This window comes from Castellaniella sp. MT123 (assembly GCF_039614765.1).
In the GTDB taxonomy this organism is placed as follows: Bacteria; Pseudomonadota; Gammaproteobacteria; order Burkholderiales; family Burkholderiaceae_B; genus Castellaniella.
In genome coordinates, this window is record NZ_CP154879.1 from 912751 (window position 1) to 970237 (window position 57487).

A 57487-nucleotide genomic window follows, 5' to 3' on the forward strand; every position below is an offset into this window, starting at 1 on the left:
CGCAGTCACCCAGCAGGCGTTCGCCGGCAAGGTCGTCCTGATGTTCTTCGGCTATGCCAGCTGCCCCGACATCTGCCCCACAACGATGGCGCAGCTGGCCCAGGTCACCGAAGCACTAGGCCCGAAAGCCGAACAGGTCCGCATCCTGTTCGTCAGTGTGGATCCGCATCGGGACACGCCGGACGTCCTGCAAGCCTATGTGGACCAGTTCGATCGCCATGCCATCGGCCTGACAGGTACCGAATCGGCCATCGCAGCCCTGGCGCGTCGTTACCGTGTCGCATATCAGATCGAGAAACCCGAATCGAACGCCCCTGACGCCCCCTACGAGGTCGCCCACAGTCGCGGCATCTACGCCTTTGACCAGCAGGGCAAGGCCGTCTGGTTGGCCTCGGACGGCGAATCCCAGGAAGACCTGTTGGCTGCGATCCGGCCGATGCTGCACTGAGGATCCGGGCGACACCGGTGGGATGCGGCGGGGAATGCCGCCATCCCGCCACCCGCGATCCAGGCCGTTTACCCAGGCTGGCGCACGGCTTGCCGCAGCGCCGTCCGGACCCCTTCTTCGATCGTCGGGTGATAGAACGGCAGATTCAGCATCTGGGGCACGGTCAGTTCCATCTGCAAGGCCCAAGCCAACAGGTGCGCCACATGTTCAGCATCCGGGCCGACCATTTCCGCGCCGATGAAGCGATGGTCGACACGCCGCATGTAAACATGCAGCAAGCCCTGGTTGCGCAACATGACCCGTGAACGCCCCTGCCGCGTCCAGTCGACCGCGCCGATCGCCATGCTGCCGGCGTCATAGGCCCTGAAGCCTCTTCCCACCTGCATGATCTGCGGATTACTGAACACCACTGCCATCGACGCGCGGCGCGGCAGCGCCTGGACGTTTGGCCAGGCCGCCGCATTGTGGCCGGCCAGCCGGCCATCATCGGACGCCTCGTGCTGAATCTCGTGCAGCCCGGTGACGTCGCCCGCCAGAAAGACCGGATGCCCCCAGACCTGAAGCGTGCCGGGATCGAAATGCGGCATCCCCCGATCGTTCAGCGGCATGCTGGTGCGTTCCAGGTGCAGGGATTCCAGGACGGGCTGGCGTCCCGCGGTCAACAGCACCCGATCGAAGCGCTCTTGGGTTTCCGGGCCGTCGCCCACCGACCAGCCGATCACGGCCTGATCGCCGTCGCGCCGCACGGTCGTGACGCGGGCCCCCTGCACCAGATTCAGTTCCGGCGCCAGGAGTTCCACCGCGGTCGCCCGCACGGCGGGATCGGCCAGATGCGCAAAACTGCCCGAGCGGTTCAGGACGCGCACCCGCACCCCCAACCGGGCCAGCGCCAGGCCCAATTCGACCCCGATCACGCCCGAACCGACCAGCAACACGCTGCGGGGCAGATCTCGCCAATCGAAGACATCGTCATTGACGATGGCCAGATCACCCAGCGGCTGATAGATGTCGGGAATGTTGGGCCGGGTACCCGTCGACAGGATGATTCTGCCGGCATGGATCTCGTGCCCCTGATCGCTTTGCAGGACGCCGTCGCGCAGGAACTCCACCTGCGCGTCCAGCCGGTGTTCCGGCGGCATGGCCTGGACATCGTCGACCACGAAGCCGACGAAGCGGTCCCGTTCGCGGCGCACGCGATCCATGACCGCCACACCGTCCACCTGCGGCGCGCCGGACACCGTGATACCAAAGCCAGGGGCATGGCGGATCGCGGCGGCGGCCTCGGCGGCGGCGATCAGCAGCTTGGATGGCATGCAGCCCACCCGGGCGCACATGGTGCCATGCGGACCGCACTCGATCAGCAAAGGCTTCAGGCCGGCATCCCGCACAACGCGGTACGCCGGCAGGCCGGCGGAACCGGCCCCGACGATAGCAACATCACAATCGATTCTCTGGCCCAACGCGATCTCCTTGACGAGAGTGAACAGGCGCTAGGCCGGCTGGACGTCGTAGCCCTCGTCGGCAATCGCGGCCTGAAGCGTCGGCGCGGCGGCGGTCGACTCGACCGTGACCCGATGGTTTGCCAGATCGGTCGAGACCGTCGCGTCCGGCGCCACCGCGCGGACCGCCTGGGTGATGGTTTGCACGCAATGATTGCAGGTCATGTCGGAAACAATGAATTCGGTTTTCATGGATGAAGCCTCGTGAGTGGGAATACCAGACATGTTAAACCTTGCCACAGGGGAAGACTCAAGCGGGCGGCCCAGATATTTCTGTCGAGAACATGGCTTGACCTTACCACAAGGTCAAGCCTGATCCTACAATCATCATCATGAATCGGAGTCTCACCATGCCCCCCCTGTCCGCCCAATCCGCCCTCGATCTGGAGGTCGAGGGCATGACCTGCGCCTCCTGCGTCCGCCGCGTCGAAACGGCCCTGGCGAAGGTCCCGGGTGTGGCCCAGGCCAACGTCAACCTGGCGACCCGCAGCGCCCATGTCACGCTGATGCCCGAAGGTGCCGATCCGCAGGCCCTGATTGCCGCCATTGCAAAGCGCGGCTACCAGGCACAGCTGCGCCAGCCGGAAGCCGCGCGCAACGTGCCGGCCGACGAGGAATATCGGGCGGCGGGCCGGCGTTTCGCCCTGGCGCTACTGCTGACGCTGCCGGTCTTTCTGCTGGAAATGGGGGGGCATCTGATCCCTGCCCTGCATCACATGATCCAGGCCCGGATCGACATGCAAACCCTGACCTGGCTCGAATTCGCGCTGGCCACCCTGACCCTGGCCGGGCCGGGCCGGCAGTTCTTCACCCGGGGCTTCAAGGCCCTGTGGCATCTGGGGCCCGACATGAATACGCTGGTAGCCCTGGGTGCCGGCAGCGCCTGGCTCTATTCCACGTTGGTCACGTTCGCCCCGAGCTTGTTCCCGCCCGAATCCCGCCATCTGTATTTCGAGGCGGCCGCCGTGGTGGTGACACTGATCCTGCTGGGCCGTTGGCTCGAAGCGCGGGCGCGGGGACAGGCCGGTTCGGCGATCCGCCACCTGCTGGACCTGCAACCACGCACCGCCTGGGTACGCCACGAAGGGGGCTGGTCCGAACAGCCGCTGGATGCGTTGGCGGTCGGCGACGAACTGCGCGTGCGGCCCGGTGAAAAGGTCCCCGTCGATGGCTCCGTCATCGAGGGAGAATCCTGGATCGATGAATCGATGATTACCGGCGAACCCATGCCGGTCACACGCGCCATCGGCGACCGGCTGATCGGCGGCACGCTGAACACGCGCGGCAGTCTGGTGATGCGCGCGACGCAGGTGGGCGCCGATACCGTGCTGGCGCACATCGTCCGCATGGTCGAGCAGGCACAGGGCGCCAAACTGCCCATCCAGCGACTGGTGGACCGGGTCACCGGCTGGTTCGTGCCCGCGGTCATGGCCCTGGCGGTCCTGGCCTTCCTGGGCTGGCTTTTCTGGGGGCCGGAGCCCCGGCTCACCCATGCGCTGATCGCGGGCGTGGCGGTGCTCATCATCGCCTGCCCCTGCGCCATGGGCCTGGCCACACCGATCTCGATCATGGTGGCGACCGGGCGCGCAGCCGGACTGGGTATCATCTTTCGTCAGGGTGACGCGCTGCAGCGCCTGCGCAACGCCCGAGTGGTCGCTTTCGACAAGACCGGCACCCTGACCCAGGGGCACCCGGCGCTTGCGGATGTCCTGGCCTTTGGTGGCCTGGATCGCGTCACCCTGCTGACGGCTGTGGCCTCTGTGCAAAGCGCCTCGGAACATCCCATCGCGCGGGCCATCCTGGAAGCAGCCACCGCCGAGCAGCTGTCGCTGGCGCCCGTCGAGGACTTCACGGCGCTCACGGGGGCCGGGGTCCGGGGACGGGTCGCCGGGCACGACTGGCTTCTGGGCAACGAGGCGCTGATGCGCGATCACGGTATCCCGGTCGATGCGGCCGCCCAAGCCCGGACACGAGATCTGGCCAGCCAGGGCAAGACCGCCTTTCTGGCCGCTCGCGATGGCCGACTGGCTGGCGTGCTGGCCGTGGCGGATCCGATTCGCCCCAGCGCCCGCTCGGCCATCGCACGGCTGCATGCGCTGGGACTGAAGACCGCCCTTATCACCGGCGACCACGAGGCGACGGCCCGGGCGGTCGCGACAGAGCTGGGCATCGACATCATCCATGCGCAGACGCTGCCGGAACACAAGGCTGCCATCCTGCAGACGCTGCAGCGCGAGATCGGTCCGCTGGCTTTCGTCGGCGACGGCATCAACGACGCCCCGGCACTGGCGACCGCCGACGTGGGGATCGCCATTGGCCAGGGCACGGACGTGGCGATCGAGTCAGCCGACGTCGTACTGATGAACGAAGACCTGAATTCGGTGGCCAGGACGGTGACCCTGTCGCGTCTGACGCTGCGCAATATCGCCCAGAACCTGTTTTGGGCCTTTGCCTACAACGCGGCGTTGATCCCGGTGGCAGCGGGTGCCATCTACCCGTTCACCGGCGTGCAGCTGTCGCCCATGCTGGGGGCCGGCGCGATGGCGCTGTCCAGCGTCTTCGTCGTCACCAACGCACTGCGCCTGAAATGGCAAACCTTGGAGCGCGATCATGCTTGAGTCTCATGCACCGGATCTCATCGAGGCCCATGCCGGCCAGGACACCCCTGCGGCGAACGGCCTGCATACCATCGGGGACGCGGCTGTCCACACCGGCCTGAGTCCCAAGATGATCCGCTATTACGAAAGCCTGGGAATACTCACCCCCCAGGGGCGCAGCACGGCAGGCTATCGGCTGTACAACGAGGCCGACCTGCATGCCCTGCGCTTCATCCGCACAGCCCGGGAACTGGGATTCTCGCTCAAGCAGATCGCCGAACTGACCGATCTGTGGCGCGACCGCCACCGCGCCAGCGCCGAGGTCAAGCGGCTGGCCCTGGCCCATATCGACGCCCTGGAGGCCAAGGCGGCCTTGTTGCAGAGCATGGCCGGGACCTTGCGCACCCTGGCCCGGCATTGTCACGGGGACGACCGTCCGGATTGTCCGATTCTGGAAGGCCTGGCCGGTGGCATCGAAGTCCCGGGCCTCGGCCCGCACCGGCGGGCCGGCGGCACCCGCGGCTAAAAGCGGCGGCCGCCGAACGGGCGCTCAGCCCTCGATCAAAGGCGCATGCCACTCGTGCACGAAATCCCGATAATCGGGCCGCTGGGCGGGGCGCACGGTCTCGATCGGCGTCCCCAGGGCCACGTAGCCCATGAAATGGTCATCCAGGGCATCGAATCCCAAGGCTTCACCCAGGCCATCCAGATAGGTGCCCAGGCCAGTGCTCCAGAATCCAGGAAAGCCCAGCGCGTGGGCCGCATTGAGCATGTTCATGACGGCGGCGGACACCGAAAGTCGGCTTTCTTCCTGGGGAATTCGGCCATTCGGATCGGGCCGACAGGCAATCAGGATCAGCAGCGGCACCCGCGACAGCCATTTGCGCGCGTTGTCGACCTTGGGCTGCGGCAAAGGCTTGCCCTCGGCCAGGCCGACACGCACGGCAACGTCGACGACAGCCGGGATGTCGGCGCCGCGTACGATGGCGAAGCGCCAGGGATGGATCGCCCCATGGTCGGGCGCGCGAACAGCAGCCTGCAGGATCAGGTCGAGCTGCGCGTCGGTCGGGCCCGGCGCCTGCACGAACTTGATCGATTGGCGGCTCAGCAGCGAGTCAATGGTGGCGGACATGGAAACTCCGGAAACAGACAATCGGGGGGATCAAGGCCGCGCGGCCTGGATCATCAGCGCCTTCATGCGCCGGATGGCGGGTTCCCAGCCATCGAACACGGCCTGTGCCACGATGGCATGGCCGATATTCAGTTCGGCGATGCCCGGCAGCGCGGCGATGGGCTGCACATTGTCGTAATGCAGGCCGTGGCCGGCATTGACCCGCAAGCCTTCCCCGACGCCCACCGCGATGGCGGCGCGCAGCCGTTCCAGCTGCGCGGCCTGCCGCGCCGCATCGGCCGCATCCGCATATGCGCCGGTATGCAGTTCAATGACCCGCGCGCCGGCGCGCACGGCAGCGGCGATCTGGTCGGCTTCGGGGTCGATGAACAGCGACACCCTGATGCCGGCACTGTGCAGGCGGGACACGGCAGAGTGCACTTCGTCGAAGCGGCCCAGGACGTCCAGCCCGCCCTCCGTGGTCAGCTCACGGCGATTCTCGGGTACCAGGCACACGTCCTGCGGCCCGATGGCGCAGGCGATCTCCAGCATCTCTGGTGTGATGGCGCATTCCAGATTCATGCGGGTGCGCAGCGCCGGACGAATGGCGCGCACGTCCGCGTCCTGGATGTGGCGCCGGTCCTCGCGCAGATGCAGGGTGATCAGGTCGGCGCCCGCGTCTTCCGCGCGCAGGGCCGCTTGCAGGGGATCAGGATAGGTCGTCAGCCGCTGCTGGCGCAGCGTAGCCACATGATCGATATTGACGCCCAGTTCCATCAACCGTTCCCCTTGGTGGGCAGATCGTCCGCGGACCAGCCGCCGCCCAGCGCCTTATAGAGTTCCACGCGATTGGCCAGCGCAGCGGCACCCAGCTGGATGAACTGCTGCTGCACCGCGTACAGATTGACCTGCGCCGTCTGCACCTGCAGGAAGCTGTCGACCCCCGTTTCGTAACGAACCTGGGAGAGTTTCAGCGCCTGCAGGGCCGACGCTTCGGTCGCGCGCACGGCGTCCAGCTGGCGGCTGTAGGTCGCTTCGCCGGCCAGGCCGTCGGCCACTTCGCGAAATGCCGTCTGGATGGCCTTTTCATACGAGGCCACGGCGATCTTCTGGTTGGCCTTGGCCAGATCCAGGCCGCCCTTGACGCCGCCTGCAAACAGCGGCGTCTGGACCTGCGGCGCGAACTGCCAATACCGCGTGCCGCTGCCGAACAGGGATCCGAGTTCCGGACTGGCGAACCCCAGCAGGCCTGTCAGGGTGATGCGTGGGAAGAAGGCGGCACGCGCGGCCCCGATCCGGGCATCGGCCGACTTCAGGTCGTGTTCGGCACCGATGATGTCGGGGCGGCGCTCGAGCAACTGGGACGGCAGACCTGCGGGAATCGACTGCACCAGTTGGTCGCGGCCAAACGGCAACGCAGCTGGCAGGCCATCCGGCACCGGCGTTCCCAGGATCAGCGCAAGCGCATTGTTGGCCTGGGACATGGCGCGCTCGGTGGCCACCAGATTGGCCCGCACGCTATCGACCTGCCCTTTGGCCTGGGCGAGGTCCAGATCGGAGGCCACGCCGGCATTGAACTGGGCCTGCACCAGCTGCAAGGTGCCCTGCCGTGCCTGCAGCGTCTTTTCCGTGAGATCGCGCAGGGACTGCGCCGAACGCAGCGTGAAATAGGCTTCCGCCGTCTGGGCGATCAGCCCCAATTGCACGGTGCGCCGCGCTTCCTCGGTGGACAGATACTGCTGATAAGCGGATTCACTGAGATTGCGCACGCGGCCGAAGAAATCCAGCTCGAACGCGGTCATGCCGACGCCGGCAATGAAGCTGCGGTTGACGGCCGAGGAATCCGGCCCCCCATTGCGCATCTGGGGCGGCAGGTGGGTCGCCGATTCCGTCCCCTGCAGGCCGATCGTGGGCAGGCGGTCGCTCTGCGCGATGCCGAACTGCGCGCGCGCGGCCTCGACCCGCTGCACGGCGATGCGCAGATCGCGGTTGTTGTGCAGTGCCAGTTCGATCAGCGCCTGCAAGCGCTGATCGAGGAACACGTCACGCCAGGCCGGCAACGCCGCCGAAGCAGCCGTTGTGGCCGTGTCCGGAAACTGATCCGGCACCGGGGTGGCCGGCCGATGATAGGTCGGCGCCAGCGAGCAGGCGCCTAGCGCCAGACACAGGACGGTCATCGCCCCTAGCCGCCCTTGTCGCATCGAAGTCTTCATGTACGGTCTCCCATGCTGGACTCGTCTACAGCAGGAATGTGGGCTGCCTGATGGCCCAGGAGCTTGGGTTTGGTCTTGAACAATTTCAGAATCACCACAAAGAATGTCGGCACGAAAATCACGGCCAGCGGCGTTGCTGCCAGCATACCGCCCATCACACCCAGGCCGACTGCGTTCTGACTGGCGGCACCGGCGCCATTGGCCAGCACCAGCGGCACCACCCCCAGGATGAAGGCAAAGGACGTCATCAGGATCGGACGGAAACGTAGCCGGGCCCCCTCGATGGCCGCTTCCTTCAGGCCGGCCCCGCTGGCATACAGATCCTTGGCGAATTCCACGATCAGAATGGCGTTCTTGGCCGCCAGACCAATCACGGTCACCATCCCGACCTGGAAGTACACATCGTTGGACTTGCCCATCAGACTACTGAGCAGCACCGCCCCGAGCATGCCTAGCGGCACGGCCAGCATCACCGACAGCGGGATTGCCCAGCTTTCGTACAAGGCCGCAAGCACCATGAAGATCACCAGCACGGACAGGCCCATCAGGATCAGGGACTGGCTGCCCGCCTGGATCTCCTGGTAGGACAGACCGGTCCATTCGTAGCCCAGGCCGCCAGGCAACTGGGCGACGAGGCGCTCCATCTCGGTCATGGCCTGGCCGGTGGAATAACCCGGTGCCGCGGAACCGCTGATCCGGATGGATTCGTAGCCGTTGTAGCGCACCACCTGAACCGGCCCCGAGCTCCAGCTCACGGACACGAATGAGGATAGCGGCACCATCCCGCCCTGGGCATTGACCGCATTCAACCTGAGGATGTCGTCGGGATTCATGCGCTCGGCCTGGTCAGCCTGCACCCAGATGTTCTGCACCCACCCCTGGTTCGTGAACTTGCCCACGTATGCCGAGCCGATCGCGGTGGAAATCAGGTTTGCAGCCTCGGAAAAGTCCACGCCCAGCGCGGCCGCCTTGGCGCGGTCGATCTGGATGCGCAGTTGCGGCCCGGCCCCCAGGCCCGTGATCCGGGTCTGGGCCAGGATCGGACTTTGCGCGGCCATCCCCAGCAATTGCTGAGCGGCCGCCTGCAGGGCGGTGTGCCCCACCCCACCCCGATCCTCGAGGCGTAGATCGAAGCCCGAGGCATTGCCCAGAGATGAGATGGCCGGCGGCGTGATTGCGATCACCATCGAATCCGGCAGGCCGAAGAGCAACTTGCCCATGGCGGCCCCGGAAATGGCCTGTGCCGCGTCTCCGGGCGCCTTGCGTTGGGAAAAATCCTTCAGCGGAACGAAGACGATGGCCGCGTTCAGACCATTGCCATTGAAGCTGAACCCCTGGACCGCGATGACGTTGGCCACCTGGGGCAGGTTCATGAAGTAGTGTTCGACTTTCTGGATGATGTCCATCGTGCGGCTCGACGTCGCACCCGACGGCAGCTCGATGTTGGCGATCACGTAGCCCTGGTCCTCGTCCGGCAGGAACGAACTGGGCAGGCGTGCGTACATCCAGCCCATCACCACGACCAGCAGGGCGAACACCAGCATCATGCGCAGCGACCGCTTCAGGCTGCGCCCCACCCAACCGGTATAGCGCTGCGTCCCCCGGTGGAAGAACCGGTTGAACCAGCCGAAGAAACCGCGTTTGGCCTCCTGGTGCCCTTTGGGAATGGGCTTCAGGATGGTCGCGCACAACGCCGGCGTGAAGCTGAGGGCCAGGAACGCCGAAAACAGGATCGACACGGCCATGGCGACCGAGAACTGGCGATAGATCACGCCCACCGAACCGGACATGAAGGCCAGCGGCAGGAACACGGTGGTCAGCACCAGCGTCATTCCGACGATCGCACCGCTGATCTGCGGCATGGCCTTTTTCGTCGCCTCGCGCGGAGGCAGCCCTTCCTCGGCCATGATCCGTTCGACGTTTTCGACCACCACGATCGCGTCATCCACCAGAATCCCGATGGCCAGCACCATGGCGAACATGGTCAGCACATTGATGGAGAATCCCAGCGCCAGCATCACGGCGAAAGCCCCCAGGATCGCCACCGGCACCACCAGTGCCGGGATCAGGGTATAGCGCACGTTCTGCAGGAAGATGAACATGACCACGAACACCAGCACCATGGCTTCGAACAGGGTATGCACCACCTGCTGGATCGACACATCGACATAGGGCGACGTGTCGTAGGGGATCTGGTATGTGATGTTGTCGGGGAAGAACTTCGACAGCTCGGCCATCCTGGCTTTGGCCAGTTTCGCCGTTTCCAGCGCGTTGGCGGTCGGCGTCAGCGACAGGGCGAAGGCCGCCGTGGGCTTGCCGTTCAGGCGGGCACCGAACTGATAATTGTCCGACCCCAGTTCGACACGGGCGACATCCCGGATCCGCACGGACGAACCGTCCGGATTGGCACGCAGGACGATGTCGCCGAATTCCTCGGGTGTCTTCAGCTGGCCATTGACGATCAGGGGCGCGGCGACCCGCTGCGATTGGGGATTCGGCGGCGAGCCCAGGATGCCGCCGGAAATCACCAGGTTCTGGGCGGCGATCGCCTGATTGACCTGGGCCATGCTCAGGCCATAGCCAACCAGCTTCTGCGGATCCACCCAGACGCGCATCGCGCGCGGCGCGGCGAACAGCTGGAACTTGCCCACGCCCTTGACCCGCGACATGGGGTTCTGGATGTTGCGGGTGATGTAGTCGGCCAGTGCGGTCTGGTTCAGGGAGCCGTCCTTGGACGACAACGTGACCACCATCAGGAAGCTGGAATTGGATTGACTGACCTTCAGCCCCTGCTGCACGACCGCGGCGGGCAGCTTGGCCGTGACGTTGGACAGACGGTTCTGCACATCGACCTGCGCCAGATCGGGATTGGTGCCCGGTTCGAACGTCACCGTGATCTGCGCCTGGCCGTTGGAATCGCTGACCGATTCATAATACAGCAGGCCTTTGGCGCCATTGAGCTCGTTCTCGATGATGCTGGATACGCTGGTGGAGACTTCCGAGGCCGAGGCCCCCGGATACGTGGCGTTGACGTTGACCGACGGCGGCGCCACCTGAGGATACTGCGACACCGCCATGTTCGGAATGGCCATAGCGCCGGCCAGAGCGATGGCCAGCGCCACCACCCAGGCAAAGATCGGTCGGTCGATGAAAAACAGGGGCATGAGAGTTCGCCTGTAAACCGGAGAAGAATCGAAGGAACCGGCGATCAGCCGGCCTTCGCCTGGGATGAGCCGCCTGCCTCAGGCTTTTGGCCCGAGGATTTTTCGGCTGGCGCGGCCTGCCCCGCCGGGCCTGCGGCCGCAGGCTGGGCGCCGGGGTGCGCGCCCGTCGGCTCGCCCGCCTTCCAGGGCATGGGCTGGACCGGCGCGCCCGGACGGATCTTCTGGAAACCCTCGACCACGACCTGATCGCCCGCCTTCACGCCTTGATAGACGATATAGCCCTGCCCGGAACGCGGACCGACCTTGATGGGAGTGAAAGCCGCCTTGCCATCCTGCACCAGCACCACGGTATTGTTGCCGTCCGCGGTGCGCTGAACCGCCTGTTCCGGCACGACCAGAGCCTGCGGATCCACGCCCTGCGCCAGGCGCACACGGACATAGAGCCCCGGCAGCAGGATCTGCTCTGGATTGGGAAACAGTGCCCGCAGATTGACTTGACCGGTGCCGGGGTCCACCGCGATACCCGAGAACAGCAGCTTGCCCGGATGCCGGTAGACGCTGCCGTCTTCCAGCAGCACGTCGGCCCGGGTATTGCCTTCGGCGTCCGGCTTCACGATGCCGTCGGCGATCTGCCGCCGCAACGCGGCAATCTGCGCCACCGGCTGGGTGATGTCGACATAGACCTCGTTGAATCGATGGACGGTGGCCAGGGGGGTCGCCGAGGTGGCGCTGACCAGCGCCCCGACGGTCACGAGGGATTTGCCGATCTGCCCGTCGATGGGCGATGTGACGCGGGTATAGCCCAGATTGATCTCGGCGGCTTCCAGGGCGGCTTTGGCTGCGGCGACGGTCGCGTCGGTCTGCCGGGCCTGGGCGACGGCGTTGTCGTAGTCCTGCTGGCTGACGGCATGCTGCTTGATCAGCGCGGCAAAACGCTGTGCCTGCAGTTTCGCCGTCAGTGCGGCGGCCTGCGCGTTCTTCAGCTGGGCGGCGGCCTGATCACGGGCGGCCCGATAGGGTGCCGGATCGATTGTGTACAACAGCTGACCGGATTTGACCCGGCCGCCCTGCTCGAACTCGATCGACTGGACAATGCCGTTGACCCGCGCGTGGATCTCGGCGTCCTCGATCGCGGCGACGCGGCCTGGAAGTTCCGTGTTCACCGTGGCGGACTGAGGCTGGATCTGGACGACACTGACAGGCACCTTCATGCCCTGCATACCCTGCTGAGGTTTCTCGCTGCAAGCTGCCAGTAACAACAGCAGCCCCATCGCCATCGGTGTCAAAATCCGACGCGCGGGCAGTCGCGAAAAGGCCATGTGAAAGCTCCAGAAATCTTGGTTTCGTTTGAAAAATGTCGTGCCAAATCAGCACCGGCAATACCGCTGATACCACCAGCGTCCACCAGCCAGGATCCCTCGGAGTATAAGTGGAAAACCCTGATGACCTGTGGGGGAAATGTTCAAGACGCGCTGGCGCACCGTATTCATATTCGTAAAAAAACAATCTCAACCGAGAAGCAACGTATCGTCGGCAAGTTCCTCGCCGCGCACGCGCTCGAACATGGCCAGCAAGTCGGGCACGTCCAGTCCCTGGCGGGCTTCCCCCTGGACATCGAGCACCACCCGCCCCTGGTGCAGCATTACGGTGCGGTCACCCACGTCCAGCGCCTGACGCATGCTGTGCGTGACCATCATCGTGGTCAGGCCCTGTTCGGCCACGATCCGGGCGGTGAGTTCCAGCACGAACTGGGCGGTACGGGGATCGAGGGCGGCCGTGTGTTCATCCAGCAGCAGGATACGCGAAGGCCGCAAGGCGGCCATCAGCAGACTGACCGCCTGACGCTGCCCACCGGACAGCAGGCCGATCCGGTCGGTCAGGCGATTTTCCAGCCCCAGCCCCAGCGCGACCAGGCGTTCGCGAAACAATACGCGCATTTCCTCGCGCACGGCACGGCGCAGGCTGCGGAACTGCCCCCGCCCCAGCGCCAGCGACATATTTTCTTCGATGGTCAGGTTTTCGCAGGTGCCGGCCATCGGATCCTGAAACACCCGGGCGACCTTGCGTGCCCGATCCCAGACGGGTTGTCGGGTGACGTCCTCGCCGTCGATCAGGATGACTCCGCTGTCGACCGTCTGCTCGCCGGAGATGGCGTTTAGGAAGGTGGATTTGCCCGCCCCATTGGATCCGATCACGGTGACGAACTGGCCGGCCGGAATATCCAGCGACATGCCGCGCAAGGCCTGGGTCTCGATCGGGGTGCCCGGATTGAAGGTGAGTTGCAGATTCTGTGCGCTCAGCATGGCTCAGGCCCTCTTTTTCAGCAAACGCTGTTTGACCAGCGGGATGACCAGCGCCACCGTGACGAGCACGGCCGTCACCAGGTTCAGGTCCTGGGCCTTCAGCCCCACGAAATCCGCGTTCAGCGCCAGCGCAATGAAGAAACGGTACAAGACCGCACCAATCACCACGGCCAGCGTGGCGAGCATGAGGCGTCGGGTCGGCAGGATCGACTCGCCGATGATGACGGCGGCCAGACCGATCACAATCGTACCGATCCCCATCGAGATATCGGCCCCGCCCTGGGATTGGGCGAATAGCGCCCCCGCCAGGCCGCACAGGGCGTTGGAGATTGCCATGCCCAGCAGGATCATGCGTCCCGTGTGGATGCCTTGGGACCGCGCCATGCGGGGGTTGGACCCTGTCGAGCGCATCGCCAGGCCCACCTGCGTGGCGAAGAACCAGTCCAGCAGCAATTTGACTGCGACGACCAGCGCCAGCAGGATCAGGGGCCTCGCGATGTAGTCCTCCATCCCGGCGGGCTGCAGCTGGGTGAACACGGTGGGGTCGGTGATCAGAGGCACGTTCGGCGCACTCATGACGCGCAGGTTGATGGAATACAGCGCGATCATCACCAGAATGCTGGCCAGCAGGTCCATGATCTTGAGGCTGACGTTGAGCCAGCCGGTAATCACACCCGCCAGGCCAGCCGCGAGGGTGGCCGCCAGTGTCGCCAGGAACGGATCCACCCCATGATGAATCAGGATGGCCGCCGTGGCGCCACCCAGGGGAAAGCTGCCATCGACGGTCAGATCGGGGAAATTCAGCACCCGAAAGGAGATGAGGACGCCCAGCGCGACCAGACCGAAGATCAGCCCGATCTCGAGCGCTCCCCACATGGAATAAATGGACATGAAAATCCCTGTGATACGTAAAGCCGCCAGCCCGGATAAGGATCAGGCCGCCAAGGCGGCCCGCAAGCGGGGAATCCGGCGTTCAGGCCGTCCGGCCGCCGCCCGGTGGAATGTGGCGGACCCGGCGCAACCGGCTGCTTACTGAATGACCTTGGCCGCCGATTTGACCAGGGTGTCGGACAGCGTCACGCCCTGCTTTTTGGCTGCCGACAGGTTCACGTAGAGTTCCTGTTTGGCGCTGGTTTCCGAGGCGATATCGCCCGGTTTCTCGCCCTTCAGGATGCGCACGACGAGCGCCCCGGTCTGCAGGCCCAGGTCATGATAATTGACGCCCATGGCGGCAACCGCGCCGCGCTTGACGCTGTCGGTATCGGAGGCGACCAGCGGGATTTTTGCCGAGTCCCCGACCTTCACCAGCGATTCGTAGGCCGACACCACGTTGTTGTCGGTATTGGTGTAGATGACGTCGACCTTGCCCACCAGGCTGCGGGCCGCCGCGCCGACATCCACTGTGCGGGCGGCTGTCGCCTCGATCAGGCTCATGCCGGATTTCGGCAGCAATTCACGCAGCTGTTTGACCACAACCACGGAATTGGCCTCGCCCGGGTTGTAGACCATGCCGACCTTTTTTGCGTTGGGCACGACCTTTTTGATGAGATCGATCTGCTTGTCCAGCGACAGCGCGTCGGACACGCCGGTCACGTTGATGCCGGAAGGACCCCAGGAAGGCACGAGCTGGGCGGCGACGGGATCGGTGACCGCCGAATAGACCACCGGGATGTTCTTCGTCGCGGCCACCACAGCCTGGGCGGACGGCGTGGCGATCGCCACGATTACGTCGGGCTTGTCGCCCACGAACTTGCGGGCGATCTGGGCAGCGATCGCGGTGTTGCCCTGCGCGGTCTGGAACTGCCATTTGAGACCCTTGGCCTCTGTGTAGCCAGCCTTCTTGAGGGCCTCGTGCACACCATCCTTCACGGAATCCAGGGCGGGATGTTCGACGATGGAAGTCACCGCCACTGACTGAGCCTGGGCCTGTGACGCTGCCAGCGCGCCCACCAGGGCCGCTGCACCGGCGAGCTGACGAAGGATGGATTGCGGATTCTTCATATGAGGTTCCTATCGGATTATTCCGCAGGGATGGGTCCCTGATGCGGCAATCATTTTACGACAGCCGATCGGCCACGCGTACGGCGTGCATGAAGTCGCGGATCCGGGTCGCGTCCTTGATCCCCGGCGCGGACTCCACACCGCTGCTGACGTCGACGGCAAACGGATGCCAGTCCGCGATCCCTTGCCCCACACAATCCGCGTTCAGCCCCCCTGACAGCACCAGCGCCGGCGCAGCGGCGCCCCGGGGAACGGCGGCCAGCAAGGCGGGGTCGAAGCGGCTGCCGCTGCCGCCATACCCGGGACTGAAACTGTCGAAGAGCCAGCCGCTGGCCCGCTGATAATCCTGACAGCGCGCCGCCAGCCCTTCCGGCGTGTCCAGCCCGGGTGCGCCGACGCGAAAAGCCTTCAGGTAGCGCACGCCGAACTGTTCGCAAAACGCGGGCGATTCCTCGCCATGGAACTGCAGCAGGTCGGGACGCACGACATCCAGCACGCGCGCCACATCCTGCTCAGCCGGATTGACGAACAGGACGACAGCGGACACGAATGCCGGCACCTGGGCGCGCAAGGCCGCCGCTTGTTCCAGGGTGAGGACCCGGCGGCTGGCCGGGTAGAACACCAGGCCGATGGCGTCGGCGCCCGCTGCGACGGCAGCCTGCAAATCCTGCGGCCGCGTCAGGCCGCAGATTTTGACGCGCGTGCGGGCGGCGGTCATTGGAACGCCCCCGAGCCCTCGCCCGAGCCATACGTATCCTGGCCATAGGCGCTATCCTGCCCAAACTGGATCGAGTCCGGATTGACGACCGGGCCACTGCTCTTGTAGTGCGTCACCATGCCCGGGAAGGCCAGCACCGAGATCACCATCAGGATCTGGATGATGATGAAGGGAATCGATCCCCAGTAGATCTGGGACGTGGTGACCTTGGCGATCAGTTTGCCCGTGAGACGATCGCGGTAGTCTTCCTTGGGGGCGACCGACCGCAGATAGAACAGGGCGAAACCAAAGGGCGGGTGGACGAAAGAGGTCTGCATATTGACGGCCAGCAGCACGCCAAACCAGATCAGGTCGATGCCCATTTTGTCGGCCACCGGCCCCAGCAGCGGCACGATGATGAAGGCCAGCTCGAAGAAGTCCAGGAAGAAAGCCAGGAAGAAAGTGATCAGGCTGACCACGACCAGAAAGCCGAGCTCGCCGCCGGGAATGTGCAGCAGCAGTTGCTCGACCCAGAGGTCGCCATTGATGCCCCGGAAGCTGAGGCTGAACACGGTGGATCCGACCAGGATGAAGATCACGAAACAGGTCAGGCGAGCCGTGCTTTCCATGGCCTGACGCAGCTGCGACGCGGAAAAACGCCGCCGCGACACCGCCATGATCAGGGCGCCGACCGCACCCATGGCGCCGCCTTCCGTGGGCGTGGCCACGCCGATGAAGATCGTGCCCAGCACCAGGAAGATCAGGGCCAGCGGCGGGATCATCACGAACACGACCTGCTCGGCCAGAGACGAGAGCCAATGCAGGCGCAGCAGACGGTTGCCCAAGGCCATGGCCAGCGCGCAGGCGCCCCAGATCAGCAGAATGAGGACGACCCGCTCATCCACCGGAATGTCGGTGTGCGAACGGAAGTAATAGGCGGAGCCCCAATACGCAGCCGCTGCGGCAATCACCGTCAGTACCAGCAGGGAACGCAGGCCGCGCCGGCCATGGGCATCGACCTCGCCCCGCGCTTCGGGCGGCAGCGCGGGAACCTGGCTGGGACGAAAGAACGCCACCAGAAAGACATAAGCCATGTAGGCGCCGGCCAGCAGCAGGCCCGGCAGCATGGCGCCCCGATACATGTCGCCGATGGAACGCCCCAGCTGGTCGGCCAGCACGATGAGCACCAGGGACGGCGGAATGATCTGCGACAGGGTGCCGGAAGCGGCGATAACGCCCGAGGCCAGCCGGCGGTCGTAGCCGTACCGCAGCATGATCGGCAGCGATATCAGCCCCATCGAGATGACCGAGGCGGACACGACGCCGGTCGTGGCCGCCAGCAGCGCACCCACAAAAATGACGGCAATCGCCAGGCCGCCGCGCAACGGCCCGAAGAGCCGCCCGATCGTGTCGAGCAGATCCTCGGCCATCCCCGATCGCTCAAGGATCAGACCCATGAAGGTGAAAAACGGCACGGCCAGCAGGCTGTCGTTGCTGACGATACCGAAGATCCGCTGTGGCAATGCCTGGAACAGCAGCGGGCTCATCAGATTCAGATCGACGGCCACCAGGCCGTAGAGCACCCCGGTCGCCGCCAGGGAAAACGCCACTGGAAACCCCAGCAACAGGAACACGATCAGGTTGAAGAACATGATCGGGGCGAGATTGCCGACGAGAAACTCCATGTTCAACGCCCCGGTTTGGATTCAATGGATTGGCCCGCCTGCCGCTGAGCCAGGATGTCTTCGACGAGGGCTTCCTCGTCGCTCTTGCCGCTGGAGACCCGCATGGGATTCGCACACGCCCCCCGCAGAAAACCGATGCACTTGATCAGATGCGACACCCCCGCCAGGACCAGCAGGGCAAAGCCGACCGGAATCAGCAGCTTGGCCGGCCAGCGGATCAGGCCTTCGGTATTCGAGGATAGTTCGTGGGTGATGTACGATTCCCAGAAAAACGGGATCGACAGCCACAGAACCAGACAGGCGGCGGGGAACAAAAAGAACAGAAGACCGAAGATCTCGATGAAGATCTGCGTGCGCTCGGGCAGCTTTTGCGACAGCACGTCCACCCGGACATGCTCGTTGCGCAGGAATGTGTAGCCGGCCGCCAGCAGGAAGATGGCGCCAAACAGATACCACTGCAGTTCCAGCCAGGCGTTGGAACTGAGGCTGAACACTTTGCGCATGACTGCATTGCCCGCGCTGATGATGGCGACGATCAGCACCAGCCAGGTCACCGCCCGCCCCACCAGGGTATTCAGGGCATCGATCCACCCTGAAAGCTTCAGAAGAATTTTCATTGCTCGTCCCAGAGACAGGAAACACCGGGACACGAGCCTGTCCCGACCGGTAACAAAACGCTCAATTTTATCCGATGATGCCGAGGTGGTGGCGCAAGGCCTCGGCGGGCGGGCGCAGCGGCAGATCGGGCACTCCCGGGTATTCGACATGGGCCAGATACAGGCCGTCGGGCATGAAGGTTGGCGCCGACAGCCGGCGGTTGCGCCGTGCGAGCAATTCCGCTGCCCAATCCGGTGGACGGCGCCCACGACCGATCATCAGCAGAGTCCCCATGAGATTGCGCACCATATGATGCAGAAAGGCGTTGGCGCGGAACTCGAAAATCAGAAAATCGCCCTGACGCACAATGTCCAGAACCTGCAGCGTGCGCACCGGGCTGGCAGCCTGGCACTCCGCAGAGCGGAACGCGCTGAAGTCGTGTTCTCCGACGAGCAGCGCCGCCGCATCCCGCATGGCCTGATCATCCAGGCGGTCGTGGACCCAGCCTACCCTTCGATATAGGATGGGCGATCGCACGGGTGCGCTGCGCAGTACGTAGAAATAGGTGCGCGCCCGGGCGTCGAACCGGGCATGGAAATCCGGCAGAACCGGCCGCGCCCACTGCACGGCCAAGCTGGAGGGCAACAGGGCGTTGAGCCCCCGCACCCAGGACTCGTCCCGCCGCACCGCGTCGGTGTCCAGATGCACGACCTGCTGCAGGGCATGAACGCCAGCATCGGTGCGCCCGGCGCAGATCGTCGCGACCGTTGGGCTGGCCAGAAACCGCGCCAACGCGGCTTCCAGCGTATCCTGCAGCGTGCGTCCGCCCGGCTGCGTCTGCCAGCCCAGCCAGCCAGCGCCGTCGTAACAGAGCCCCAATGCCATGCGTGCCACGTCCGGCCCTCAGGACGAAAGGACGCGCGGCGGCATCCGAAGATGACTGATTCCGGCTGACATCCGCATCCGGGTCAGGATTTGGCTGATGGCTGGGCGGCGTCCTGCGCCGGCAGGTCCAGATCGATGTCCTGCAGCTTTTCACGCACCATCGCCTCGGTTACCCGTGGGGAATCCTCGGAGTCGTCGCGGGTGGTGTTGGCGCGGCGCAGCAGCCAGGCAATGATGAACACGATAACCGCCAGCAAGGCCGTCATCACGCCCAGAAGATGATCCTGGATCCAGGACGCCCGATGTTCAGCGCGTTTCGACACCTGTTGTTCCAATGCGTCGGCATGCGCAGGCGCTTCGGGCGTCAGGGCCGATGCCAGATCCGGCGCGGTACGGCCGTTTGCCGCGGCCGCGCCGCCGGCAGCCTGACCGGCCGAAGACGATGCGGTGGCATTCGCACCGGACGCCCCACCCGGGGCATGGGCGGACGCGGCCGCCGAAGCGGCCCCGGCACCTGCACCCTCGACCGAGGCGCCCGGCTTCGCGGCCGCCCCCCGAGCCTCGGCTGCCGTCTGCGCATTGGCCTGGGCGGCTGCTTCGTGGCTGGCCTCGGTGATGGCGCTGGCGATCTGATCGATCGAATCGCCGATCGCGTGGGCCCCCTTGACGGCGGCATGGCTTGCGGCCTCGCCTTGTGCCTGCAATGCCTTGTTCAGATTCTGGACGTTGTCCTGCAATTGTCCCACCCGTGCTTCAGTGTCCTTCAGGGCATGGCCCCGGGCAGTCCGCCTATCGGCGGTATCGGTCTTGCCGCCCTGGCTGAGCTGCAGGCGATCGCCCCTGGCCGTGTTGTCGGCAGCGTGGTCGGGCGCGGATTTCCGGGAAACGGCACCTTTGGAGGTCTCGGCCTGGACGCGTGTGGCACCAGAGGCCAGCCGGCCGCGCAGGCGATCGAACGCCGCCGTCTGCATCACGAACTGACGCCGGGCCTCGGCGTCCGAGATCGAGAGCATGTCGGCCACGCCGGGAACGGCCAGCGAAGCCCCTGCGCGCACGAGGTTGATGTTCTGATGGATGAATGCCTGCGGATTGGCCCGCTGCAGCGCCATCATCAGTTGATAGACCGACACGCCGTCGACCGCGTGACGGCGGGCGATCGAGAACATGGTGTCTCCCGGTCGTACCGCGATGGAACCGGTCGGAATGCGCCGCGCGCTGGTGTGTGCCGCAGCCGCACCCAGAGCCGGGGCAGCCGGCCCGGTCCCGGAGGGAGAGGCCGCCGGGGGTTCGGCGCGCACCGGCCCGGGCACAACCAAAGAGACCTGGTAACGCTGTTCGCCAGTGGCGGTATGGACGTCGAGCAGCACATCGGCCAGCGTCCCGGAGAACGCCTGCGACGACTGGATGCGCAGCACGCGACGGGCACCCGCCTGGACGTCAGGACCCACCGCGATGCTCAGGCTGTCGAGCGCAACCGGGGGCGTGAGCCCCGCGCGCGCCCAGTCAGCCGCGGGAGCCGGCCGTGCCGACAGCGTGCGCAGATCGGCGACGGTCAGGTCGGAAACCGGCACCAGGATCAGCAGCGGCGCGCCCGGCGCCGAAGCGAGGCGGGCGTGCCCGAAGGTCGCCGCCTGCGCGGACCCGGCCGCCAGGGCGGCCGCGACAATCAGACCACCGATCAGACGGGTGCCGGAGCCCATCAGAGCTCACCCAGGGCGATGCGCAGCATCCGGCGCAGGGGTTCCGCCGCCCCCCACAGCAGCTGATCGCCGACGGTGAAGGCACTGAGATATTCCGGCCCCATGGACATCTTGCGCAGACGCCCGACCGGGATGTCCAGCGTGCCGGTCACGGCCACCGGCGTGAGCGCCCGCACGGAGGATTCCTTGTCGTTGGGCACGAAGCGGGCCCACTCGGTGCCGGTGCGCACGGCGTCGTTGATCTCGTCCAGGGGAATGTCGCGGCGCAGCTTGATGGTCAGTGCCTGGCTATGACAGCGCATGGCGCCGATCCGCACGCACAGGCCGTCCACCGGGACCGGATCGGAACCGAAACTGGCGCCACGCCCCAGGATCTTGTTGGTTTCCGCCCCACCCTTCCATTCTTCGCGCGACATGCCGTCGCCCAGGTCCTTGTCGATCCAGGGAATCAGGCTGCCGCCCAGCGGCACGCCGAAGTTTTCGCGCGGCAGTGCGGGATCCTGCTGCGCCTGCAGTACGCCGCGATCGATGTCCAGGATCGCCGAGGCCGGGTCGGCCAACAGGTCGCCCACGGCCTGGTTGAGGATGCCGAACTGGGTGAGCAGTTCGCGCATGTGGCGCGCACCGCCGCCGGAAGCGGCCTGATAGGTCATGGAGGTCATCCATTCGACCATGTCGGCCTTGAACAGGCCCGCCAGCCCCATCAGCATGCAGCTGACCGTGCAGTTGCCGCCGATGTAGTCACGCACACCGCGCCGCATGGCGGCATCAATGACCGGACGATTGACCGGGTCGAGCACGATGATGGCGTCATCCTTCATGCGCAGCGTGCTGGCGGCATCGATCCACAGACCTGTCCAGCCTGCGGCGCGCAGCTTCGGATAGACGGCCGAGGTGTAGTCGCCCCCCTGGGCCGTCACGATGATGGGCAGTTTGCGCAGGGCTTCGATGTCGTGCGCATCCTGCAGCGGACCCGCCCCCGTTGCCCAGGCTGGCGCGGCCCCACCGGCATTGCTGGTGGAAAAGAACACGGGCTCGAAGAACGCGAAATCATTTTCTTCCCGCATGCGCTGCATGAGCACCGAGCCCACCATGCCACGCCAACCAACCAAACCGACTGCCTGCGCCATAAATCCCTGCCTGAGACAAAAAAGTGAGAATTTCGAATGCTTTATTCTAATGCCTTCAGCACGGCATCGCCCATTCCAGACGTCGAGACACGCGTCATACCGGCCTCGTGGATGTCGGCTGTACGCAACCCCTGCGCCAGTACGGTCTGCACGGCGGATTCGATACGATCGGCCGCGGCGCCCGCCTCCAGCGAATAACGCAGCATCATGGCCGCCGACAAAATAGTGGCCAGGGGGTTGGCCACGTTCTGTCCGGCGATGTCCGGTGCCGACCCATGGCTGGGTTCGTACAGGCCCTGACGGCTGGCGTTCAAAGAGGCCGATGGCAGCATGCCGATGGAACCGGTCAGCATGGCGGCCTCGTCCGACAGGATGTCCCCAAACAGGTTGCCGGTCACCACCACGTCGAAGGCCTTGGGTGCGCGCACCAGCTGCATGGCGGCATTGTCCACGTACATGTGGGACAGTTCGACCTGGGGATAGTCGCGCGCCACGTCGATCATGATGTCGCGCCAGAACTGGGAGGTTTCCAGGACGTTGGCCTTGTCCACGCTGCAGAGCTTGCCCTGGCGCTTGGCCGCCGCCTGGAACGCCACGTGGGCGATGCGCCGGACCTCGGTTTCGGCGTAATGCATGGTGTCATAGCCCTGGCGCTCGCCCGCGAAAGGGCCGTCATCCAGCGTGCGCACGCCACGCGGCTGACCGAAATAGATATCCCCGGTCAGCTCGCGCACGATCAGGATGTTCAGGCCCGCGACGACTTCCGGCTTCAGGGACGAGGCATTGGCCAGTTCCGGATACAGGATCGCCGGCCGCAGGTTGGCAAACAGCCCCAGGGCCTTGCGCAGGCCCAATACGGCCTGCTCCGGGCGCAGGGCGCGTTCCAGGTGATCGTATTTCCAGTCGCCCACCGCCCCGAACAAAATGGCGTCGGACTGAAGCGCCAGATCCAGCGTGCTTTGCGGCAGGGGATGACCCTGAGCGGCATAGGCCGCGCCGCCCACCGGGGCTTCGGTGAAGCTCAGGTCCAGGTCCAGCGCGCGCAACACGCGCACGGCCTGTTCCACGATTTCGGGGCCGATGCCGTCGCCCGGCAGCACTGCGATCTTTGCAGTCATCTTGGAAGGTTCCATTTAGAAGAACCTGCCTTCCGTGCGGCGGGGCCAACCCACCCGTCGGAAGCCAGGTCCGGAGGTTCAGAAAAAAATTGGGGTAACCACCGGCACCCCGCTCGAGACGGGCACCGTCGGGTGCCTCGTCAGGAAAAATCCACCAGGGCGCCCCGCCATCAGCGGGTGCCGGGTGCCGCCTTGACCAGCCAGGGATGCCGCGCCAGACGGGCGGTTTCGAAGTCGCGGATCTGGTCGGCATGCAGCAGGGTCTGGCCGATCTCGTCCAGGCCTTTCAGCAGGGATTCCTTGCGGTAGGCATCGATCTCGAAGGACCAGGATGCACCGCCGGGCGCTGTCACCCGTTGCTGCGCCAGGTCGACGGTCAGTTGATAACCGGGTGTGGAATCCACCGCCTGGAACAGCTGCGCAACGACAGCTTCAGGCAACACGATCGGCAGCAGGCCGTTCTTGAAGCTGTTGTTGAAGAAAATGTCGGCGTAGGACGGCGCGATCAGGACCCGGAACCCATACTGCTGCAAGGCCCAGGGCGCGTGTTCGCGGCTGGAGCCGCAGCCGAAATTCTCGCGGCACAGCAGGATGGAAGCCCCCTGATAGCGCGGCTGATTCAGCACGAAGTCCGGATTCAGCGGCCGAGCGCTGTTGTCCATACCCGGCTCGCCGTGGTCCAGGTAGCGCAGTTCGTCAAACAGGTTGGGACCGAAGCCCGTGCGCTTGATCGACTTCAGGAACTGTTTCGGGATGATGAGATCGGTATCGACGTTGTCGCGATCCAGCGGGGCCACCAGCCCCTGATGCGTGGTGAAGGCTTGCATGATGGAATCCTATTGGAAAGTGCGCACGTCGACGAAATGGCCGGCGACCGCCGCCGCCGCCGCCATGGCGGGGCTGACCAGATGGGTACGGCCGCCCTGCCCCTGGCGCCCCTCGAAGTTGCGGTTCGAGGTCGAGGCGCAGCGCTCGCCCGGCTCCAGCCGGTCGGCATTCATGGCCAGGCACATGGAACAGCCCGGCTCGCGCCATTCGAAGCCGGCATCCAGGAAAATGCGATCTAGGCCTTCCTGTTCGGCCTGCGCCTTCACCAGCCCCGAACCCGGCACGACCATCGCCAGGCGGACATTGGCCGCCACGCGCCGGCCTTTGGCCACTGCGGCTGCCGCGCGCAGGTCCTCGATGCGGGCGTTGGTGCACGAGCCGATGAAGACCTTGTCGATGGCGATGTCGGTCATGGCTGTGCCCGGCTTCAGATCCATGTACTGCAAGGCGCGTTCCATGCCCTTGCGGCGCACGACGTCGGATTCCGCAGCCGGATCGGGCACCTGATTGCCCACGGCCGTCACCATTTCGGGCGACGTGCCCCAGCTGACCTGCGGCTGGATCCTGCTCGCGTCGATCTCGACGACCCGGTCGAACACCGCGCCCGGGTCCGAGTGCAAGGTCCTCCAGTCCGCGACCGCCTGATCCCACAGCGCGCCTTCGGGCGCATAGGGCCGGCCTTTGAAGTAGTCGATGGTCGTCTGATCCACGGCCACCATGCCGGATCGCGCGCCGGCCTCGATCGCCATGTTGCACATGGTCATGCGACCTTCCATGGACAATGCCCGCACGGCGTCACCGCCGAATTCGATCGCGTAGCCGGTGCCACCCGCCGTGCCGATATGGCCGATCACGTACAGGATCAGGTCCTTGGCGGTACAGCCGAAGGGCAGTTCGCCGTCGACGCGCACCAGCATGTTGCGGCTTTTCTTCATCAGCAGGGTCTGGGTCGCCAGCACGTGCTCGACTTCGGATGTGCCGATGCCGAACGCCAGGGCTCCCATGGCGCCGTGGGTGCTGGTGTGCGAATCCCCGCAGACCACCGTCATGCCCGGCAATGTGGCGCCCTGTTCCGGCCCGATGATGTGCACGATCCCCTGGCGGCGGTCGTTCATGCGGAATTCGGTGATGCCCCAGGTTTCGCAGTTCTTGTCCAGGGTATCGACCTGCAGACGCGACACCGGATCCTGGATCCCCTGCGAACGGTCGGTTGTGGGGACATTGTGATCGGCTACCGCCAGATTGGCGGCGATGCGCCAGGGCTTGCGACCGGCGAGTTCCAGTCCTTCGAAGGCCTGCGGGCTAGTGACTTCATGGACAAGATGACGGTCGATATACAGCAGACAGGTGCCGTCGGGGCCCTGGTGCACCACATGGGCATCCCAGAGTTTGTCATACAGGGTTTGGGGCATGGTCGTGGCCTCGAAAGTGATTCGAAACCATTATGCCAGTGTGGCGTTCACGGACAAGGCCAGCAGTTATCCTAGTATTAGAGGTAACTGGTACCCGTTTGAAGACCGTCAATGCTTCTGCTGATACAGGGGTAGCACCCTGGCCGACGCCTGTTCCAGATCCTGGATCCGGCTGGCCGATGACGGGTGCGTGGACAGGATCTCCGGCTGCCCGCCACCGCCCGCCTGTGCCATCTTCTGCCACAGGGTGATCGCGGCGCGCGGGTCGTATCCCGCCCGTGCCGCCAGTTCCGCCCCCATGCGGTCGGCCTCGGTTTCATTGGAACGGCTGTTGGGCAGGGTGAACATGACCTCGGACAGGTTCGATCCCAGGTCCGCCACTGCCTGACTGCCTGTGATGGCTGCCAGAATCGAGATGCCGACACTCGCCCCCATCTGACGGGAAACCTGTTCGCGGGCATGTTCGCGCAGGGCGTGGGAGATCTCGTGCCCCATCACGGCGGCCAGTTCCGCATCGGTGGGTTTGATCTTGTCCAGCAGACCTGTGTAAACCGCAATCTTGCCCCCAGGCATGCACCAGGCGTTGACCTCGTCGGACTTCAGGACATGGATTTCCCAGGCCCATTGACGTGCATCGGGACGAAAGACACCGACTTGCCCGATCAACCGCCGGGCGATGGTCTGTACCCGCTGTGTCTGCGCGGCCGAGGGATCCAGCGCATTCTGTGCCCGCGCCTGGGTCAGAATCTGTCGATACTGCTTGGCCGCTTCCTGGTCCAGTTCGGCCTCGGACACCAGGCCGGACATGTATTGGGTGCGATCCACGCCCACCAGCCCCGACTGCGTAGTCTGGACCGGCGCGCAGGCAGTCAGCAGGATCGCAACCCCCGTCCCCACCATCCAGCGTGCAGTAGCGTGCAACCTGGTGAAGGCATGGCGGTTTTGTCCGGATGCGTCCCGATGCGCGGGACTGGCTTTCGAGTACAGAGTCATGGATGGGGACTCCCGCGAAATGAATCAGGGATCAGCCGCACTGGCCCCGATGGCGCAGCGCATGATCCATCAGCACGATGGCCAGCAGCGCCTCGGCGATGGGAGTGGCCCGGATCGCGACACACGGATCATGACGGCCCAGCGTCTGGACCATGACCGGCTCGTTGGCGCGGTTCACGGAACGGCGTTCGACGCGGATACTGGAGGTCGGTTTGATCGCCAGGGACACGCGTAGCGGCTGCCCGGAGGAAATCCCCCCCAGCACGCCGCCGGCATGGTTGGCCAGAAAGCCATCCGGGCTCAGTTCGTCGCCATGTTCCGAGCCGCGCATGGCGATGCAATCGAAACCGGAACCGATCGACACGCCCTTGACAGCGTTCAGGCCCATCATGGCGTGCGCGATGTCGGCATCCAGCCGGTCGTAGATCGGTTCGCCCCACCCGGCGGGCAGGCCTTCGGCCTGGACCTCGATGCGTGCGCCGATCGAATCGCCATCATGGCGTAGCTGATCCATGAAGGCTTCCAGCTGCGGCACGATGTCGGCGCTGGGTGCGTAGAACGGGTTCTCGCCGACGTGATCCCAGGATTCGAAGGGAATCGGAATCGGGCCCAGCTGGCTCATGTAGCCACGAATGTTCACCCCATATTCCCGCATCAGCCATTTGCGCGCCACCGCGCCCGCCGCCACCGTGGGCGCGGTCAGGCGCGCCGACGAACGGCCACCACCGCGCGGATCGCGCACCCCGTACTTTTTCCAGTAGGTGTAGTCCGCATGCCCCGGGCGGAAGGTGTCGGAGATATTGCTGTAGTCTCTGCTGCGCGCATCGGTGTTACGGATCAGCAGTCCGATCGGCGTGCCGGTCGTCTGGCCCTCGAAGACGCCCGACAGAATTTCCACCGTGTCCGGCTCGCGGCGCTGGGTGACATGACGGGAAGTCCCGGGACGGCGCCGGTCGAGTTCGACCTGGATGTCGGCCTCGGACAGGGGCAGGCCCGGCGGGCAGCCATCGATCACGGCGCCGATGGCCGGCCCATGCGATTCACCAAAATTGGTGACACGAAACGAGGTACCCAGAGTATTGCCAGACATGGTCGGTTGCGGTGGGGAAAATCGTGAAAGAGAAGTTTTCATTATGGCATGCCGGACACGCAGTCATCTCCCCGCGCCTCCTTTGCGGGATAACCCCGACTCCCACCGTACCCGGATACACAGCCCATAGTCCCGTTTAACGAACCGCCCCGGTCCCCTGGCCTCGGTCCCCGATCAGGAACACGCGGACAAGAGATCGCCTTTCACGAGACACACCACCATGCATTTGCGTTCCCTCTCACGCCTGGGCGTCGCCGCCCGATTGACTCTGGGTTTTCTGGCTGTCGCCGTCATCGCCCTACTCATCGGGGGCGTGGGCCTGTATGCAAGCAGCCGCCTGAACATGCTGGCGGAATCCATGTATACCCGCGACCTGCTGGGTCTGCAGCACACCGCCCGGGCCAACCAGCAGCTCCTCATGACCGCGCGCGCGATCCGCATTGCCGCCCTCGCGCCCGACCAGGTCATCCGCGAGGCCCAGTTGACAAGCGCCCGGCAGCACCTGGAGGAACTGCAGCGCGAGCTGTCCCGCAGCGCGGTATCGGGAGACGACCGGACGGGACAAGCCATCCTTCAGGAGACCACTCAGTCGGCTCTGCGCTACACCGCAGGCATCCAGCAGGTCGGCCGCCTGATCTCCCAGGAACCCCTGCAGCCGGTGCGTGCCTCGGTGTCCATGCTCTATCGCGAGATCGTCCCGTTGGCCAACCAGATCGATCAGTCCATGAAGGAACTGATCGAATATCGCCAGCGGCAGGCCCGGACGCTCAGCCAGGAGACCCGGGCGCTCTATGACCAGACTGTGCTGCTGATCGTCATCCTGACCCTCATCGGGGCGTTTTGCGCGATGATCCTGGGTTTTTTCCTGGCGCGGGGCCTGATGCGCCAGCTGGGGTCCGAGCCCGCCGAAGTCGCGCGCATCGCGCACACCATCGCGACCGGCGACCTCAGCCAGGCGATCGATGCCTCGAAGGCGCCGCGCCACAGCGTGCTGGATGCCATGGCTCAGATGCAGCTGGCGCTCAAACGCATTGTTGCCTCCGTGCGGGCCAGCAGCGACCATATCGCCACCGGAACGCACCAGATCCAGCTGGGCAACAGCGACCTGGCCCAGCGCACCGAACGGCAGGCCGCCGATATCTCCGAAACAGCTGCCGCCATGGAAGAGATCACCGGCACCGTCCACAGCAACACGGACGCCACTCGTCAAGCCGCAGCGCTGGCAGCCCGGGCCAACGAGGCCGCTCTGCGCAGCCTAGAGCGGATCGGCCAGATCGAGGCCGCCATCCGTCGCCAGGAAGAGAACTCCCGGGAAATCGAAGGTATCACCGGCCTGATCGACGGCATCGCGTTCCAGACCAACATGCTGGCGCTCAATGCGGCGATCGAGGCCGCACGCGCCGGCATTCATGGCCGGGGATTCGCGGTCGTCGCCACGCAGGTCCAGGACCTTGCCAGCCGTAGCTCGTCCGCCGCGCGAGACATCGCCGCGCTCATCGAGGGCAACAGCAGCCACGCCGCGCTCATGGCCCAGGGCGTCCAGGCGGCCGCCCAGGACATCCGGGCATCGGGTGAACGGATCGGCGAACTCGATCGGCTTGTCAGTCAGATCCAGGCCAGCACGGAAGAACAGGCCTGCGGGCTGGCGCAGATCAACACGGCAATCGGGCAACTGAGCGACATCACCCAGAGCAATGCCTCGCTGGTCGAAGAGGCTGCGGCCGCATCCAGCGGCCTGGCCAGGCAGGCTAGCACGCTGGTGACGACGGTCGGAGAATTCCATCTGGAACCCGCCTCACGCGCCCTGGTCCCTGTCTGATTGGCATGAGACCACCGGCGTGCCGGTCCCCAGCAGGCAGATCAAGCCGCAGCGTGCCCGCGCCTCAGGCCCTTCCGGACATCCCGGCAGGGCTTGTTCCAGACGACCCAAGCGGCGCCTCAGTGCCTGAAGTTCCCGCCGGGTTTCCTGAATGCGCCGCCCGACCACCCGCCGCACGTCGGAACAGTCCTCGACGGGTGCGCGAACCAGCGGCTGGATCTCGTCCAGGGACAGTCCCAGGGCCTTCAATTGCAGGATCCTCTGGATGTCCTGAACCATGCTGTCGGGATAGTGGCGCTTGCTGCCGGGAAAACGCGGCGGCACAGCCAGAAGGTCACGCCGCTGGTAATAACGGATGGTCTCGACGCCGACACCGCTGGCACGAGCCAGTTCACCGATTTTCATAAATGGTCCGCACAGACTCGACAAAACCATGGCATCGTAATAGGTATTACCGGCCGCAGGTTTGAGGCAGATCAGGACGAACAGCTGACGGCAACCGCGGGAATATCCGCGGCAGGCCCTCGGGCATAAGACTCGTGCCCGGGGCGCTCGGTGTACGGATCACGCAGCAGGTCGAACAGGCGATCGATTTCCGATGGATCCCCTTGCTGCGCGGCCTGGATGGCCTGCTGCGCCAGATGATTGCGCAGGACATACAGCGGATTGGCGGCGTTCATCGCCGCCCGCCGCCCGGTCGCGGGCGGGCCGGACAGAACAAGCCGCGACTGATAGCGTGTCAGCCAGGCCTGGGCGGCGCCGGGGTCGGCAAACAAGTCCAGCCAAGGGGCCGGATCGGACTCGACGTCGGCCAGCCGGCGAAACGCCAGGGTGAAATCCGCCCGCTGGGCATGCAGCAAGGCCCACCAGTCGTCACCCAGCTGCGCGTCCTCGGGGTGCCAGTCCGACAGGCCGAACTTGCGCGCCAGGCCCGCATGGTAGGCGCGCAGGAATTCGGTCTCGAACGGCGCCAGGCAGGATTCCAGATCCGATGCGGTGCAGCCCAGCACCAGCAGGCTGCCGGCCAGCCTGTACAGATTCCAACGAGCGACCGCCGGCTGTGCATTCCAGGCATAGCGCCCCTGGGTATCGGTATGGTTGCAGACATGGTCGGCCTGAAACGCATCCATGAAACCATAGGGACCGTAATCCAGCGTCAGTCCCAGGATGGACATGTTGTCCGTGTTCATGACGCCATGGCAGAACCCGACCAGCTGCCATTGGGCGATCAGCCGGGCCGTGCGGCGCGTGACTTCCGTCAGCAGCCGGCACGCGGTCGCCGGGAGGTCGGGCTCGGTCACGGTGCCGACTCGGCACTCGGGAAACCAATGGGTCACCACGTAATTCAGCAAGGCCGCCTGTTCGGCGGCCGAATGGCCCCAATGCTCGAAATGACCGAAACGCACGAACGACGGCGACAGCCGGGTCACGACCGCCGCGGTTTCCGGCGTCTCGCGCATGACTGGGTCGCGGGATGCCACCAGCGCCAGCGCGCGGGTCGTGGGAATGCCCAGGCCTGCCATCGCTTCGCTGGCCAGGTATTCACGCACGCTGGATCGCAGCACGGCCCAGCCGTCGCCCATCCGGGAATACGGCGTGCGGCCCGAACCCTTGAGCTGGACTTCCCAGGTACCTTCGGGCCCGCCGACATCCCCCAGCAGGTGCGCCCGCCCGTCGCCCAGCTGCCCGGCCCAGACGCCGAACTGATGGCCGCTGTAGACGGTGGCGAGCGGCTCGATGCCGTTCAGTCTACCCTGACCCGAGCACAGATCAAGAAAATCCGGGCTGGACAGATCTTGCGTACCCAGTCCGATGAGGGCAGCTGCGGCCGGATTGGCGTGCAGCAGGCGCGGCTCGGTCAGCCGGCGCGGCGCGACCCGGGTATAAAACGATGTGGGCAGGCTGGCAAAGGAGCAGCCGACCGGCCGGTTGGAAAACAGCGCCATGATGATCCCCGCGCCTTACGCCCGGTTCCGCCGGGCGGCCCGCTTGGCCGGCCTGACGTACAGGATCGCCGCCAGATACAGGCCCGTCGACAGGACGATCTCGACGCCCGCCAGCATCACGGAAAGCGGCGACGCATCCGACCAGGCACGCACGATGCCCTCCATCAGATACAGCAGACTGAGCATGGCCACCCACTGCAGCGTGTAGAGCCGTGCCTGCAACACCCCGCGCACGGCAAACAACAAGGGCACGGCCTTCAGGGCCATCAGGGTGCCACCCGGACGCAGCGGTGCCCACCACAGTTCCCAGCCCACGCACAGGACGATCAGGCCGAGCAGACAGGCACAGGCCAGACGATGCAGGCCTGGATTGAGTTTCGCTTCCATGCTGCTATTATGGCTCGAAACCCGGTACCCGCCTCATGACGACCCCGCCGCCCACTGTTGCATCCGCCGCCGAACGCCGCGCCCGCGCGCTGGACATCCTGCGCTTCACGCTGGATTTCGCGGGCCACCGCAAGCTGACCCGGGTCGCTTCCAGCCTGACCTTTACGACCGTCCTGGCCATCGTGCCGCTGCTGGCTGTGGTGCTGGCGCTATTCACCGCCTTTCCCCTGTTCGCCCAGTTTCACCAGGCACTCGAAACGTTTCTGGGCGAAAGCCTGCTGCCGCCCTCGGTGTCGGACACCATCATGCGCTATCTGAACCAGTTCGCCGCGCAGGCATCGGGGCTGACGGCAGTGGGTGGTGCCTTTCTGGTGGTGACCTCGATCCTGCTCATCATGACGATCGATGAGGCCTTCAACGAGATCTGGAACGTCGCACGCCAGCGTCCCATGCGTCAGCGCCTGCTGGTGTACTGGGCGATCATTTCCCTGGGCCCCATCCTGATGGGTGCGAGCCTCTGGGCGACGACCGTGCTCGCGCGCGAGTCCCTGGGGTACATCCAGCATTTACCCGAGGGACTTGGCCTGCTGCTGGAGCTCGTGCCCTTCCTGATGTCCGTCCTGGGCTTCACCGCGCTGTTCGTCTTCGTGCCGAACTGCCGGGTGCTGTGGCGTGACGCGCTGGCGGGCGGCCTGGGAACCGCGGCCATCCTGGCACTGATGAAGGCCGCCTTCACCTGGTATCTGACGCAGTTTCCCTCCTATACCGTGATCTACGGGGCCTTCGCCATCCTGCCGATTTTTCTGTTGTGGATCTACCTGTCGTGGCTGGTCGTGCTGCTGGGTGCAACCGTGGCATCCCTGCTGCCTGCCTTGCGCCTGCACCGCTGGGCCCTGCGGCGGCACCCAGGCGCGCAATTGATCGATGCCATCGGTATCGTGCGCGCGCTGTGGCAGGCGCGCGACACGCTACCGCCAGGACGCAGCCCGGGGTTCCTGGAAAAACACCTGCGCGTCCATCCGGATACGCTGCACGACATTCTGGGCGCACTGCGCGAGCTGGGCTACGTGGTGCCCACGTCCGACAGCGAACACTGGGTCCTGGCCTGCGACCCACTGCAAGCGGGACTAGGGCCGCTGACCGACCGCCTGCTGATCGATCGCGCCCAGCCTGGGCTGCCACCCGAGATCGCCCGCGCAATAGCCGATACGCTACTGGGTGCCCCACCCACGCTGGAGGCGCTTTTCAGCGCCACCGCTACCGAAAACCAGGGTGATGATGCACAATACGGGGAAACAGTCGCATCAGGGCCCAGAGGAAACCATCATGCTGAAAGTCAATGAAATCCTGCGTGTGAAGGGGCACACTCTCTACACCGGAAGCCCCGATATGCCGGTGCGCGAGGCCATCACCACCATGAGCCAGCTCGACATCGGTTCATTGGTCATCATGGAACACGGCCAACTGGTTGGCATGCTGACATTCCGTGAAATCATCAACCACCTGAACGCCCACGACAGCCAGGCGGGCGACTACACCGTGCGCAGCATCATGGACGACGCGCCAGTCAGCGTCACGCCCAACACCGACGCCGACGAAGTCCAGCGCCTGATGCTCGACAAGCACGCACGCTACATCCCCGTCATGGACGGCCCAACGCTGATGGGCGTGATTTCCTTCTACGACATGGCGCGGGCGATCGTCGATGCGCAGCAATTCGAAAACGATATGCTGAAGGCCTACATCCGCGACTGGCCGTCCGAAGACCCCAAATCGTCGGCCCGGAAAGCCTGACGCGCCCCTTCTGGAATCGCCCCCTTGGGGGGGCGCAGCATCACCGGGGTGTCCCTGGCAGCCCCCGGTCAGACCTGGGGCGCCAGGGTTTCCCAGGCGCGGCGCAGCACCTGCGGGCCTTCGGCGCGCAGGGCATTCGGGTCGGACAGCAGGCGCCGCCATTGACGCGCCCCCGGGCGTCCCGTGTGCCAGCCCAGCACGCCCCGCATCAGGATGTGCAGCGGTACGCCCCGGGCATGCTGCCTGGTCGCGTAGTCCAGAAATTTTTCCAGGATGTCTTCGGTCGCTGGCTGCGCATCAGGCGCCTGACCTGGGGTCATCCGCCGGTCGAGCTCGGCAAGGATGTCCGGATGGTGCCAGGCGGCACGGCCAAGCATCACCCCGTCCAGGCGCTGCATCCAGTCCAGGCAGGCGTCGACGTCCGCCAGCCCGCCATTGAGCACGATCCGCGCATCCGGAAAATCCTGCTTCAGGCGCAGCGCCTCGGCATGACGCAGCGGCGGCTTTTCGCGGTTGTCCTTGGGGGACAGGCCTTTCAGGACGGCGTTGCGGGCATGCACGATGAATACCCGGCAGCCGGCGTCATACAGCGTCCCCACAAAGTCGCGCACGAACCCATAGGACTCGTCGTAATCCAGCCCCAACCTGTGCTTGACCGTCACCGGCACCGAAACCGCATCCTGCATGGCGCGCACACAGTCGGCCACCAGTCTTGGCTCGGCCATCAGACAGGCGCCGAAGGCGCCACGCTGGACGCGCTCGGACGGGCAGCCGCAGTTCAGGTTGATTTCGTCGTAACCCCAATCGGCCCCCAGCCGGGCGCTGCGCGCCAGGGCGTCGGGCTCACTGCCGCCCAGCTGCAGGGCGACCGGATGTTCGGCGGAGTCGAAATCCAGATGCCGCGCCACATCACCGTGCGTGAGAGCACCCGTCGTGATCATCTCGGTGTACAGCCGGGCCCGGGGCGCCAGCAGACGATGGAAGTACCGGCAGTGCCGGTCGGTCACATCGATCATGGGGGCGACACACAGGCGCCACGGGGAGTCATCCGGGCGGTACTCGCAATCCATCATTGTCAATCAATTATCCAGAAAGAAGTTTTATTTTACTTTCGACTAAAATGCCGCGTTGACCGTCTCCCCTTGCGGCCTTCCGCAGCCGACAGTATTTTTCATGGCCGTATTCACTTCCGTCTCCGAAGACGACGCACGCTCTCTGCTCCTGCGCTACGAACTGGGCGAACTGGTTGCCCTGCGTGGCATCACGGCGGGCATCGAGAACACCAATTATTTTCTGGACACCACACAGGGGGCCTACGTGCTGACCCTGTTCGAGGTGCTGACCGCCGCACAGCTGCCGTTCTATATCGAGCTGATGCACCATCTGGCCACGCGCGGGGTCCCCGTGCCCGAACCCCAGACGCTGCGCGACGGCACCCGCCTGACCACCCTGCGCGACAAGCCCGCGGCCATCGTCACGCGACTCAATGGCGGCTATGAACCGGAACCCGGGCCTGCGCATTGCGCCCTGGCGGGACGCACGTTGGCGCAGGCCCATCTGGCAGCGCAGGACTTCGCCATCCACCAGCCCAACCTGCGCGGCCTGCCCTGGTGGCGGGAAACCGCCCCCAAAGTATTGCCCTTTCTGACCCCGGATCAGGCTGGACTGCTGACCCGCGCACTGGACGAACAGACGCGCATCGCCGCCGAGGGCGTGATTGCGGAACTGCCGTACGGCCCCGCCCACTGCGACCTGTTTCGTGACAACGTGCTGTTCGATGGCACGTTCGAATCACCCCACATGGGGGGATTCATCGATTTCTACTTTGCCGGCTGCGACACCTGGCTGTTCGACGTGGCTGTCAGCGTCAACGACTGGTGTATCCATCGATCGTCCGGCGCCTTCGTGCGCCGGCGCCTGGAAGCCTGGCTGCAGGCCTACCATGACGTGCGACCCTTTACGGCAAAAGAGCGCGCCGCCTGGCCCGCCATGCTGCGCGCCGCAGCCTTGCGCTTCTGGATTTCCCGGCTATTCGATTTCTATCTGCCCCGCCCGGCCCAGACGCTCAAGCCACACGATCCGCGCCACTTCGAACGCATCCTGCGGCTGCGCGAGACGCAACCCGCCCCCCTTCTTCCCCTAGGGTGAACAGGCCCCGACCCACGCATGAACCCGATTTCCCTGCAAGCCGCCATTCTGCCGCCCAGCGCCGGCTGGGCCTGGATCGTCCAGGGCTACGCAATTTTCCGGCGCCAGCCGCTGGCCCTGATCTTCTGGAGCGTAGCCACCAGTTTCGTCATCAACCTGGGCTCGGCCATCCCCGTGCTGGGGCAGATCGTGCTGGTTGCCCTGACGCCGCTGCTGACCTTTCTGACCTTGTGCGCATGCCGCCACCTGAGCCTGGGAGAACGCATGCTGCCGGGCATGTGGCTAAGGCCCCTGCAAACGGCGGGCGTCACCCCCGCCCTGCTGCGTCTGGGCCTGGCCTATCTGGGCTGCACCATGCTGGCCGCGTTCGCGGCCGTGCTGCCCTTTCTGTCGCAGCTGGTGGCCGCCATCGGCACGCAGCCGCAGCCCGACTATAAGGCCCTGGCCGCGGCCATGACCGGTCCACTGGTGGTCTTTGGCCTCTTTTACGTTGTGCTCTCGGCGCTGTTCTGGCATGCCCCGGCACTGATGGGCTGGCACCGTTTGCCGCTGCGCAGGGCGTTGTTCTATTCCATGGTGGCCTGCTGGCGCAACAAATGGGCCATCATCCTGTACGCGGGGACCTGGGCCGCCCTGTTCTTCGGTCTGCACGGTCTGCTGGACGGCCTGATGGACGCCGGCGTATCCACCACCTTGCTGGCCTGGGTTTCGCTACTGCTGGACATTCTGGTCACCGCACTGCTGTACTGCAGCTTTTACCCGATCTACGCGTCCATCTTCCAGAGCCGCCAGGCGGCCGAGACCCGCGCCTCCCAGCCAGAAGACCCGCAGTAGCCCGAGGGCAGTTCCAGGACCGCTCGCGCCGTCCCGCACCCAGCAAGACGATTGGGCGCAAACCCGCGGACTCCATGCAGAATCCGGCCTGTAGCGCCTAGAAACACCAGGTCCACCGGCAGGCGCAGGCCCAGGGTATGGATGGCGCGGCACCCCGGAAACAGCAGTCCCCAGGGCTCATCACCCCAGGCACACCAGGCGTGCAAACCCAGAAATCGCTGCCGGAAGGTCTGCGCGCAACGAATGCGCAGGACATGGGGCGTACGCCCCCAGCACACCGTATCCGTCGGTCCGCCCCAGTGCACGACTATGATGTCCCCGTCAAAAACCCGCATCCATAATCTTCACGACCACGGGAAAGCCGATCACCAGAAAGGTGCAGGGAAAAATGCACAGCACCATCGGAAACAGCATCTTGACCGGTGCCTGAAGCGCCAGTGTCTCGGCACGCAGGAACCGGTCGCTGCGCTGCCGTTCAGCCTGCGCGCGCAGCAGCGGCCCCAAGGCCATGCCCAGGCGGTCGGCCTGCGCCAACGTCAACACCAGGCTACTGACTCCGGGCAAATCCACCCAACCGGCCCACTGCGCGAGCCAACCCGGCCGATCGACCCCGGTGCGCTCCAGTGCGGCGGCTTCGCGCAGGCTCTCGCGCAGAGGGCCCGGCGGTGCATGCGATGCCACCTGGCGCAAGGCGGACGACAGGCTCAGGCCCGCCTCCACGCACAGGGTCATCAGATCCAGCATGAACGGCAGCTCGCGCATCATCCGCTGACGCCGCTCGGCAGCCCGCCGGCGCAGCACCTGATCCGGCCAGACGAAACCCAACCCCCCTCCCGCCAGCATCGCCAGCGCGACGAACCGGATTGCCAGGCCCGACATCACGGCACCACCACCAGCCAGGACGACACCGGCACCAGCTGCCAGCACGCGGGCGGCCAGCCAGCGCTCCGCAGTCCACTGCGCGGCCAACCCGGCGCGCGGCGCCCACTGCAGCAGATGGCTGCGCATCGACCAGGTGACGAACGGCAGGCACCAGGGTGCCAGGGCCAGCACCCACGGCCACCAGAATGCCATCGGCGGCGACCGACGATCCGGCGCAAGGCTGGCCCAGGGAGAGCCCAGGATCCAGAAGGCCAGGCAGGCTGCCACGGCGGCAAGACAGGAACCCGTCCAGAACCAGAACATGGCCGCCTCTCTCAGACTTCGATTGCCGCCACACGGCGGATCCAGACGATACCCAACCCTTCCAGCAGCAGGATGCCCGCCAGCACCAGCCAGCCATACCAGGTCCGCCACAACAAAGCCATGGCCTCGGGTTCCAGGCGACTGAGCACCACCATGAGCAGGATGGGCAATCCCGCCATGATGTGGCTTTGCATGCGCCCCTGGGCGGTCAGGGCGCGCACCCGGCCCAGCCAATGGTGGCGGGCCCGCAAGGTCTGTGCAATGCTCTCGAGCGTGTCGGCCAGGCTGCCACCGGCCTGGGCGGCGATGCCCAGCGCCGAGACGACCAGCCCGCAGGATTCGGTCGGCATGCGCTGGCGCAGCTGCCCCAGCGCATCCTGGAATCCCATGCCCAGCCGCTGCTCGCGCAGCATCAGGGCGAATTCCTGGGACAACGGTGGGCGCGACTGCGCCACGATATGCCGCAGAGCGGGCTGCAGGCCCGCTCCAGCCCGCAAGGCGCCGGCCAGCGCCTGCAGCAGATCCGGCAATTGCGCATCGAACTGACGCTCGCGGCGCTGACGCATCCGCCGCAGTACCAGCGGCGGTGCCGCCAGCAACCCCAGAAGCACCGGCAGCACACCCCACCAACGCCCGACGACCCAGGCGGCCACCAGCAGCAGCCCGCACCCCAGCGCCAGCAGCGCGGGCCGCAACTGGGCCATGTCCAGAAACAGGAACGAGGCATCCAGCGTGCGTTGGGTCTCATCCTGAAGACGGTCTTCATAACGCGCCCAGAGCCGCATCCCCCGATTCAGCAGCACCCAGGCACCTAATCCCGCACACAGGCCGATCAGCAGGATCAGGATGAACATCAGCATGATGCCGGGTCCTGCGCGGGATCCGCCGCCAGCGCCGATCGCCCCTGGCGGACGGTTCGCCGGGAGAACAGCTGGATATCCAGCGCGGCTGGCCCGACAAAACCATCCGGCAGCAGGCCGCAGCCGCTGAACACGGCCGGCGGCCCAGCCTGCCCGATGAAGAGATCCTGCAGCTGGATGCGACCGCTTTCGATACCGGTCACCTGGACGATGGCGCTGACCAGACGCCGGCCATCGGCAGCACGCACGAGCTGGACGATCACATCGATGCTCGCGGCGACATGTTCCCGCACGGCCACCAGGGGCAAATCCATGCCGGCCATCAGAATCATGGTTTCCAGCCGCCCCAGGGCATCCCGGGGACTGTTGGCATGCAGCGTGGTCAGGGAGCCCTCGTGCCCGGTGTTCATGGCCGCCAGCATGTCAAAGGCCTCGCCGCCCCGGCATTCCCCAACGACGATCCGGTCGGGACGCATCCGCAAGGCGTTACGCACCAGATCGCGGATCTCCACGCGACCGCGCCCTTCGATGTTGGGTGGGCGGGCTTCCAGGCTGACCAGGTGGCCATGGTTCAGCCGCAATTCCGCCGCATCTTCGATGGTGATGATGCGTTCACCGGCGGGGATGGCATTCGACAGGATGTTGAGCAGGCTGGTCTTGCCCGATCCAGTCCCGCCGGAGACGATCAGGTTTTTCCGATGCCGCACGCAGTGCGTCAGGAATTCGGCCATGGGCTCGTCCAGTGCGCCGACGCCCAGCAGATCAGGCATGCCCAGCCGGCGCACGGGAAACTTGCGGATCGTCAGGCTTGCGCCGCGCAAAGCGATCGGCGCAATGACAGCATTGACCCGCGAACCATCCCGCAACCGCGCGTCCACCATCGGCGCGCTGTCATCGATCCGTCGTCCCAGCGGAGCGACGATCCGGTCGATGATGCCCAGCACCGCCTGCTCGCTGCTGAAGCTGGCGGCATCCCGGGTCAGACGCCCTGCCCGTTCGACAAAGATCTCGTCATGGCGGTTGACCATGATCTCCGTGACCCCCGGATCGGCCAGCAACGGCTCGAGCGGCCCCAGTCCGACGGCCTCGTCTACCAGTTCCCGCACCAGGCTTTCCCGGTCGATGTCGGACGGCAGGCCGGGATCCGCCGCAATCAGCTCGCGCAACACGCGGCTGGCTTCCGCCCGCAAGGCGGCATCGCTCATCCCGCCGATGTCGCGCCGCCGCAGCTGCAAGGCGGCGATCAGGCCCTCATGCAGGCGGCGTCGGTGGACGAGCCATGCCGGACTCGGCGACGCCAGGCAGACTTCCCTCAGCTGCAAGGCAGGCGCCTGCTGCCTCGATGCATCGCCAACCGCGTCATCGTCGGAAAATGCGGGTTGCGTGGTATCCGGAACCGGAGACGGCTGCGGCCCATCGGGACGGCTATCGGGCAATGAAGGCCGGCGTACGTGGATCAGGCAAGGGCCGATGACCAGATCGTCGCCTGGACCCAGCGGGCCATAGGAGGCGACCCGGACGCCATTGACCGTCGAGCCGAAGATCGACCCGCCATCCTCGAGCCAGAGGTCGTTGTCGCGCACCAGCAGGCGGGCGTGGTGCCGCGCCACGCGCCACGTCTTCAGCACCAGTCCGCAGTCCGGATCGCGGCCGATCAGCAGCGGCAGGGTATGCGACTGACAGAAACATCGACCATCCTCGAAAGTCAGTTCAAGCTCAACGTCACTCATGGGTTGTCTCCAGTGTTCAATGGGCGCCCTGCCATTGGGATCCGGGTCCGATGACGCGGGGATCCCAGCCCGGTGCCGGCGCGTCCGTCGGGTGCCGCGGCTGGTTCCGGATGGGATTGATGAGGGCGGGCGGCGAGGGAAATGCCTGCCTCAGCACAGCCGCCGCACGCCCGATCCGGGTGCGGACATCCGGGTGATCGGCTGTCACCAGCTGCGGCGTGACCAGAATGGCCAGTTCGGTCTCATTGCGCTGGAAGCGGCTGGAACGGAACAACGCGCCCAGGATGGGCAGCGAGCCCAGGCCAGGCACCCGGTCGATGTTGTCGGCCGTGTCCCGCGACAGGAAACCGGCCAGCACCAGCGTCTGGCCGGAGCGGACATTGAATTCAGTCGCCGTGCGACGGGTCTTGAGAGAAGGGCCACCCGGAACCGACAGAGCCGTGTCCACTGAACTGACCTCGACTTCGATGCGCGAACGCACGGCGCCGTTGCGCTCGACCGAAGGCGTGATCCGCAATGACACCCCGTAAGGTTTGAACGCGGTCTGCGTATTGCCGTTGCGATCCACCGTGCTGTAGGGAACCTCGCCCCCGGCAAGAAATTCCGCGGTGGCCCCGCTTCGCGCCAGCAGTTGCGGTTGCGCCAGCACCACGGCGCGCCCTTCCTGGGCCAGCAGGTTGATCTGCGCCGACAGCAGCGCATTGATGCCGAAGTAGCCCGCGGCCGGCGCAGCCGGAAACACCAGGGGCAGCACAGTCTCGCCGGGGCGGTCCGCGAAGCGGCGTGATCCGCCGTCCCAGCCCAGGCCGGCATTGAGGCCCCCGGCGCTTTGGGGATTCCAGCGCAAGCCGAGTTCCCGCAACAGCGTCTTGGGTACCTCGACCACCTGCACGTCCAGCAGCACCATCTGGTCCCAGCCCACCGTCCCGGTGAAATCCAGCAATTGCGGATAGCGCCGCCCCAATTCGGCCAGGCGCTGCCGGTCCCCGTCCGACAGGTCATCGCCTTCGATCAGGAGCTTGTCACCCAGCGCCGTGATGCGCGCGCCCGGTATCCGTTCCAGAACCGCACGCAGTTCGTCCTGAAGCTGCCGGGCGCCTTCAGGCGCGACCTCGACCGAATAGCGATGGATCCGGCCATCCGCAGTCCAGGCATGCAGAGTGCTGAAACCCGGCTTGCGGGCGAAAACAATGACTTCTCGATCGTCCGTGCTGACCGCGTTGACGATCTTGCCGTCGCCTACCGCCACCCGGGCAACCCCGGGTATGCCAAGGACCCGGACTTCACCGACCTGCAGTGAAATCAGCGTATCGGCATCTTTGTCCGCGCCCTTACCCACGGCTTCAACGCCGGTCGGTACCAGCAACAGGCCCACCACCAGCCCCGTCAGAACGAGGCGGCCCAGCCGCATGGGCAGCCGCCGGGAGACACGGCGCCGACCCATATCATCACGGCGATAGAGACGGATCATGGGGAAGGCTCCTGTGCGGGAAATGAAGAATCCGGATCGGGCATCACGGGCAGCGGCCCCTGGATGCCATCGGTGTCATCCGCCGCCCCTTGCGCTTGGCGGGCGAGCCAGACGGAATCCGGACCTTCGGATCCGGACGTCATGCCCATGCGCCGCCAGGCGCTGCTCAGCGCCTGGCCTGCCGGCATGTCAAACCACCCTGTCCCCGGCCGGGAACGCAAGCCCCCCGGCAGAGCCCAGGCTGGCAACCCGTGCGCGGTCGACGTGCCATACAGGATGACGGCCTTGCGGACAGGAGCCGCCGGTGCCGCGCCCACACCCAGCAAGGCGGCCAGATCCCCACGAGCCGCCCGGCGGTCCGCCTGGGCATCCTCGGGATGGCGCAGGATGGCGGTCAGGGTGCCCGCCTGACGGGCCGCCACCAGCTTCACGACATCGTCGGGCGCGGCGTCCAGTGTGACGGTCGAATAGGACTGATCCTCGCCCCCGGACTCTCCGGACCGGGTTTCCCGCCCGGTGGCAAGCACCAGAACACCCTGCAGCAACGGGGCCGTCAGGCGTTTGCGTTGATGGTCGAACGACACGTACAGGTCGATCAGATCCCCCGGCTGCAGGAGCCCGGACAAGGAATTGACCTGATCGACCGGCAGGGTGATGGCGCGCCGGCCCGGCGCCAGATGAGCCGAAAAGGCTGGCTGGGGGTGCGAGGCATGAATCGGCAAAATCGCATCCCCCGCCACCAGCGCCACGGTGAGTACCCTGCCCTCCAGATCCCCATAGCGGGCGGGTGGCAGGGTATCGCGCCCGACCCAATGGGCGGGGAAGCTGCGTAGGGCCAGATCGTCCGACGTCAGACGGGTACCGGCCGGCAGATCTCGCGCCGCGACAATGCGTTCGACCATGGGCAACCGGGCCTGGTCCTCGATCTGGCGGACGCGCTCGCGCACGTGCAGCGCCAGCGCGCCTGCCGCCAGGGCGCCGATGCCCAGGGCAAGCGCGCCCAGGATCGCGGCCCGGGGAAGCCGTGGGACAGGCACTTTCATGGCGACTCCTTGGGACGATGCCAGAACGTCACGCCGACCGAAGCCGATCGCGGCACCAGGTGCACGGATAACTGACCATGGCGCCGATGACGCCACTGCACGGGAAACCCAGTTCCGGACTCTCGCGCCGATTCGGGCTGCGGATCTTGACCGCTGGCCGGGAAGGCCACGTTCGACGAAACGGCATCGGCCGGCAGCCACTGATCAGCCAGCAGATTCCGCCGTACCACAGCGGCCACCCGGCTCAGAGTCCCATGACAATCGAAGGTGGTGAGCATGACCGGTACGGGTTCGCCGCGGGTCGCCACACTCAGTACCGGCCGAGATCCGGCGGGCACGAAACGCACGGGATCGAATCCCGGACTGGTCGGTGCCTGGGGCACGAGGCTGGAAACCAGACCATCCGTGCCCCGCGCTGCGGGCCGCAGCTGCGCCAGCCAGTGCTGTCCGGCCTCCCCGCCGGACAGCAGCAGCGTCGTGCCTGACCATTGCAGCCGTGACAGCCGCCGCCCACCGGCCACCACCAGCCGCCGCGCGGCTTCGCCAGGCGGCAGCCCGGCCTGAAAGCGCCGCAGCGACACCCTGGCGCCCGGCAGCTCGAAAGACTGTGTCGCCCCCCAGGTCCAGTGTCCGCCGCCGAGCGCACGTGCCGGATCCCAGTCGGGTGAGGCCACCGCAACCGATGCGGTGCTCGACACCAGCGCCGCCACCAGGACGCCACATCGGCTGGCCGCCTTCAGATGCGTTGATGTCCCAGTTCTCATGGCGACCTCCAGGGATTCAAATGCCGTGCCGGAACCCGTCCAGCCCAGGGGGTCAGCCAGTCCCATGACGGCCGGGATCGTCCCCAGGCCTCATCCACACCCTGCAGGCGCTGATCAATCCGCTGGCCGGCCTCGTGGGAGGCGCCGGCCAGGCCGGACCAGGCTCGGTGACTTTCCCCCAGCGTGGCCTGGACCGCCATGTCTCCCGACGCCGCGCCCGAACCGCGCAGGATCGCCGTATGGCGTTGCAAGGACACAGCCAGTCGATCGAAGTCGGACAAGCGGCTTTGCGTTTGCGCCTGACCCTGCGTGCGCGCCCCGACCCGAGCGAGCCAGACGGCATCCTCGCCCAGCTTCAATTCCTGGCGCAGGCTGGCCGCGTCCGGCACGGGATCGCCGGGCTCGGACGCTGGCCTCTTGGCCGACGCATCCAGATTGAGCACCGCCCCCGCCGGCAATAACGGATCCCCCCGCCGGCTCCGCCAGACGTGACCGGATCCCTGCATATGCCCGGAGACCTGTGCCGACAGATCCGGCAAGGCCATCTCCTGATACGCATAGGCAAAGGCCGCACGGCGACTGGCGTTGGACAGCTGAAGGCCGGCATCCTGCACGCGCCCCAGCCAGGCAATCCCCACCCAGAGGCTGCCCAACACGCCCAGCACCACCAACGCCTCGGCCAGCGCCTGGCCGTCCTGCCCGGTCGCCGGACACGGCTCTGGCAAGCATCCGCCCGGCGGCATCGACCTGATCTCTGGATATCCCGTCATGTCAGTCTCCGGGCAGCACGGCCAGTGGCGCCGCCAGCCGCGCATGCCAGTACGGGTGGAAAAGATTGGGCGCCTCGTCCAGGCCGTCCGTGCGCCGCTCCGGCCGGGAGAACAGACTTTCCGCCGCACTCCGTGCCCTGATCCGCTGACCGTCGGCGCCAGTCAGGTCCAGTTCAACGACGAAACTGGATGCCGCCTGATCCCCCATGGCCGGCGTCACATCCGGATAGCCGGCCAGCCCCCGCGACTGCCATGTCTGCCGGTCCCGCATCGCATACGACTCGGCCAGTGGATTGGCCTGGCCACCCACCAGATCCCAGCCGGCCGACGATCGCACCCAACGCCAGAAATCCTGTTCGGAAAAGTCCGGAGGTGCCCCTTCCACCTGGTCCGCACTGGCGGCCTGCCCGGGCTGTGCGGGCATCCACGCCCATCCCATGGCATATTCGCGGTAGTAGCAGCCGATCCATTGGTTGGAGCGCACGGCATGAAAGGATTCGGTATCCCCCGCTTGCCAACGCCCCGACTCATCCAGCACGGTTGTTCCCCGGCGGCGCAGCTCGTGACGCATGCCAGGACAGCGCGGTTCGACCATCCAGGCATTGCGCGCCGTGTAATTTCTGGGTTCCAGAAACGGGTACAGGCGCGCCACGTCACGAACCAGGGAAAACAGCGCCGCATCCGGAACGTGCCATCGAAGCAGCGCCGACCAGCGATCGGCCGACACGACGGGTTGCAGTTCCCCTGCGGAACGTTCAGGGTAATGCGCGGCAAGCACGGCGCGCATCGCATTCAGACGGGCCTGCGGCAGCCCCCGGATGAGGGTATCGGAGAGATCCCGCAGGGCGCCGTGGATGAAGGACTCGTGCGCGACGAACGCGCGCCCCAGTTCACCGGTGCTGCCTGCCTGCATCCGCAAACCGACGGCGGTGGACGCCGCGAGGTAGGCCCTGCCCTGATCCGCGCCAAACAGCATGCCGATCAGATATGCGGGCGGATTGCCCTGCGCCAGACGCTCCGCCTGCGTCCCGCCGTAGTGCGCCCAGCTGCCCAGGGTCAGCAGGTGGGCCATGGCCAGCTGATGCGCCAGCTGAGCGCGATTCAGGTAGGACAGGAAATTCAGCGTCCGCGCCTGCGTCAGCGCGCCGCTGTAGGCAGCCGCGTCCAGGCCATGCACCAGGCGGGTCTTGGCGGCCAGCACCTGACCCGTTGCAAAATAGCGCATCCACGCCAACCCCAGCAGCGCGACCAGCAGCATGCCGAAGACCAGCACCTGGCCCTGCTGCGAACGCCGGCTGTGGATGGCTGCCACGTCATTGCCCCGCGGCTGCATTGCCGGTGAACGACTTCAGGGTCTTGGCAGCGGCCTGAGCGGCCGCGGAATCGGCCGAGGCCTGGGCCGCCCGGGACTGTTCACTGCCGTCCTCGCCAGCGATCTCGCGGGCCATGGCAGCCGTCTGCGCCCGGATCACCTGACCGAATAATTGATAGACGGCAATGGCGGCCACGGCCACCAGGGCCACCACGATGATGTATTCGACCATCGCCTGGCCACGCTGACGGTCGGCGCGCCGTGGCAAGGTAAAACGCGGGGGGACACGATGGGATACGGGCATGGCGGACTCCGGGAAGGCAGGACTGGCACCCAGTGTGCCGCGCCCCGCCAAGCCCGCCTATTCGCACTTTCCGTCGTGGATAAAAACAGCCCGGTCCGCTCTCGCGAAACCGGGCTTTCGCGCCGGATGAATCTACGCGATCCGCAGTTTCAGGGTGCCCAGTCCATCGATCCGGCCTTCGAGACGATCGCCCGCCACCACCGCGCCAACCCCCGCCGGCGTGCCGGTGAAGATCAGATCGCCGGCCTGCAATTCGAACAGCGTGGACAGATAGGCGATGGCCTCTGGGACCGACCAGATCATGTCGGACAGATCCCCCGACTGGCGCGACTGCCCGTTGACTGTCAGGGCGATGTGGCCGGATGTCATCGGGCCCGTCTCGGCGACCGGATGCAGCGGCCCCAGGGGCGCGCTGTGGTCGAAGCCTTTTGCGGCGTCCCAGGGACGACCGGCTTTCTTGGCCTCGGCCTGCAGGTCACGGCGCGTCATGTCCAGACCGATCGCATACCCCCAGATGCATGCCGCAGCCTGTTCGACGGACAGGTCGCGCCCGCCCGAACCCAGCGCGGCGACCAGTTCGATCTCGTGGTGCAGGTCGGAGGTGAGCGGTGGATACGGCAGCACACCTTCGGCATCCGCCGCGATGTTCAGGACCGCATCGGCCGGCTTGGCGAAAAAGAAGGGAAGCTCACGCCCCGTATGGCCCATTTCGCGTGCATGATCCGCGTAATTGCGGCCCACGCAATAGATGCGACGCACCGGAAACCGGGCGGGGGTTCCCTGGACAGCCAGCAATGTGGCTGCCGGACATGGAATCACGGTGTCTGCCATGATTCAGGACTTTGCAGCCTGATGATAGCGATCGACCGATGCGCGGATTTCCTGTTTGGCGGCATCCACGCCCGACCAGCCCTGGACCTTGACCCATTTGCCCTTTTCCAGGTCTTTGTAGTGTTCAAAGAAATGCTGGACGCGTTGAAGTTCCTCGGCCGGCAGATCGGCCGTGGATTCCAGATGGCAGTACGGGGGATAGAGCTTGTCGACCGGACGGGCCAGCAGCTTGGCGTCCTTGCCGGCTTCGTCTTCCATGTTCATCACGCCCAGCGCGCGGCAGCGGATCACCGTACCGACCTGTACGGGAAAAGGAGCGATCACCAGGACATCCACCGGATCGCCGTCCTCGGACAGGGTTTGGGGAATATATCCGTAGTTGCAGGGATAGTGCATGGCCGTCAACATGAAGCGGTCGACGAACACCGCGCCGCTGGCCTTGTCGACCTCGTATTTGACCGGGTCCGCGTTCATCGGGATCTCGATGACGACGTTGAATTCTTCCGGCAGCTTGTCGCCGGCCGGTACGTGATTGAGGCTCATAGGATTCCTTGAAATGACTGTCTGTAAAACAAAAACCTATTTCCGGGTGCCGCCATCCGAAGTCAGCGACATGTCCACCCCCGGGATGGGCGCCGTATCGAAGTAATCGTCTTCCGGCCGGGCGGGCTGGGATGCCTGTGTCGCGGACGGCGGAGCCGCCGGGGCGTCGACCGGCAGGGGCGCGCTGTCCGTCGCATCCTGCAGATAAGCCCCGCTGGCGGCGACCGGCGCGCCAGCGGATGTATCCACCGAATCGCGCGGTGCCTCGACGAAACTGGGATCACCCTGGATGTCGGCGGCAGGCAGCGACCGGTGCATCGCGGGCAATTCCACGTCCGCCGCCTCGCAGGCCCGGCGCCAATGCGCCAGCGCCTGTTCGGGATGCCCGAGCGCCTCGTGCAGATTGCCCAGCAGGACATGAATATGCGTGTCGGCGCGCAAGGCCAGGCTACGTTCGAGGTAGTGCGCCCCCTGCCCCCAGAGCTGAGCGACCAGGCACAGCTGACCCAGCGCGGCCAGCAGCCCGGGATGGTCAGGGTGCGATTTCAGCCAGAGTTCCGCATGCCCCAGGCGCTGTCCGGCCTGCTGCGCGTCGCACTGGGCATATGCCCGAAGCAGCCGGTCATCCAGGCGGCGATTCAGGGCGGCCTCCAGGATCCGGGCCGATTCCGCCGGACGCCCGAAGCGCATCTGGGCGCGGGCACCGGCCAGGGCCACGAGCGGATCCAGACGCTCGTCGGCGGTCAGGTCGCCCCATAGCCCGCTCCAGCCGGATTCTTCCAGCGCGTCCAGGCGTTGGGCCGCCGATTCGCGGATGAATTGGCCAGCCTGCGCCTCGTCGATCGCGCTGCGCCGCAGCAGCAAGCGGGTGAGCGCATAGACGCGATCGGCATGGCCCAGCTGCCGGTGCGCCCGCAACAGCAGGCGGGTGGCATGCAGATAGCGCGACGAGGCGTCCTGTAAGGGTTCGAGCAGATCGAGCGCTTCCTGGGCCAGGTTCTGATCCAGGAACATCTCGGCCTTGACCGTATCGACGGCATGGCGCAGACGCGTATCCTGCCCCGCGCCCTCCTGGGCCAACTGCAGGGTCTGGTCGCGGCGGACATACTCGCCCATCAGATGCAGCGCGCGTGCCGCGCTGAGACCGGCCAGGACCCTGCGGTCGGCCGATCGCGTGCGCGCCAGCAAGTTGGAAAGATCCTTTTCCGCCTGGACGTAGCGCCCTTCGAGCACGTGGGTCCAGCCGCGCTCCAGCAATTCGATGTCGCGCTGCTGCGCCCGCCGGCCGCGCCAGGCGCGCAGGCGATCGGGGCTGTTGCCCATCCAGCGCAACAGCCGCAGCAGCCAGTGCAGCGCGACGAAGGCGACCAGCGCCAGCACCACGGCCAGCGGCAGCGAAAGTTCGATTCGCCAGGGCTGGGCAACGATGATGACGTTGCCGCCGTGATCATGCACCGCCAGAGCCAGAGCCACGGCGGCGGCCAGAAGAAGCAGGGTCCAGATCCAGGATCGCATCGTGCCCCCCCTTAGACCGCGCCTGCGCTGGCGGGCGCCTGTGCCGGTGTCCGCAGAATCGGGGGCTGGGGATCGGACTCGTTTTGGGCCGGCGCGTCCGGCGAGGCCGCGCCATCATTGGATAAATCGTTTTCCTGGGCCGCCTCGGCGTCGCGCGCGGCGGCGATCGCGGCCAGACTGTTGTCGACACCCGGCAGGGCGACCTCGATGGGGGTGTCATGCAGCGCGCGCGCGAGTTTCAGCGCCTGGCGGGCGGATTCCGCCCGCATGTCGTAGCGCTGCTCGATCGCCTGCGTGATGCGGGCGAGTTCGGATTTCCAGATCCGCGACTGATGCATCATGAGCGCCAGCTGCGCCGTCACCGCGCGCTGCTTCAGGCCCTCGCGGAACCGCAGAGCCTGATCGGGAGACATCAGCAAGGCGGCGGAATCATCCACCCGCCGGACATCGAACAGGCCTCGAAGGTCCTGGGAAAGCTGAGTCGCGGAATCCCGGGTCCAGTGCCAGGCGCCAGTCGCCACACCACGCCACCCGGCCTGATCCGTGGAGGCGGCGCCAGCCGCCGGCGGTGCCGCGGGTGCCGGGGCCGGGGAGGCATTGGGCTGGGCGGACGCCGGCACGACGGATTCCGCATGATCGGGCACCAACAGGGGCGCCGCGCCGATCAAGCCGGACAGCTGTTCGATCTGCCCCGACAAGGCGGGAAGGTTGATCGTCGCGACAGCGCGCAGGCGGTCGATATCGCCATTGATCGACTGCTGCAGCGCGGCCAGATTGGGCCGGTTGGCCCGCGCCAGTTGCGCCTGGGCGGCTTCCAGGGAAATGATGGCGTTGGCCACGTTGCCGCCCAGCGTCAGCTGCTGCTGGGCCATGGTGACCAGGTGATCGATGTCGTTGAGCAGCAGCAGATCCGAACCCGTGTCGGTCATCAGTTGCAAGGCCTGATCCAGTTCCTGGACCTGGCTGGCAGTCGCATCCAGCGTGTTGCGCAGGTCTTCGACCTGGGCGGCCTGCGCATGCGCCAGCGCCAGCGCCTGGGCCGCCTGGTCGCGGGCCTGTTGGATCAACTGGGTATTTTCGGTGTGCTGTCGCTGCAGATCGGCCTGCAGGACGCGGTACTGCCGGTGCTGTTCATACAGGGCCGCGGCCAGGATAACCGCCAGCAGCAGCAGGATGACCAGCGCGACGCGCCCCAGACCGGTCGGCTGTCGGGGAGATGCCTGGGCGCTCGCCAGAGCCGACGCAGGGGCCCTCGAATCGGGGGAGGAGGAAGGCGTGCTGTGATCGGTATCGCTCATGACGGCGTTCGGGTCCTTCAGGGAAGCTGTCGGGATGCTGCCACTATAGCCTGAAACAGCGCAGCCTCATCGGGACTGCTGAGCGTGACGTGCAACACCCCGTCCGGCCGGTCAGCGTAGAGACATTGTAAACGTCGCCCGATCCGCTCGTGCAAGGTGACGATGCGCAGTCGCCTGGGCCAGATTAGGCCCTGCGTCCGCAGGCTGGTCTCAATGGCATCCAGGGCCTCGAGGCTGGTCACCAGCAATACCACGGGGCCCTCGCCCGCCAGAGCCAGGCAGGCAGGTCGATCCCAGATCCGGGGGCTGCGCCGATACAGGGCATGGCAGGCGACGTCCCAGCCGCGTTGCCGTAACTGCCCGGCCAGCCAGTCGCGGCCCTGGGTGGCCCGCAGGATGTGCGCCCGGGCCGGCTTCAGGCCGAGCCCATCGATCGCCGCCAGCAGCGACTCGGAATCCGGCGGCTGTCCGGCTTCCGGGGCCAGGATGCAGTCATCCGGAACGTGAGCCTCCAGCGCCCGGGCGGTCGCGGTCCCGACAGCGCAGGCCCGCGCACCGTCCGGCCAAGACATCCGCCGTCCCGAAAAATAGGCGTCCACCGCCTGCCCGCTGACAAAGACGAGCAGATCGCCCGCGCGCGGATTCGGGCGTGGCGTATCGAGCGGTTCGATTTCCAGTGCCGGGGCTTCGATCACCGCCAGACCCGCCCGGCGCACGAGATCCGCCAAGCCACCGTTGCGTCCCTGCGGACGGGTCAGGATGACCCGGCACGCGGCGGTTGGCTGCCGCACGGCGGATCTCAGGCGTCAGTCGAGGACAGGCGCGCCAGAATGGCATCCGCGCCCTGGCCCAGCAGATCCCGGGCCACCGATTCGCCCAAGGCTTCTGCCTGATCCGCGGCACCCCGGGCCTGTGCCCGCAGCACACGGCTGCCATCTGGCTCCGCCACGAGCCCCCGCAGGAATAGTTCGTCGGCGTGCAAGACCGCATAGGCAGCCAGCGGCACCTGGCACGACCCGCCCAGAGCGCGCGACACCGCCCGCTCGGCCAGGACGCAGGCGGTGGTTTCCCGACAGACCAGCGGCTCGAGCCAGGATCGCAGGTCCGTGCGGGATGCCAGGGTCTCGATCCCCAGCGCACCTTGCCCGGCCGCCGGCAAACTGAGGTCCACCGGTAGAACGGACCGGATCCGCTCGCTCAGGCCCAGGCGCTGCAGGCCGGCCGCAGCCAGCACGATAGCGGCATAATCGCCACGATCCAGCTTGGCCAGCCGGGTATCCAGATTGCCTCGCAGGGGCTTGACGAGCAATTGTGGGTAGCGGGCGCGCAGCTGGGCCTCGCGGCGCAGGCTGGAGGTGCCGACCACCGCACCCGCGGGCAGATCATCCAGACTGGCAGCCGTATTCGACACCAGCGCATCACAGGGGTCGGCCCGCTGCAGCACCGCCGCCAGGGCGAAGGGCTGCGTCAGATCGACCGGCACATCTTTCAAGGAATGCACGGCCAGATCGGCGCGGCCGTCCAGCAAAGCGGTTTCCAGTTCTTTGACGAACAAGCCCTTGCCGCCGACCTTGGACAAGGTGCGATCCAGGATCTGATCGCCGCGCGTCGTCATCTCCAGCAGTTCGACCCGGCAATCGGGATACAGGGCCCGCAGGCGGGACTGCGCATGATGCGCCTGCCACAAGGCCAGACGGCTGGCCCGCGTGGCGATCACGAGTTTTTCGGGTGCGGACATCACAGGGTAATCCTCGAAAGCAGCAAGCGGGCGACCAGGCCGATGGCGGCCAGGACGATCAGGGTCTGGAGCAAAGTGGGACGTCTCAGTTTCATGGCGGTGCCGGTGGCGAACCAGGCCCGACATCAACGGCCGGGCCGATACTGGGCCAAACGTGCAAAGGCACAGGATAGCCTGTTAGGCGCCCCTGTGCCCGATCAGCATCCTGGCGGCCCGAAGGCCGCCAGGCGAAGGACCGACGCTTACAGCACAGTCTTGAGCAGCTTGCCCATTTCCGACGGATTGCGCGTCGTACGGATCCCGCAGGCTTCCATGATTTCGAGCTTGGCATCGGCCGTGTCGGCGCCGCCCGAGATCAGGGCGCCGGCGTGGCCCATCCGCTTGCCCGCCGGGGCCGTCACGCCGGCGATGAAGCCCACCACGGGCTTTTTCATGTTGTCTTTGGCCCACTGCGCGGCGTTGACCTCGTCGGGGCCGCCGATCTCGCCGATCATGATGACGGCGTCGGTGTCCGGATCGTCATTGAACATCTTCAGCACGTCGATGTGCTTCAGGCCGTTGATCGGGTCGCCGCCGATACCGACCGCGCTGGACTGACCCAGACCCAGTTCCGTGACCTGCGCCACGGCTTCGTAGGTCAGGGTGCCCGAGCGGCTGACGACGCCGATGCGGCCCTTGCGGTGGATGTGGCCCGGCATGATGCCGATCTTGATTTCGTCCGGCGTGATCAGGCCCGGGCAGTTGGGGCCCAGCAGCAAGGTCTTGCGATTTTCCGCGCGCATGCGGTTGCGCACTTCCAGCATGTCGCGCACGGGAATGCCTTCGGTGATGCAGATGGCCAGGTCCAGGTCGGCCTCGACGGCTTCCCAGATGGCGGCCGCGGCACCGGCGGGCGGCACGTAGATGACCGAAACGGTCGCGCCGGTGGCGGCCTTGGCGTCCTTCACGGAGGCGTAGATAGGAATGCCTTCGAAGTTTTCGCCTGCTTTCTTCGGGTGCACGCCGGCCACGAAGGCGGCGCGGCCGTTGCCGTACTCGCGGCACATGCGGGTGTGGAACTGGCCGGTCTTGCCGGTGATCCCCTGGGTGATGACCTTGGTGTCCTTGTTGATCAGAATCGACATGTTCTATTCCCTGAGATGCTTATTTCGCGGCGGCGACGACGGCGGTCGCAGCTTCGGCCATGGTGTCGGCGCTGATGATGGGCAGGCCCGAGGCCGCCAGCATCTTCTTGCCTTGTTCTTCGTTGGTGCCCTTCATGCGCACCACCAGCGGCACGCTGAGGTTGACGGCCTTGCAGGCCGCGATCACGCCTTCGGCGATGACGTCGCAGCGCATGATGCCGCCGAAGATGTTCACCAGAATGGCCTTGACGCCCTTGTTCTTGAGCATGATCTTGAAGGCTTCGGTGACCTTTTCGGCCGTGGCGCCACCGCCCACGTCCAGGAAGTTGGCCGGCTCGCCGCCGAACAGCTTGATCGTGTCCATGGTGGCCATCGCCAGACCGGCGCCATTGACCAGGCAGCCGATGTTGCCGTCGAGCTGGATGTAGGCCAGATCAAACTTGCTGGCCTCGATTTCGGCGGGATCTTCCTCGTCCAGATCGCGATAGGCGACGATGTCCGGGTGACGGAACAGCGCGTTGGCGTCGAAGTTGAATTTTGCGTCCAGGGCGACGATGTTGCCCTTGCTGTCACGGTTCAGGGGGTTGATCTCGACCAGCGAGGCATCGGTTTCCATGTAGCACGTGTAGAGCTTCTGGCACACGTCGATGAACTGGGCGACGGAATCGGCCGGCATGCCAACACCCTTGGCCAGCTTTTCACCGTCGGCCTGGGTGAAACCCTGCAGGGGATCGATCTGCACGGTGATGATTTTTTCGGGTGAGGAATGAGCGACTTCCTCGATGTCCATGCCGCCTTCGCTCGAAGCGATGAAGGCGACTTTCTGCGTGGCGCGGTCGGTCACGACGGACAGATAATATTCCTTCTGGATGTCGGCGCCGTCTTCGATGTACAGGCGGCGCACTTTCTGGCCTTCGGGGCCGGTCTGGTGCGTGACCAGTTGCATGCCCAGGATCTGGCTGGCCAGCGTCCTGACATCATCCAGCGTCTTGGCGACCTTCACCCCGCCACCCTTGCCGCGCCCACCGGCGTGGATCTGCGCCTTGACGACCCAGACAGGACCACCCAATTTCTCGGCTGCCGCCACGGCCTCGTCGACCGAGAGCGCGGGGATGCCGCGCGGGACAGTCACGCCAAACTTCTTCAGCAATTCCTTGCCTTGATATTCGTGAATTTTCATGAGTTACCTGTGGGTGAAGAGAAAAGAAAACCGCCGACGCGCCGTTTCGACGTGCCGACCTGGGCCAGGCCCGGAAGTCTAGCCTTCATGATGCTCTGCTTGCGCCGGCTCGTACCAGGGTGCGTAATGCCGCTGCACCACCGGGCCGTCCACCCGCAAAGCATGACAGCCGTCCAGCTGGAAGGGGCGCTGGCCGTCTGGATTCTGACGCCGACGCCCGGCCATGGTCTGGACGGCGGCGGTCGGCAGTACGTTGGTCAGTTCGGTGACATGCGTGCACCCGGCCGTGCGGCCGAAGCGTTCGCGCACGTGCTTGCGAAACTGGTTCAGGAGATTGAGCCCGACGAGCTGGCGGTAGTCTGGCGCGATGGCGCTGCAGAATTCGCCATAGGGGGCGGCGTCATAGGCCACCTCGGCATCGGTGATGGTGAAGCGGTCGTCGATGGTGACGCGCAGATGCATGTGATGGACCGGCGCACCCGCGGGATGCACCTGCCCGTCCCGAATCGGGAAATCGTACGATTTCGTGTCGATGAGCTCGGCTTCCAGGTCCCACAGCCCGTCCTCGCGGGCGTAGGACTGGACGCGTATCGATCGATGATGAAGGGGTTCACGGGGACACGCCGCAGCGGACAAAGGCATGAGGATGCAGGAGTCGAAATCTGTTTAAGCTTTCGATTATACAGTGCATGTGGATCCGCTTATGGCGAGGATTCAGGCAGCCTTGCGCAGCGCCCTGGCCGCGTGCACCATGGATTCCAGGGCCGCGCGCGTTTCCGGCCAGCCGCGGGTCTTCAGGCCGCAGTCCGGATTCACCCACAGGCGTTCGGCCGGCAGGCGCTGCGCCGCCTTGTGCATCAGATCGACCATCCAGTCCTCCTTGGGGATATTGGGCGAGTGGATGTCGTAGACCCCAGGACCGATGTCGTTCGGATAGGCGAAGTCCTCGAAAGCGCCCAGCAGCTCCATGTTCGAACGGGACGTTTCGATGGTGATCACGTCGGCATCCATGGCCGCGATCGCCTGGATGATGTCGTTGAATTCCGAATAACACATATGCGTGTGGATTTGCGTGTCGTCGTGCACGCCGCTGGTCGACAGGCGGAAGCTGTCCACGGCCCAATCCAGGTAGGCCTGCCAGTCGCCACGACGCAGGGGCAGGCCCTCGCGAAATGCGGGTTCGTCGATCTGAATGACGGTGATGCCGGCCGCTTCCAGATCCTGGACCTCGTCGCGCAGGGCCAGGGCAATCTGACGGCAGGTCTGTTCGCGCGGCTGGTCGTCGCGCACGAAGGACCATTGCAGGATCGTGACTGGTCCGGTGAGCATGCCCTTGACCGGCTTGTCGGTCAGCGACTGCGCATAGGAGGACCAGGCGACCGTCATGGGGGCCAGACGCGCGACGTCGCCGTAGATGAGCGGCGGCTTCACGCAGCGCGAGCCGTAGCTCTGCACCCAGCCATAGGCGGTAAAGGCAAAGCCGGCCAGCAGCTCGCCGAAGTATTCGACCATGTCGTTGCGCTCCGGCTCGCCGTGCACCAGCACATCCAGTCCGATGTCCTCCTGGAAGCGGATGACGCGCTCGATTTCTTCGCGGATGGCCTTCTCGTAGGCGGCATCACCCAGGGCACCGGCACGCCAGTCGCGGCGCAGGGCGCGGATCTCGGGCGTTTGCGGAAAGGACCCGATCGTGGTCGTGGGGAAGTCCGGCAGCCCCAACCGCTGCCGCTGACTGCGGATGCGCTGGGCAAAGGGAGTCCTGGCACGGCTGATGGTGGCGGACTCGGCCAGCCGCCGGGCCACGTCCTGGCGATGGATGCGGGCGGAATGGGCGCGATCCTGAACTGCCTGTCGGGTCTGTTCCAATGCGCGCAGGCTGTTTTCGTCGGCAGAACCATCCACCAGGGTACGCACCAGGCGCAACTCGTCGAGCTTCTGGATGGCAAAGGACAGCCAGCTGCGCAGTTCGGCATCCAGCCCGGTTTCCAGGGACAGATCGATCGGCACGTGCAGCAGAGAGCAGGACGGCGCAAGCCACAGCCGATCGCCCAGTCGCTGCGCGACCGGATTCACCCGCGACTGGATGGCGTCCGGGTCGGCGCGCCAGACGTTGCGCCCGTCGATCACCCCCAGGGACAGAACCTGGTCGGCACGCAGTCCCTGCACAACGGAGTCCAGCTGCGCGGGGGCACGGACCAAGTCCACGTGCAGCCCATGGACGGGCAGCGCCCGCACGACGTCCAGATTCGCATCGATGCCGCCAAAGTACGTGGCCAGGAGCACCTTCGGCCCTTGCGCGGCAAGACGATCATAAACACCCGCCAGTGCCTGCTTCCAGGTATCCGGCAGATCCAGCACCAGAATCGGTTCGTCGATCTGGACCCAGTCCACCCCTTGCGCCGACAGGCGCTGCAGGACCTGCTCGTAGACCGGCAACAAGGCTGGCAGCAGTTGCAGCTTGGCGTCGTCCGAAGCCCCCTTCGCATAGGCGTCACCCTTGCCCAGCCACAGCCAGGTCAGAGGCCCCGGAATCACGGGGCGGGCGCGATACCCGAGCGCCTGCGCTTCCGCGACTTGTTCGAACAGGGATTCACGCGCAATACGGTAGGTCTGCCCCGGATGTAGCTCCGGCACGATGTAGTGATAGTTGGTGTCGAACCATTTGGTCATTTCGCACGCCGCCGCCGGCGTGCCGGATGGGGCACGGCCGCGCCCCATGCGAAACAGGGTGTCGAGTTCGACCGGCGCATCATCGGCCTGCCCGAAGCGCGCGGGCACAGCCCCCAACAACGTCGTCCACTCCAGGATATGGTCGTACCAGGCGAAATCACCGACCGGTACCCATTGCAGCCCGGCCTGTGCCTGGACCGCCCAGTGCCGGGCCCGCAGTTCACGCCCCGTCTCCAGCAAGCTGGCCTGATCGGCTTTGCCGGCCCAATAGGCTTCCTGGGCGCGCTTCAGTTCACGGGCGGCGCCGACACGGGGGAAACCCAGATTATGAATGATCGTCATGATTAATCCTGATAACATTAAAATTTCTCAATGAACGATATTGTGCAGGGATTCGGCCCCAATAAAAAATCAAATCCTGCACGCATAAGATGAGAGAAACTCATGTTGAAGGAAGATCGAGATGATTGAAGTCCGCCATCTGGAAACCCTGCTGGCAATCCGGGACGGCGGCAGCCTGCAGGAAGCGGCCGAGCGGCTGCACCTGACGCAATCGGCCTTGTCGCACCAACTGCGCGATCTGGAAGTGCGGCTGAAGACATCGCTACTGAACCGGCGCACCCGCCCCGCCCGGTTGACCACGGCCGGTCTGCGCCTGGTCTCCCTGGCTGAAGACGTGCTGCCGCGCATCCGTGCCGCCGAACTGGAATTGCGCCGCCTGTCGGCCGGGCGCGCAGGACGGCTGCACGT

The 57487-nt window shown here is 65.8% G+C and carries 54 protein-coding genes (2 of these 54 running past the window's edge); 9 read left to right on the forward strand and 45 right to left on the reverse strand.

Translation table 11 applies throughout. From position 1 onward, the window contains the following. On the forward strand, window positions 1-448 hold the 3' portion of the coding sequence (locus ABCV34_RS04185) for an SCO family protein (protein ID WP_345798701.1). 110 nt of this gene lie to the left of the window's left edge; 448 of the gene's 558 nt are visible here — the last part of the coding sequence; its start codon lies off the left edge, out of view; it ends in the stop codon at window positions 446-448. A 68-nt stretch (window positions 449-516) separates the two neighbouring features. Here ABCV34_RS04185 and ABCV34_RS04190 read toward each other — a convergent pair whose 3' ends face one another. Both ABCV34_RS04190 and ABCV34_RS04195 read right to left on the reverse strand, forming a co-directional pair. Then, window positions 517-1908: a dihydrolipoyl dehydrogenase gene (locus tag ABCV34_RS04190; RefSeq protein WP_345797965.1), complete on the reverse strand. Its 1392-nt coding sequence runs from the start codon at window positions 1906-1908 to the stop codon at window positions 517-519. Window positions 1909-1938: 30 nt separating this feature from the next. Beyond that, window positions 1939-2139 (reverse strand): heavy-metal-associated domain-containing protein, encoded by a 201-nt coding sequence (locus ABCV34_RS04195; protein WP_345797966.1) that lies wholly within the window; start codon window positions 2137-2139, stop codon window positions 1939-1941. Between the two features lie 158 nt (window positions 2140-2297). Between ABCV34_RS04195 and ABCV34_RS04200 the strand changes: the two genes are divergently transcribed. Next, window positions 2298-4565 carry a heavy metal translocating P-type ATPase gene (locus ABCV34_RS04200; protein WP_345797967.1) on the forward strand — a complete coding sequence of 756 codons (2268 nt, stop codon included), beginning with the start codon at window positions 2298-2300 and terminating at the stop codon, window positions 4563-4565. Further along, window positions 4558-5070 (forward strand): Cu(I)-responsive transcriptional regulator, encoded by a 513-nt coding sequence (gene cueR, locus ABCV34_RS04205; protein ID WP_345797968.1) that lies wholly within the window; start codon window positions 4558-4560, stop codon window positions 5068-5070. The genes ABCV34_RS04200 and cueR overlap by 8 nt, the downstream gene beginning before the upstream one ends. A gap of 24 nt (window positions 5071-5094) precedes the next feature. Here cueR and ABCV34_RS04210 read toward each other — a convergent pair whose 3' ends face one another. From ABCV34_RS04210 to aroC, 19 genes are all read right to left on the reverse strand, one after another. Further along, on the reverse strand, window positions 5095-5676 hold the full coding sequence (locus ABCV34_RS04210; RefSeq protein ID WP_345797969.1) for a nitroreductase: 582 nt from the start codon (window positions 5674-5676) through the stop codon (window positions 5095-5097). 30 nt (window positions 5677-5706) lie between these two features. Beyond that, window positions 5707-6435, reverse strand: coding sequence for a pyridoxine 5'-phosphate synthase (gene pdxJ / locus ABCV34_RS04215; protein ID WP_345797970.1), 729 nt, complete (start codon window positions 6433-6435; stop codon window positions 5707-5709). Next, a complete protein-coding gene (locus ABCV34_RS04220) occupies window positions 6432-7868 on the reverse strand; it encodes an efflux transporter outer membrane subunit (protein WP_345797971.1) in 1437 nt (478 codons plus the stop codon). Before ABCV34_RS04220 ends, pdxJ begins: the two co-directional genes overlap by 4 nt. Continuing rightward, window positions 7865-11032, reverse strand: coding sequence for an efflux RND transporter permease subunit (locus tag ABCV34_RS04225; protein ID WP_345797972.1), 3168 nt, complete (start codon window positions 11030-11032; stop codon window positions 7865-7867). Before ABCV34_RS04225 ends, ABCV34_RS04220 begins: the two co-directional genes overlap by 4 nt. A gap of 44 nt (window positions 11033-11076) precedes the next feature. Then, complete coding sequence (locus tag ABCV34_RS04230) at window positions 11077-12351, reverse strand: efflux RND transporter periplasmic adaptor subunit (RefSeq protein WP_345797973.1); 1275 nt, start codon at window positions 12349-12351, stop codon at window positions 11077-11079. 189 nt (window positions 12352-12540) lie between these two features. Further along, the gene (locus tag ABCV34_RS04235; protein ID WP_345797974.1) at window positions 12541-13335 is read right to left on the reverse strand and encodes an ABC transporter ATP-binding protein; all 795 of its coding nucleotides are present in this window, start codon (window positions 13333-13335) and stop codon (window positions 12541-12543) included. A 3-nt stretch (window positions 13336-13338) separates the two neighbouring features. Then, window positions 13339-14226, reverse strand: a complete 888-nt coding sequence (locus ABCV34_RS04240) for an ABC transporter permease (RefSeq protein ID WP_345797975.1) — start codon at window positions 14224-14226, stop codon at window positions 13339-13341. A gap of 138 nt (window positions 14227-14364) precedes the next feature. Continuing rightward, window positions 14365-15336, reverse strand: coding sequence for an ABC transporter substrate-binding protein (locus tag ABCV34_RS04245; protein WP_345797976.1), 972 nt, complete (start codon window positions 15334-15336; stop codon window positions 14365-14367). Window positions 15337-15391: 55 nt separating this feature from the next. Beyond that, entirely contained in the window at window positions 15392-16054 is a 663-nt protein-coding gene (locus ABCV34_RS04250) for a phosphoribosylanthranilate isomerase (protein ID WP_345797977.1), read from the reverse strand. Further along, entirely contained in the window at window positions 16051-17718 is a 1668-nt protein-coding gene (locus tag ABCV34_RS04255; RefSeq protein ID WP_345797978.1) for a TRAP transporter large permease subunit, read from the reverse strand. The genes ABCV34_RS04250 and ABCV34_RS04255 overlap by 4 nt, the downstream gene beginning before the upstream one ends. Before the next feature lie 2 nt (window positions 17719-17720). Next, window positions 17721-18335 (reverse strand): TRAP transporter small permease subunit, encoded by a 615-nt coding sequence (locus ABCV34_RS04260; protein ID WP_345797979.1) that lies wholly within the window; start codon window positions 18333-18335, stop codon window positions 17721-17723. A gap of 67 nt (window positions 18336-18402) precedes the next feature. Beyond that, a complete protein-coding gene (gene truA / locus ABCV34_RS04265) occupies window positions 18403-19209 on the reverse strand; it encodes a tRNA pseudouridine(38-40) synthase TruA (RefSeq protein WP_345797980.1) in 807 nt (268 codons plus the stop codon). A 74-nt stretch (window positions 19210-19283) separates the two neighbouring features. Then, complete coding sequence (locus ABCV34_RS04270) at window positions 19284-20900, reverse strand: FimV/HubP family polar landmark protein (RefSeq protein ID WP_345797981.1); 1617 nt, start codon at window positions 20898-20900, stop codon at window positions 19284-19286. Then, the gene (gene asd / locus ABCV34_RS04275) at window positions 20900-22030 is read right to left on the reverse strand and encodes an aspartate-semialdehyde dehydrogenase (protein WP_345797982.1); all 1131 of its coding nucleotides are present in this window, start codon (window positions 22028-22030) and stop codon (window positions 20900-20902) included. The genes ABCV34_RS04270 and asd overlap by 1 nt, the downstream gene beginning before the upstream one ends. A 41-nt stretch (window positions 22031-22071) precedes the next feature. Continuing rightward, window positions 22072-23148 carry a 3-isopropylmalate dehydrogenase gene (leuB, locus tag ABCV34_RS04280; protein WP_345797983.1) on the reverse strand — a complete coding sequence of 359 codons (1077 nt, stop codon included), beginning with the start codon at window positions 23146-23148 and terminating at the stop codon, window positions 22072-22074. Window positions 23149-23318: 170 nt separating this feature from the next. Beyond that, window positions 23319-23975 (reverse strand): 3-isopropylmalate dehydratase small subunit, encoded by a 657-nt coding sequence (leuD, locus tag ABCV34_RS04285; RefSeq protein ID WP_345797984.1) that lies wholly within the window; start codon window positions 23973-23975, stop codon window positions 23319-23321. A 9-nt stretch (window positions 23976-23984) separates the two neighbouring features. Then, window positions 23985-25388, reverse strand: coding sequence for a 3-isopropylmalate dehydratase large subunit (leuC, locus tag ABCV34_RS04290; protein ID WP_345797985.1), 1404 nt, complete (start codon window positions 25386-25388; stop codon window positions 23985-23987). 108 nt (window positions 25389-25496) lie between these two features. Further along, window positions 25497-26288, reverse strand: a complete 792-nt coding sequence (locus tag ABCV34_RS04295) for a M48 family metallopeptidase (protein WP_345798702.1) — start codon at window positions 26286-26288, stop codon at window positions 25497-25499. Window positions 26289-26412: 124 nt separating this feature from the next. Further along, the gene (aroC, locus tag ABCV34_RS04300) at window positions 26413-27471 is read right to left on the reverse strand and encodes a chorismate synthase (RefSeq protein ID WP_345797986.1); all 1059 of its coding nucleotides are present in this window, start codon (window positions 27469-27471) and stop codon (window positions 26413-26415) included. 220 nt (window positions 27472-27691) lie between these two features. Between aroC and ABCV34_RS04305 the strand changes: the two genes are divergently transcribed. Further along, window positions 27692-29290 (forward strand): methyl-accepting chemotaxis protein, encoded by a 1599-nt coding sequence (locus ABCV34_RS04305; RefSeq protein WP_345797987.1) that lies wholly within the window; start codon window positions 27692-27694, stop codon window positions 29288-29290. Here ABCV34_RS04305 and ABCV34_RS04310 read toward each other — a convergent pair. The 3 genes from ABCV34_RS04310 to ABCV34_RS04320 form a co-directional block, all read right to left on the reverse strand. Beyond that, window positions 29267-29695, reverse strand: a complete 429-nt coding sequence (locus ABCV34_RS04310; RefSeq protein ID WP_345797988.1) for a MerR family transcriptional regulator — start codon at window positions 29693-29695, stop codon at window positions 29267-29269. The two genes, ABCV34_RS04305 and ABCV34_RS04310, sit on opposite strands and share 24 nt — an antisense overlap. 71 nt (window positions 29696-29766) lie before the next feature. Further along, on the reverse strand, window positions 29767-31236 hold the full coding sequence (locus tag ABCV34_RS04315; RefSeq protein ID WP_345797989.1) for a YdiU family protein: 1470 nt from the start codon (window positions 31234-31236) through the stop codon (window positions 29767-29769). Window positions 31237-31251: 15 nt separating this feature from the next. Continuing rightward, window positions 31252-31623 carry a DUF2069 domain-containing protein gene (locus tag ABCV34_RS04320; protein ID WP_345797990.1) on the reverse strand — a complete coding sequence of 124 codons (372 nt, stop codon included), beginning with the start codon at window positions 31621-31623 and terminating at the stop codon, window positions 31252-31254. A 35-nt stretch (window positions 31624-31658) separates the two neighbouring features. On the opposite strand from ABCV34_RS04320, the gene ABCV34_RS04325 reads away from it, so the two are divergent. Together ABCV34_RS04325 and ABCV34_RS04330 are read left to right on the forward strand one after the other, a co-directional pair. Further along, a complete protein-coding gene (locus ABCV34_RS04325; protein ID WP_345797991.1) occupies window positions 31659-32966 on the forward strand; it encodes a YihY family inner membrane protein in 1308 nt (435 codons plus the stop codon). Further along, a complete protein-coding gene (locus tag ABCV34_RS04330; protein WP_345797992.1) occupies window positions 32950-33417 on the forward strand; it encodes a CBS domain-containing protein in 468 nt (155 codons plus the stop codon). Before ABCV34_RS04325 ends, ABCV34_RS04330 begins: the two co-directional genes overlap by 17 nt. 68 nt (window positions 33418-33485) lie before the next feature. On the opposite strand, the gene dusA is transcribed toward ABCV34_RS04330, so the two are convergent. Continuing rightward, window positions 33486-34490 carry a tRNA dihydrouridine(20/20a) synthase DusA gene (dusA, locus tag ABCV34_RS04335; protein WP_345797993.1) on the reverse strand — a complete coding sequence of 335 codons (1005 nt, stop codon included), beginning with the start codon at window positions 34488-34490 and terminating at the stop codon, window positions 33486-33488. Between the two features lie 100 nt (window positions 34491-34590). Here dusA and ABCV34_RS04340 point away from each other — a divergent pair, with 100 nt between their 5' ends. Beyond that, on the forward strand, window positions 34591-35565 hold the full coding sequence (locus ABCV34_RS04340) for a homoserine kinase (RefSeq protein WP_345797994.1): 975 nt from the start codon (window positions 34591-34593) through the stop codon (window positions 35563-35565). A gap of 18 nt (window positions 35566-35583) precedes the next feature. Continuing rightward, window positions 35584-36399, forward strand: a complete 816-nt coding sequence (locus ABCV34_RS04345) for a BPSS1780 family membrane protein (protein WP_345797995.1) — start codon at window positions 35584-35586, stop codon at window positions 36397-36399. Here the strand turns inward: ABCV34_RS04345 and ABCV34_RS04350 are convergent. The 20 genes from ABCV34_RS04350 to metE all read right to left on the reverse strand — a co-directional run bounded on the left by ABCV34_RS04350 (window position 36330) and on the right by metE (window position 57079). Then, window positions 36330-36734, reverse strand: a complete 405-nt coding sequence (locus tag ABCV34_RS04350) for a DUF192 domain-containing protein (protein ID WP_345797996.1) — start codon at window positions 36732-36734, stop codon at window positions 36330-36332. The genes ABCV34_RS04345 and ABCV34_RS04350 overlap by 70 nt on opposite strands. Then, window positions 36721-37584: a type II secretion system F family protein gene (locus ABCV34_RS04355; protein WP_345797997.1), complete on the reverse strand. Its 864-nt coding sequence runs from the start codon at window positions 37582-37584 to the stop codon at window positions 36721-36723. Before ABCV34_RS04355 ends, ABCV34_RS04350 begins: the two co-directional genes overlap by 14 nt. A gap of 11 nt (window positions 37585-37595) precedes the next feature. Next, window positions 37596-38444: a type II secretion system F family protein gene (locus ABCV34_RS04360; RefSeq protein WP_345797998.1), complete on the reverse strand. Its 849-nt coding sequence runs from the start codon at window positions 38442-38444 to the stop codon at window positions 37596-37598. Further along, window positions 38438-40174 carry an ATPase, T2SS/T4P/T4SS family gene (locus ABCV34_RS04365; protein WP_345797999.1) on the reverse strand — a complete coding sequence of 579 codons (1737 nt, stop codon included), beginning with the start codon at window positions 40172-40174 and terminating at the stop codon, window positions 38438-38440. The genes ABCV34_RS04360 and ABCV34_RS04365 overlap by 7 nt, the downstream gene beginning before the upstream one ends. A gap of 16 nt (window positions 40175-40190) precedes the next feature. Continuing rightward, a complete protein-coding gene (locus ABCV34_RS04370) occupies window positions 40191-41645 on the reverse strand; it encodes a pilus assembly protein N-terminal domain-containing protein (RefSeq protein WP_345798000.1) in 1455 nt (484 codons plus the stop codon). Then, a complete protein-coding gene (gene cpaB / locus ABCV34_RS04375; RefSeq protein ID WP_345798001.1) occupies window positions 41642-42688 on the reverse strand; it encodes a Flp pilus assembly protein CpaB in 1047 nt (348 codons plus the stop codon). Before cpaB ends, ABCV34_RS04370 begins: the two co-directional genes overlap by 4 nt. Beyond that, the gene (locus tag ABCV34_RS04380; RefSeq protein ID WP_345798002.1) at window positions 42685-43452 is read right to left on the reverse strand and encodes a hypothetical protein; all 768 of its coding nucleotides are present in this window, start codon (window positions 43450-43452) and stop codon (window positions 42685-42687) included. Before ABCV34_RS04380 ends, cpaB begins: the two co-directional genes overlap by 4 nt. Further along, entirely contained in the window at window positions 43449-44222 is a 774-nt protein-coding gene (locus ABCV34_RS04385; protein WP_345798003.1) for a TadE family protein, read from the reverse strand. Before ABCV34_RS04385 ends, ABCV34_RS04380 begins: the two co-directional genes overlap by 4 nt. Before the next feature lies 1 nt (window position 44223). Then, window positions 44224-45534 carry a hypothetical protein gene (locus ABCV34_RS04390; protein ID WP_345798004.1) on the reverse strand — a complete coding sequence of 437 codons (1311 nt, stop codon included), beginning with the start codon at window positions 45532-45534 and terminating at the stop codon, window positions 44224-44226. A 1-nt stretch (window position 45535) separates the two neighbouring features. Continuing rightward, the gene (locus ABCV34_RS04395) at window positions 45536-45838 is read right to left on the reverse strand and encodes a hypothetical protein (protein ID WP_345798005.1); all 303 of its coding nucleotides are present in this window, start codon (window positions 45836-45838) and stop codon (window positions 45536-45538) included. Between the two features lie 132 nt (window positions 45839-45970). Then, a complete protein-coding gene (locus tag ABCV34_RS04400) occupies window positions 45971-46669 on the reverse strand; it encodes a fumarylacetoacetate hydrolase family protein (RefSeq protein WP_345798006.1) in 699 nt (232 codons plus the stop codon). A gap of 3 nt (window positions 46670-46672) precedes the next feature. Next, entirely contained in the window at window positions 46673-47212 is a 540-nt protein-coding gene (ppa, locus tag ABCV34_RS04405; protein WP_345798007.1) for an inorganic diphosphatase, read from the reverse strand. 36 nt (window positions 47213-47248) lie between these two features. Continuing rightward, the gene (locus ABCV34_RS04410; protein ID WP_345798008.1) at window positions 47249-48727 is read right to left on the reverse strand and encodes a heme biosynthesis HemY N-terminal domain-containing protein; all 1479 of its coding nucleotides are present in this window, start codon (window positions 48725-48727) and stop codon (window positions 47249-47251) included. An 11-nt stretch (window positions 48728-48738) separates the two neighbouring features. Beyond that, window positions 48739-50025, reverse strand: a complete 1287-nt coding sequence (locus ABCV34_RS04415) for a uroporphyrinogen-III C-methyltransferase (RefSeq protein ID WP_345798009.1) — start codon at window positions 50023-50025, stop codon at window positions 48739-48741. A 17-nt stretch (window positions 50026-50042) separates the two neighbouring features. After that, window positions 50043-50816 carry a uroporphyrinogen-III synthase gene (locus tag ABCV34_RS04420; protein ID WP_345798010.1) on the reverse strand — a complete coding sequence of 258 codons (774 nt, stop codon included), beginning with the start codon at window positions 50814-50816 and terminating at the stop codon, window positions 50043-50045. An 8-nt stretch (window positions 50817-50824) separates the two neighbouring features. After that, on the reverse strand, window positions 50825-51763 hold the full coding sequence (gene hemC, locus ABCV34_RS04425) for a hydroxymethylbilane synthase (RefSeq protein ID WP_345798011.1): 939 nt from the start codon (window positions 51761-51763) through the stop codon (window positions 50825-50827). Between the two features lie 242 nt (window positions 51764-52005). After that, window positions 52006-52887: a succinate--CoA ligase subunit alpha gene (sucD, locus tag ABCV34_RS04430; protein ID WP_345798012.1), complete on the reverse strand. Its 882-nt coding sequence runs from the start codon at window positions 52885-52887 to the stop codon at window positions 52006-52008. Between the two features lie 19 nt (window positions 52888-52906). Next, window positions 52907-54067 carry an ADP-forming succinate--CoA ligase subunit beta gene (sucC, locus tag ABCV34_RS04435; RefSeq protein WP_345798013.1) on the reverse strand — a complete coding sequence of 387 codons (1161 nt, stop codon included), beginning with the start codon at window positions 54065-54067 and terminating at the stop codon, window positions 52907-52909. A gap of 78 nt (window positions 54068-54145) precedes the next feature. Further along, window positions 54146-54709 carry a DUF2889 domain-containing protein gene (locus ABCV34_RS04440; RefSeq protein WP_345798014.1) on the reverse strand — a complete coding sequence of 188 codons (564 nt, stop codon included), beginning with the start codon at window positions 54707-54709 and terminating at the stop codon, window positions 54146-54148. A gap of 72 nt (window positions 54710-54781) precedes the next feature. Further along, entirely contained in the window at window positions 54782-57079 is a 2298-nt protein-coding gene (gene metE, locus ABCV34_RS04445) for a 5-methyltetrahydropteroyltriglutamate--homocysteine S-methyltransferase (RefSeq protein ID WP_345798015.1), read from the reverse strand. Between the two features lie 121 nt (window positions 57080-57200). Between metE and ABCV34_RS04450 the strand changes: the two genes are divergently transcribed. Continuing rightward, window positions 57201-57487 carry the beginning of a LysR substrate-binding domain-containing protein gene (locus ABCV34_RS04450; RefSeq protein ID WP_345798016.1) on the forward strand. 628 nt of this gene lie beyond the right edge of the window, so 287 of the gene's 915 nt are visible here — the first part of the coding sequence; it begins with the start codon at window positions 57201-57203; the stop codon falls past the right edge of the window.

Coding starts and splice junctions, on each gene's coding strand:
- ABCV34_RS04195 (WP_345797966.1), bottom strand. CDS start 2,139: ATGAAAACCGAATTCATTGTTTCCGACATGACCTGCAATCATTGCGTG.
- ABCV34_RS04200 (WP_345797967.1), top strand. CDS start 2,298: ATGCCCCCCCTGTCCGCCCAATCCGCCCTCGATCTGGAGGTCGAGGGC.
- cueR (WP_345797968.1), top strand. CDS start 4,558: ATGCTTGAGTCTCATGCACCGGATCTCATCGAGGCCCATGCCGGCCAG.
- ABCV34_RS04210 (WP_345797969.1), bottom strand. CDS start 5,676: ATGTCCGCCACCATTGACTCGCTGCTGAGCCGCCAATCGATCAAGTTC.
- ABCV34_RS04220 (WP_345797971.1), bottom strand. CDS start 7,868: ATGAAGACTTCGATGCGACAAGGGCGGCTAGGGGCGATGACCGTCCTG.
- ABCV34_RS04225 (WP_345797972.1), bottom strand. CDS start 11,032: ATGCCCCTGTTTTTCATCGACCGACCGATCTTTGCCTGGGTGGTGGCG.
- ABCV34_RS04230 (WP_345797973.1), bottom strand. CDS start 12,351: ATGGCCTTTTCGCGACTGCCCGCGCGTCGGATTTTGACACCGATGGCG.
- ABCV34_RS04235 (WP_345797974.1), bottom strand. CDS start 13,335: ATGCTGAGCGCACAGAATCTGCAACTCACCTTCAATCCGGGCACCCCG.
- ABCV34_RS04240 (WP_345797975.1), bottom strand. CDS start 14,226: ATGTCCATTTATTCCATGTGGGGAGCGCTCGAGATCGGGCTGATCTTC.
- ABCV34_RS04245 (WP_345797976.1), bottom strand. CDS start 15,336: ATGAAGAATCCGCAATCCATCCTTCGTCAGCTCGCCGGTGCAGCGGCC.
- ABCV34_RS04250 (WP_345797977.1), bottom strand. CDS start 16,054: ATGACCGCCGCCCGCACGCGCGTCAAAATCTGCGGCCTGACGCGGCCG.
- ABCV34_RS04255 (WP_345797978.1), bottom strand. CDS start 17,718: ATGGAGTTTCTCGTCGGCAATCTCGCCCCGATCATGTTCTTCAACCTG.
- ABCV34_RS04260 (WP_345797979.1), bottom strand. CDS start 18,335: ATGAAAATTCTTCTGAAGCTTTCAGGGTGGATCGATGCCCTGAATACC.
- ABCV34_RS04270 (WP_345797981.1), bottom strand. CDS start 20,900: ATGGGCTCCGGCACCCGTCTGATCGGTGGTCTGATTGTCGCGGCCGCC.
- asd (WP_345797982.1), bottom strand. CDS start 22,030: ATGGCGCAGGCAGTCGGTTTGGTTGGTTGGCGTGGCATGGTGGGCTCG.
- leuB (WP_345797983.1), bottom strand. CDS start 23,148: ATGACTGCAAAGATCGCAGTGCTGCCGGGCGACGGCATCGGCCCCGAA.
- leuD (WP_345797984.1), bottom strand. CDS start 23,975: ATGCAAGCCTTCACCACGCATCAGGGGCTGGTGGCCCCGCTGGATCGC.
- leuC (WP_345797985.1), bottom strand. CDS start 25,388: ATGCCCCAAACCCTGTATGACAAACTCTGGGATGCCCATGTGGTGCAC.
- ABCV34_RS04295 (WP_345798702.1), bottom strand. CDS start 26,288: ATGGTGGGGACGGGGGTTGCGATCCTGCTGACTGCCTGCGCGCCGGTC.
- aroC (WP_345797986.1), bottom strand. CDS start 27,471: ATGTCTGGCAATACTCTGGGTACCTCGTTTCGTGTCACCAATTTTGGT.
- ABCV34_RS04305 (WP_345797987.1), top strand. CDS start 27,692: ATGCATTTGCGTTCCCTCTCACGCCTGGGCGTCGCCGCCCGATTGACT.
- ABCV34_RS04310 (WP_345797988.1), bottom strand. CDS start 29,695: ATGAAAATCGGTGAACTGGCTCGTGCCAGCGGTGTCGGCGTCGAGACC.
- ABCV34_RS04315 (WP_345797989.1), bottom strand. CDS start 31,236: ATGGCGCTGTTTTCCAACCGGCCGGTCGGCTGCTCCTTTGCCAGCCTG.
- ABCV34_RS04320 (WP_345797990.1), bottom strand. CDS start 31,623: ATGGAAGCGAAACTCAATCCAGGCCTGCATCGTCTGGCCTGTGCCTGT.
- ABCV34_RS04325 (WP_345797991.1), top strand. CDS start 31,659: ATGACGACCCCGCCGCCCACTGTTGCATCCGCCGCCGAACGCCGCGCC.
- ABCV34_RS04330 (WP_345797992.1), top strand. CDS start 32,950: ATGCTGAAAGTCAATGAAATCCTGCGTGTGAAGGGGCACACTCTCTAC.
- dusA (WP_345797993.1), bottom strand. CDS start 34,490: ATGATGGATTGCGAGTACCGCCCGGATGACTCCCCGTGGCGCCTGTGT.
- ABCV34_RS04340 (WP_345797994.1), top strand. CDS start 34,591: ATGGCCGTATTCACTTCCGTCTCCGAAGACGACGCACGCTCTCTGCTC.
- ABCV34_RS04345 (WP_345797995.1), top strand. CDS start 35,584: ATGAACCCGATTTCCCTGCAAGCCGCCATTCTGCCGCCCAGCGCCGGC.
- ABCV34_RS04350 (WP_345797996.1), bottom strand. CDS start 36,734: ATGCGGGTTTTTGACGGGGACATCATAGTCGTGCACTGGGGCGGACCG.
- ABCV34_RS04355 (WP_345797997.1), bottom strand. CDS start 37,584: ATGTTCTGGTTCTGGACGGGTTCCTGTCTTGCCGCCGTGGCAGCCTGC.
- ABCV34_RS04360 (WP_345797998.1), bottom strand. CDS start 38,444: ATGCTGATGTTCATCCTGATCCTGCTGATCGGCCTGTGTGCGGGATTA.
- ABCV34_RS04365 (WP_345797999.1), bottom strand. CDS start 40,174: ATGAGTGACGTTGAGCTTGAACTGACTTTCGAGGATGGTCGATGTTTC.
- ABCV34_RS04370 (WP_345798000.1), bottom strand. CDS start 41,645: ATGATCCGTCTCTATCGCCGTGATGATATGGGTCGGCGCCGTGTCTCC.
- cpaB (WP_345798001.1), bottom strand. CDS start 42,688: ATGAAAGTGCCTGTCCCACGGCTTCCCCGGGCCGCGATCCTGGGCGCG.
- ABCV34_RS04380 (WP_345798002.1), bottom strand. CDS start 43,452: ATGAGAACTGGGACATCAACGCATCTGAAGGCGGCCAGCCGATGTGGC.
- ABCV34_RS04385 (WP_345798003.1), bottom strand. CDS start 44,222: ATGACGGGATATCCAGAGATCAGGTCGATGCCGCCGGGCGGATGCTTG.
- ABCV34_RS04395 (WP_345798005.1), bottom strand. CDS start 45,838: ATGCCCGTATCCCATCGTGTCCCCCCGCGTTTTACCTTGCCACGGCGC.
- ABCV34_RS04400 (WP_345798006.1), bottom strand. CDS start 46,669: ATGGCAGACACCGTGATTCCATGTCCGGCAGCCACATTGCTGGCTGTC.
- ppa (WP_345798007.1), bottom strand. CDS start 47,212: ATGAGCCTCAATCACGTACCGGCCGGCGACAAGCTGCCGGAAGAATTC.
- ABCV34_RS04410 (WP_345798008.1), bottom strand. CDS start 48,727: ATGCGATCCTGGATCTGGACCCTGCTTCTTCTGGCCGCCGCCGTGGCT.
- ABCV34_RS04415 (WP_345798009.1), bottom strand. CDS start 50,025: ATGAGCGATACCGATCACAGCACGCCTTCCTCCTCCCCCGATTCGAGG.
- hemC (WP_345798011.1), bottom strand. CDS start 51,763: ATGTCCGCACCCGAAAAACTCGTGATCGCCACGCGGGCCAGCCGTCTG.
- sucD (WP_345798012.1), bottom strand. CDS start 52,887: ATGTCGATTCTGATCAACAAGGACACCAAGGTCATCACCCAGGGGATC.
- sucC (WP_345798013.1), bottom strand. CDS start 54,067: ATGAAAATTCACGAATATCAAGGCAAGGAATTGCTGAAGAAGTTTGGC.
- ABCV34_RS04440 (WP_345798014.1), bottom strand. CDS start 54,709: ATGCCTTTGTCCGCTGCGGCGTGTCCCCGTGAACCCCTTCATCATCGA.
- metE (WP_345798015.1), bottom strand. CDS start 57,079: ATGACGATCATTCATAATCTGGGTTTCCCCCGTGTCGGCGCCGCCCGT.